The 57,671-nt window shown below is 53.3% G+C and carries 45 protein-coding genes and 2 tRNA genes (1 of these 47 running past the window's edge); 28 read left to right on the top strand and 19 right to left on the bottom strand.

Annotated features, from left to right (window positions below; genetic code table 11):
- Both BUA93_RS11765 and BUA93_RS11760 read left to right on the top strand, forming a co-directional pair.
- Window positions 1-327, top strand: partial view of a DEAD/DEAH box helicase gene (locus BUA93_RS11765; RefSeq protein WP_072979666.1) — the end only. 1,221 nt of this gene lie to the left of the window's left edge; 327 of the gene's 1,548 nt are visible here — the last part of the coding sequence; the start codon falls outside the window, past its left edge; the stop codon is at window positions 325-327.
- A gap of 149 nt (window positions 328-476) precedes the next feature.
- On the top strand, window positions 477-2,579 hold the full coding sequence (locus tag BUA93_RS11760; protein WP_072979664.1) for a family 43 glycosylhydrolase: 2,103 nt from the start codon (window positions 477-479) through the stop codon (window positions 2,577-2,579).
- Between the two features lie 101 nt (window positions 2,580-2,680).
- On the opposite strand, the gene BUA93_RS11755 is transcribed toward BUA93_RS11760, so the two are convergent.
- Complete coding sequence (locus BUA93_RS11755; RefSeq protein WP_072979662.1) at window positions 2,681-6,019, bottom strand: transglycosylase domain-containing protein; 3,339 nt, start codon at window positions 6,017-6,019, stop codon at window positions 2,681-2,683.
- A 137-nt stretch (window positions 6,020-6,156) separates the two neighbouring features.
- Between BUA93_RS11755 and BUA93_RS11750 the strand changes: the two genes are divergently transcribed.
- The 10 genes from BUA93_RS11750 (at window position 6,157) to BUA93_RS11705 (ending at window position 14,472) form a co-directional block, all read left to right on the top strand.
- A tRNA-Ser gene (locus BUA93_RS11750) sits at window positions 6,157-6,245 on the top strand.
- A 152-nt stretch (window positions 6,246-6,397) separates the two neighbouring features.
- Window positions 6,398-6,736, top strand: coding sequence for a hypothetical protein (locus tag BUA93_RS11745; RefSeq protein WP_072979660.1), 339 nt, complete (start codon window positions 6,398-6,400; stop codon window positions 6,734-6,736).
- A 43-nt stretch (window positions 6,737-6,779) separates the two neighbouring features.
- The gene (gene lptC, locus BUA93_RS11740; RefSeq protein WP_254793966.1) at window positions 6,780-7,616 is read left to right on the top strand and encodes an LPS export ABC transporter periplasmic protein LptC; all 837 of its coding nucleotides are present in this window, start codon (window positions 6,780-6,782) and stop codon (window positions 7,614-7,616) included.
- Window positions 7,616-8,980 carry a hypothetical protein gene (locus BUA93_RS11735; protein ID WP_175547431.1) on the top strand — a complete coding sequence of 455 codons (1,365 nt, stop codon included), beginning with the start codon at window positions 7,616-7,618 and terminating at the stop codon, window positions 8,978-8,980. The genes lptC and BUA93_RS11735 overlap by 1 nt, the downstream gene beginning before the upstream one ends.
- The gene (gene lptB, locus BUA93_RS11730; protein ID WP_072979656.1) at window positions 8,977-9,714 is read left to right on the top strand and encodes an LPS export ABC transporter ATP-binding protein; all 738 of its coding nucleotides are present in this window, start codon (window positions 8,977-8,979) and stop codon (window positions 9,712-9,714) included. The genes BUA93_RS11735 and lptB overlap by 4 nt, the downstream gene beginning before the upstream one ends.
- Before the next feature lie 117 nt (window positions 9,715-9,831).
- Entirely contained in the window at window positions 9,832-11,475 is a 1,644-nt protein-coding gene (gene rpoN / locus BUA93_RS11725; protein WP_072979654.1) for an RNA polymerase factor sigma-54, read from the top strand.
- A gap of 155 nt (window positions 11,476-11,630) precedes the next feature.
- Window positions 11,631-11,948, top strand: a complete 318-nt coding sequence (gene hpf, locus BUA93_RS11720; protein WP_072979834.1) for a ribosome hibernation-promoting factor, HPF/YfiA family — start codon at window positions 11,631-11,633, stop codon at window positions 11,946-11,948.
- A gap of 14 nt (window positions 11,949-11,962) precedes the next feature.
- Window positions 11,963-12,994 (top strand): HPr(Ser) kinase/phosphatase, encoded by a 1,032-nt coding sequence (hprK, locus tag BUA93_RS11715; protein WP_072979652.1) that lies wholly within the window; start codon window positions 11,963-11,965, stop codon window positions 12,992-12,994.
- Window positions 12,987-13,904: an MlaD family protein gene (locus BUA93_RS11710; protein ID WP_072979650.1), complete on the top strand. Its 918-nt coding sequence runs from the start codon at window positions 12,987-12,989 to the stop codon at window positions 13,902-13,904. The genes hprK and BUA93_RS11710 overlap by 8 nt, the downstream gene beginning before the upstream one ends.
- Window positions 13,905-13,986: 82 nt before the next feature.
- Window positions 13,987-14,472 carry a TraR/DksA family transcriptional regulator gene (locus BUA93_RS11705; RefSeq protein ID WP_072979648.1) on the top strand — a complete coding sequence of 162 codons (486 nt, stop codon included), beginning with the start codon at window positions 13,987-13,989 and terminating at the stop codon, window positions 14,470-14,472.
- Between the two features lie 107 nt (window positions 14,473-14,579).
- On the opposite strand, the gene BUA93_RS11700 is transcribed toward BUA93_RS11705, so the two are convergent.
- Window positions 14,580-15,659 (bottom strand): glycoside hydrolase family 5 protein, encoded by a 1,080-nt coding sequence (locus tag BUA93_RS11700; RefSeq protein WP_072979646.1) that lies wholly within the window; start codon window positions 15,657-15,659, stop codon window positions 14,580-14,582.
- Window positions 15,660-15,696: 37 nt separating this feature from the next.
- Window positions 15,697-15,987 carry a hypothetical protein gene (locus BUA93_RS11695; protein WP_072979644.1) on the bottom strand — a complete coding sequence of 97 codons (291 nt, stop codon included), beginning with the start codon at window positions 15,985-15,987 and terminating at the stop codon, window positions 15,697-15,699.
- Between the two features lie 85 nt (window positions 15,988-16,072).
- On the opposite strand from BUA93_RS11695, the gene BUA93_RS11690 reads away from it, so the two are divergent.
- Together BUA93_RS11690 and BUA93_RS11685 are read left to right on the top strand one after the other, a co-directional pair.
- Window positions 16,073-16,894 carry a menaquinone biosynthetic enzyme MqnA/MqnD family protein gene (locus BUA93_RS11690; RefSeq protein ID WP_072979643.1) on the top strand — a complete coding sequence of 274 codons (822 nt, stop codon included), beginning with the start codon at window positions 16,073-16,075 and terminating at the stop codon, window positions 16,892-16,894.
- Between the two features lie 30 nt (window positions 16,895-16,924).
- Window positions 16,925-17,785 (top strand): GGDEF domain-containing response regulator, encoded by an 861-nt coding sequence (locus BUA93_RS11685; RefSeq protein ID WP_072979642.1) that lies wholly within the window; start codon window positions 16,925-16,927, stop codon window positions 17,783-17,785.
- Between the two features lie 448 nt (window positions 17,786-18,233).
- Here the strand turns inward: BUA93_RS11685 and BUA93_RS11680 are convergent, their stop codons facing one another.
- The 4 genes from BUA93_RS11680 to BUA93_RS11665 all read right to left on the bottom strand — a co-directional run bounded on the left by BUA93_RS11680 (window position 18,234) and on the right by BUA93_RS11665 (window position 24,320).
- Window positions 18,234-18,863: a bifunctional 4-hydroxy-2-oxoglutarate aldolase/2-dehydro-3-deoxy-phosphogluconate aldolase gene (locus BUA93_RS11680; RefSeq protein ID WP_072979641.1), complete on the bottom strand. Its 630-nt coding sequence runs from the start codon at window positions 18,861-18,863 to the stop codon at window positions 18,234-18,236.
- Window positions 18,864-18,959: 96 nt separating this feature from the next.
- Window positions 18,960-22,184 (bottom strand): glycoside hydrolase family 9 protein, encoded by a 3,225-nt coding sequence (locus tag BUA93_RS11675; RefSeq protein ID WP_083597400.1) that lies wholly within the window; start codon window positions 22,182-22,184, stop codon window positions 18,960-18,962.
- A gap of 86 nt (window positions 22,185-22,270) precedes the next feature.
- Window positions 22,271-23,476: an ABC transporter permease gene (locus tag BUA93_RS11670; protein ID WP_072979639.1), complete on the bottom strand. Its 1,206-nt coding sequence runs from the start codon at window positions 23,474-23,476 to the stop codon at window positions 22,271-22,273.
- A 97-nt stretch (window positions 23,477-23,573) separates the two neighbouring features.
- On the bottom strand, window positions 23,574-24,320 hold the full coding sequence (locus tag BUA93_RS11665) for an ABC transporter ATP-binding protein (RefSeq protein WP_072979637.1): 747 nt from the start codon (window positions 24,318-24,320) through the stop codon (window positions 23,574-23,576).
- A 159-nt stretch (window positions 24,321-24,479) separates the two neighbouring features.
- Here BUA93_RS11665 and BUA93_RS11660 point away from each other — a divergent pair, with 159 nt between their 5' ends.
- Window positions 24,480-26,927, top strand: a complete 2,448-nt coding sequence (locus BUA93_RS11660) for an OmpA family protein (RefSeq protein ID WP_083597398.1) — start codon at window positions 24,480-24,482, stop codon at window positions 26,925-26,927.
- Between the two features lie 388 nt (window positions 26,928-27,315).
- On the opposite strand, the gene BUA93_RS11655 is transcribed toward BUA93_RS11660, so the two are convergent.
- Entirely contained in the window at window positions 27,316-27,726 is a 411-nt protein-coding gene (locus tag BUA93_RS11655; RefSeq protein ID WP_072979633.1) for a GtrA family protein, read from the bottom strand.
- Between the two features lie 112 nt (window positions 27,727-27,838).
- Between BUA93_RS11655 and BUA93_RS11650 the strand changes: the two genes are divergently transcribed.
- From BUA93_RS11650 to BUA93_RS11635, 4 genes are all read left to right on the top strand, one after another.
- The gene (locus BUA93_RS11650; RefSeq protein ID WP_072979631.1) at window positions 27,839-29,326 is read left to right on the top strand and encodes an acetyl-CoA hydrolase/transferase C-terminal domain-containing protein; all 1,488 of its coding nucleotides are present in this window, start codon (window positions 27,839-27,841) and stop codon (window positions 29,324-29,326) included.
- Window positions 29,327-29,406: 80 nt separating this feature from the next.
- Complete coding sequence (locus tag BUA93_RS11645; RefSeq protein ID WP_139258024.1) at window positions 29,407-31,767, top strand: histidine phosphatase family protein; 2,361 nt, start codon at window positions 29,407-29,409, stop codon at window positions 31,765-31,767.
- 101 nt (window positions 31,768-31,868) lie between these two features.
- On the top strand, window positions 31,869-33,437 hold the full coding sequence (locus tag BUA93_RS11640; RefSeq protein WP_254793965.1) for a histidine phosphatase family protein: 1,569 nt from the start codon (window positions 31,869-31,871) through the stop codon (window positions 33,435-33,437).
- 65 nt (window positions 33,438-33,502) lie between these two features.
- Window positions 33,503-34,498 (top strand): bile acid:sodium symporter family protein, encoded by a 996-nt coding sequence (locus tag BUA93_RS11635; protein WP_072979627.1) that lies wholly within the window; start codon window positions 33,503-33,505, stop codon window positions 34,496-34,498.
- Between the two features lie 37 nt (window positions 34,499-34,535).
- On the opposite strand, the gene BUA93_RS11630 is transcribed toward BUA93_RS11635, so the two are convergent.
- The 5 genes from BUA93_RS11630 to BUA93_RS11610 form a co-directional block, all read right to left on the bottom strand.
- Window positions 34,536-36,107, bottom strand: coding sequence for a glycosyl hydrolase family 8 (locus BUA93_RS11630; RefSeq protein ID WP_072979625.1), 1,572 nt, complete (start codon window positions 36,105-36,107; stop codon window positions 34,536-34,538).
- 53 nt (window positions 36,108-36,160) lie between these two features.
- Window positions 36,161-37,507 (bottom strand): TolC family protein, encoded by a 1,347-nt coding sequence (locus BUA93_RS11625; RefSeq protein WP_254793964.1) that lies wholly within the window; start codon window positions 37,505-37,507, stop codon window positions 36,161-36,163.
- A gap of 79 nt (window positions 37,508-37,586) precedes the next feature.
- Window positions 37,587-37,661: transfer RNA gene (locus tag BUA93_RS11620), tRNA-Val, on the bottom strand.
- Between the two features lie 121 nt (window positions 37,662-37,782).
- Window positions 37,783-38,247, bottom strand: coding sequence for a PTS sugar transporter subunit IIA (locus BUA93_RS11615; protein WP_072979623.1), 465 nt, complete (start codon window positions 38,245-38,247; stop codon window positions 37,783-37,785).
- A 101-nt stretch (window positions 38,248-38,348) separates the two neighbouring features.
- Complete coding sequence (locus BUA93_RS11610; RefSeq protein ID WP_072979621.1) at window positions 38,349-39,113, bottom strand: type I 3-dehydroquinate dehydratase; 765 nt, start codon at window positions 39,111-39,113, stop codon at window positions 38,349-38,351.
- 124 nt (window positions 39,114-39,237) lie between these two features.
- Between BUA93_RS11610 and BUA93_RS11605 the strand changes: the two genes are divergently transcribed.
- The 6 genes from BUA93_RS11605 (at window position 39,238) to BUA93_RS11580 (ending at window position 43,415) form a co-directional block, all read left to right on the top strand.
- A complete protein-coding gene (locus BUA93_RS11605; protein ID WP_072979619.1) occupies window positions 39,238-39,837 on the top strand; it encodes an ATP-dependent Clp protease proteolytic subunit in 600 nt (199 codons plus the stop codon).
- 29 nt (window positions 39,838-39,866) lie between these two features.
- Window positions 39,867-40,787 carry a signal recognition particle-docking protein FtsY gene (ftsY, locus tag BUA93_RS11600; protein ID WP_072979617.1) on the top strand — a complete coding sequence of 307 codons (921 nt, stop codon included), beginning with the start codon at window positions 39,867-39,869 and terminating at the stop codon, window positions 40,785-40,787.
- Window positions 40,788-40,791: 4 nt separating this feature from the next.
- Window positions 40,792-41,214 carry a hypothetical protein gene (locus BUA93_RS11595; protein WP_072979615.1) on the top strand — a complete coding sequence of 141 codons (423 nt, stop codon included), beginning with the start codon at window positions 40,792-40,794 and terminating at the stop codon, window positions 41,212-41,214.
- Window positions 41,211-41,702 carry a thioredoxin family protein gene (locus tag BUA93_RS11590; RefSeq protein WP_072979613.1) on the top strand — a complete coding sequence of 164 codons (492 nt, stop codon included), beginning with the start codon at window positions 41,211-41,213 and terminating at the stop codon, window positions 41,700-41,702. Before BUA93_RS11595 ends, BUA93_RS11590 begins: the two co-directional genes overlap by 4 nt.
- Entirely contained in the window at window positions 41,699-42,850 is a 1,152-nt protein-coding gene (locus tag BUA93_RS11585; RefSeq protein WP_072979611.1) for a glycosyltransferase family 2 protein, read from the top strand. Before BUA93_RS11590 ends, BUA93_RS11585 begins: the two co-directional genes overlap by 4 nt.
- Before the next feature lie 106 nt (window positions 42,851-42,956).
- Complete coding sequence (locus tag BUA93_RS11580) at window positions 42,957-43,415, top strand: hypothetical protein (RefSeq protein ID WP_072979609.1); 459 nt, start codon at window positions 42,957-42,959, stop codon at window positions 43,413-43,415.
- A 69-nt stretch (window positions 43,416-43,484) separates the two neighbouring features.
- On the opposite strand, the gene BUA93_RS11575 is transcribed toward BUA93_RS11580, so the two are convergent.
- A complete protein-coding gene (locus BUA93_RS11575; RefSeq protein ID WP_072979607.1) occupies window positions 43,485-44,702 on the bottom strand; it encodes a hypothetical protein in 1,218 nt (405 codons plus the stop codon).
- 142 nt (window positions 44,703-44,844) lie between these two features.
- Between BUA93_RS11575 and BUA93_RS11570 the strand changes: the two genes are divergently transcribed.
- Entirely contained in the window at window positions 44,845-48,327 is a 3,483-nt protein-coding gene (locus BUA93_RS11570) for a beta-galactosidase, LacZ type (protein ID WP_072979605.1), read from the top strand.
- Window positions 48,328-48,383: 56 nt separating this feature from the next.
- On the opposite strand, the gene BUA93_RS11565 is transcribed toward BUA93_RS11570, so the two are convergent.
- The gene (locus tag BUA93_RS11565) at window positions 48,384-49,391 is read right to left on the bottom strand and encodes a Fic family protein (protein ID WP_072979603.1); all 1,008 of its coding nucleotides are present in this window, start codon (window positions 49,389-49,391) and stop codon (window positions 48,384-48,386) included.
- A gap of 410 nt (window positions 49,392-49,801) precedes the next feature.
- On the opposite strand from BUA93_RS11565, the gene BUA93_RS11555 reads away from it, so the two are divergent.
- Window positions 49,802-50,644 carry a 50S ribosomal protein L11 methyltransferase gene (locus tag BUA93_RS11555; protein WP_072979599.1) on the top strand — a complete coding sequence of 281 codons (843 nt, stop codon included), beginning with the start codon at window positions 49,802-49,804 and terminating at the stop codon, window positions 50,642-50,644.
- Between the two features lie 48 nt (window positions 50,645-50,692).
- On the opposite strand, the gene BUA93_RS11550 is transcribed toward BUA93_RS11555, so the two are convergent.
- Together BUA93_RS11550 and BUA93_RS11545 are read right to left on the bottom strand one after the other, a co-directional pair.
- On the bottom strand, window positions 50,693-51,844 hold the full coding sequence (locus tag BUA93_RS11550) for a GGDEF domain-containing protein (protein ID WP_072979596.1): 1,152 nt from the start codon (window positions 51,842-51,844) through the stop codon (window positions 50,693-50,695).
- 89 nt (window positions 51,845-51,933) lie between these two features.
- Entirely contained in the window at window positions 51,934-53,091 is a 1,158-nt protein-coding gene (locus BUA93_RS11545) for a GGDEF domain-containing protein (RefSeq protein WP_072979594.1), read from the bottom strand.
- A 125-nt stretch (window positions 53,092-53,216) separates the two neighbouring features.
- Here BUA93_RS11545 and glmM point away from each other — a divergent pair, with 125 nt between their 5' ends.
- Window positions 53,217-54,557, top strand: a complete 1,341-nt coding sequence (gene glmM / locus BUA93_RS11540; protein WP_072979592.1) for a phosphoglucosamine mutase — start codon at window positions 53,217-53,219, stop codon at window positions 54,555-54,557.
- Window positions 54,558-54,850: 293 nt separating this feature from the next.
- On the opposite strand, the gene BUA93_RS11535 is transcribed toward glmM, so the two are convergent.
- Together BUA93_RS11535 and BUA93_RS11530 are read right to left on the bottom strand one after the other, a co-directional pair.
- Window positions 54,851-56,377: a T9SS type A sorting domain-containing protein gene (locus BUA93_RS11535; protein ID WP_072979590.1), complete on the bottom strand. Its 1,527-nt coding sequence runs from the start codon at window positions 56,375-56,377 to the stop codon at window positions 54,851-54,853.
- A gap of 249 nt (window positions 56,378-56,626) precedes the next feature.
- Complete coding sequence (locus tag BUA93_RS11530) at window positions 56,627-56,998, bottom strand: Hsp20/alpha crystallin family protein (RefSeq protein WP_072979588.1); 372 nt, start codon at window positions 56,996-56,998, stop codon at window positions 56,627-56,629.
- Window positions 56,999-57,671 lie beyond the last annotated feature (673 nt).

Below are 57,671 nucleotides of genomic sequence, written 5' to 3'. Positions count from 1 at the left end.
AATAAGCAGAATCGTGGCGGGCAGAATCGCCATGAAAACCGCGACCGTCGCGAAAACCAGGAACGGGATGCTCGCGACCTGCAGAACGCTCCGCGCCCGCAGCATAACGCCTCCAAGGCGCAAAATCAACAGAAATCGCAAAATCAGCAAAAACCGAAAAATCAGCAGAAGCAGTCTCCGCAAAATCGCGAAAAGCCGAACGGCGGTAATCCTCAGAATCAGGAAGGCCACCGCACTATCGGCAGGAACCGCCCCGGTTCACGCGCCCGCAAGCGCATGCGCGAAGAAGCCGCTAGATTGCAGGACCGTTCTCGCCCAAATAAGTGAAAAACGGCTAAATTCGACTAAAAATCGCCATTTATTGATAACTTGTCCACGCAAAGATGCCCTTTGCGTGGATTTTTCATCGTTTTTAGGGATAACTTTATACCGGTGAGTTATGAAAGTCGCCTTTTTGAGGCGAAAAGGGATGAAATATGAAGTTTGCGAAGAGCGTCAGGACGGCCGTCGCCCTCATTGGTTTCGGGCTCTGCACCTCGGCCATGGCAGATAATCCGATTATCCAGACCTACTATTCTCCGGACCCGGCTCCGGTCGTGTTCGGCGATACCGTTTGCGTGTACACGGGTAACGATGAAGGCGGCCACTTCTTTACCATGCACGGTTGGCGCGTCTCCTGCACCACCGATATGGTGAACTGGACTGATCGCGGCGCGCTCATCCTTTCGAACGAGGACTTTGGCGGAAATGCCAAGAAGAACGGTGACTGGGCTGCCCAGGTGGTGCGCCGTAACGGCAAGTACTACTACTACGTGACCGTGGAATCGACCCGGGGCGGACGCGCCATCAACGTGGCCGTGGCCGACAGACCCGAAGGTCCCTTCAAGGACGCTTTGAACGGCAAGCACCTTGCGGGGCCGAACTGGGACTACATCGATCCGACCGTATGGATTGACGACGACGGACAGGCTTACCTCTATTGGGGCAACCCGAAGCTTTATTATGCCAAACTCAAGGAAGACATGATTTCGTTCGATGGCGATATCAAGGTGACCGACATGAGCCGTGGTTTTGCTCCGAACGGAGAGGATTCCAAGTACACCGAAGGTCCGTGGATTCACAAGCGCGGCAAGAAGTATTACATGATTTATGCCTCCCACGGCGTGCCCGAAAAGATTTCGTACTCTACGAGTGATTCCCCGACGGGCCCGTGGACCTGGGGCGGTGTCATCATGGACCAGGGCAACAATACGGCGTTCACCAACCATTCCGGCCTTATCGATTTCAAGGGGCGCAGTTTCTTCTTCTACCATAACCAGAAGAACGTGAACGGTGGCGGTTATAGCCGCTCTACTGCAATCGAGGAATTTACCTGGAATGCCGACGGTTCTATTCCGACCATCAAGTCCACCAACGACGGCGTCAAGAAACCGATCAAGAACCTGGACCCGTTCGAGCGCGTCGAAGCTGAAACCAAGGCGTGGGTAGGCGGCATGACTGTCGACAAGCCTCGTGATCCCGATGGCGGCAACTATACCATCATCAACCATGTGGCGGTGGAATCGGGTAATGTCTACCTGACCGGAATGAGTACTGGTTTCTATACCAAGGTGCGTTCTGTCGATATGGGTGACGGTGCCGACCGCATTATCCTTTGCACCAAGGGCAACGGCGGCAAACTTGAAGTCCATGCGGGCTCCGAGACGGGCGCCTTGCTTGCCACCATCAATGTGCCTGCAAGTTCCAAGTGGGAAGAAAATTCCTTTGATGTAGAAAACGCTGCCGGGGTTGATGACCTTTACTTTGTTGTAAAACAAGGTGGTTTCGATTTCGATTACTGGTACATGGAAAGCGAAAAGACCGCCGTTCCGCAGACTCCGTACAAGGGTGTCGCTGCAACGATTCCGGGAGTCATCGAGGCTGAAAATTATGACGAAGGCGGACACAACAAGGCCTTCTACGATGCCGACCGCGAAAACCAGGGCAAGGCCTACCGCGAAGACGAAGTCGATGTCGTTGGCTTTGGCTGCTCCGACGAAAGCAATACCAAGGATTGTGAAGGCTATGCCATCGGCTACACGAAGGCGGATGAATGGCTCGAATATACGGTCAATGTCGCTGCCGATGCCAAGTACGATATCACGGCAAACCTGGCGACTCCCTTTGAGACGGCGGGCCTCCAGCTGTTTGTCGATGGTGAACCCGTTACGGAATCGCTTACTGGCTTAAAGACCGACGAAGAAAAGTTTGACGTTTACAAGGAAACGGAACTCGGTTCCGTGGAACTCAAGAAGGGAGAACATGTACTCAAGCTTCTCATTACGGGTGAATATCTGAACGTGGACTGGATCAAGTTCGAAGATCCGAACAATCCGCTGAAGCTTGCTCAAGAAATTCGCCTTGCCCCGCAGCAGAATGCCTCTTACAACGTGTTCGGTGCGACAGGCAAGTTCCTCGGCCGCATCGATAATGTCGGAACGAATCTCTCGGCGACCCTCAAACAGGCGGGCTATGCAAACGGCGCCTACATTGTGCGCAGAATTGGCCTTTCCAAGGCGATGCGCGTGACGGTGAAGTGATTCGACATCCAACTTATACAACGTAAAAAGGCCGTGGCGAATTTTGAAGCCACGGTCTTTTTTTGTAAGAGTGTAAAAATGTTGGAGCAGGAAGAAACTGGTTATTCCGCTTCGATAGGCACGAAGGCGTTCTTGCTGTCGAATCCTGCAGGCAGGTCCCAGTCGTCATCCTTGGGCATGGCGGCAGCCTTCGGCTGTGCAGGCTGTGCGGGTTGCGTGGCGGCTGCGTTTTCGGCAGGAGCGCTCGCCGGAGCGGCGTTCGGGGTATCCGATTCCGTTGCGACCGTGTTTTCCACAGCCTGCGGTGCCGCTGTCGTTGCATTTTCGCCCGAGGCTGTCTGTGGTGCGGCTTCGGTGTTTTCCGATGGTGCTGGCGGTTCTGCCGTGGCGGCCTGTTCCGTCGCGGGCATCGGGAGGCTTACCATGATTCCGTTTTCGGCTGCAGTTTCTGCGGCTGCGTTCTGCACTTGCGGCGGGGTGAAACCTGGAACGTCGATCCACGGGAGCGGTCGTCCCTGGGCTGCATCTGCGCCTGCCATGATGTTTCCGGTCATCGGGTCCACCGTCAGCTGGCCGCGTTCGTTGGGGAGTACCAGCGGCACTTCGCCCGCGGCGAGCATCGAGATGTCAAGGAAGTCGATCTTTTCGGGAATGCCGAGGATCTCGATTTCCTTCTTCGCAAAATCGGCCCACTGCGGAAGGCCGCCGCTTGCACCCGCAATGCGCGTGCGTCCGGATTTCAGCGGTTTGTTGTCGTCGAAGCCCACGTAGCTTCCGATAGCGACCACGGAATCCGTCGAGATGCCGTTTTTCTCGTTCACGTAAGTGGGGAGCGCGCCCATGAAGGCCACGTTCCTGTAATCGTTGGTGGTACCGGTCTTTCCGAGTGCCGGGTAGCGCAGCGTAATGGCGCTGTCCGGGGAAGTCACCGTCATGCTGGTGTACTGGCTTCGGGCCGTCCCGTTCACGAACACGGAATGCAACATGACCGCCATCTGCGAGGTAATCGTATCGCCGAGCACGACCTTGCTTTCGGTCTTGTTCCTGAAAATCACCTTGCCGTCGCGGTTCTTGATTTCCTTGATGAAACAGGGATCGGTCCAGTCGCCGTCCAGGCACTTGAAGACCTTGCCCGTGAGCATCGTCTGGTAGGCGGTGGAAATCTCGGCGAGCGTGATGTCATTTACGCCGAGCGGCATGCTGAATACCTTCTGCAGTTTTTGCTTGATGCCGATTTCTTTTGCGAACCGCGCGTATTCCGCGAACGAAAGTGAACGCCGGAAGTCGGGCCAGTAGCGGATATGTTCGGCATCAAGATAGTCCGCCTCTCCGTCGACCGGTTCGATCATCGTCGAGAGTCGCTTCATGTCGGCGAGCGTAAAGTGGTCGTACAGCACCACCGAATCGAGCGGCGTGAGCACGGCGGTCGGGTCCAGCTCCTGGGCCTGGCGTTCGCGCAGGATTTCCGCATAGCGCTTGTAGTTGTGGTTGATGAAGGCGATAATCTTCGAATCCTTCTTCGCCTGCTTGATAGCGATGTCGTTGAAGGTTCCGTAGCGCAGGTTCATCACGTCGCGTGCCTTGTCGTCCTTGCCTTCGTTCCTGTAGCGTTCGGCGAGGGCGTCGCGTGCCTTGGTGAATTCGATTTCGCGTTTGACATCTTCTTTCAGGATCAGCCCGAACTTGTCGCGCAGGCGTTCGAAGTATTTCTTGGTGTCTTCGTCTTCGGTGCGGGCGTAGCCGTTGGCGGCGGCCACTTCGTTGAATTCTTCGAGCGGAACCTTGTCGAGCAGGTGTTCCAGGAGCCAGATGCTCGCGATATTTTCGGATCGCGTCGTGGCCCAGGCGATGCTCACGACATCACCCTTGTTCTTGTGGTCGGGCCGCGGGAAATAGAACTGGTTCACGAACTGGAAAACGTTGAAGTCGTTCTCGAGCATGTCGAGGTAATGCCAGTGGTACTTGAGCGCAAGGGCGTAAAGAATCGGCTTCCAGCTGGAACCGAGCTGTCGCACCGCCTTGAAGCTGCGGTCGAATCCGGTATTGTGGAAACCGCCCTGGCTTGCGATCACGTTTCCGTTCTGGATGGCGAAAAGTCCGCCCTGCAGCACGGGCTCCGTTTCGATCTGGCACTGTGCGAATCCGTCTATCAGTTTGTCGTCCATGACGCTCACCAGCAAGATAGCGCCTTTCTTGAGCTGCGGTGCCAGAATCTTGTTCACGTCACCGCCGGCTTTTTTCGCGAAGTCCTTGACGGCTGCCTCGGAGACCATTCCCTTGAGCTGGCCGAAACCTAGCGTCAACGACTTGAGACTCCCCTTTTCGTCGACCGTGATGCTGTCGATGGTGCCGTACAGGTAGTCGCCCTTGCGTGCCGTCTGGGCGCGGTTCGCGAACTGCGCCTTCGGGAGCACGAAACCGCCCAGCTGCATCTGGAGTCCGCTGATGTTTGCCTGCAGCGCGGTCTTCGCGGCGTCCTGGCTCCTGGCGTCCACGGTTGTCGTAATCGAGAGCTGCGCCTTACGCCAGTCCTCGATTCCTTCGGCCTCGAATTTCTTCTGGAAGAATTCGCCGTCCAGCTTTTCTTCGATGCGGTCGAGCATCGTGCTGACGCTGAAACGGAAATTGCCGTGGTTGAATTCGAGCGGTTTCGCGAGGGCTGCGTCCATGTCCTCTTGCGATATGTAGTTTTCCTCGACCATGCGACCGAGCACGTATTCCAGGCGTTCCTTGCCGCGGGCGAGCGCCTTCTCGCGGCGTTCGGCGTTACGCTGGATAAACGGGTCGTAGTTGAAGGGGCCCTTCACGGAACCGGCGATAAAGGCGCATTCGGCAAGGGTGAGGTCCTTGAGGTCCTTGTTGAAAAAGTACTGCGCGGCGATGGCGACGCCCTTCCCGGTACCCGAAACGTGGAACTGGTTCAGGTAGAATTCCAGGATTTCTTCCTTGCTGAAATGGTTTTCCATGCGGAGCGCGTTGATGAGCTCCTTGCCCTTTTCCTTGATGCTCCTTTCTTCACGTCCGAAAATGTTCTTGACGGTCTGCTGGGTGAGCGTGGATCCGCCCTGGCGCATGTGGCCGCTTTTCAGGTTCGAGACCATGGCGCGGGTAAAGCCGTAGATGCTGAAACCGTTGTGGTTCCAGTAGCCGGCGTCTTCGGCGGCGATCAGGGCGTTCACGATGTTTGCCGGGATGTCGCCGTAGGGCACGTACACGCGGTGGTTTGCATCGAAAAAGGCGCCTAGGAGCTGTTCTCCGTCGTTATAGTAGACGCGGGTCTCGCCCGAAAGGACTTGCAGGATGGTCGCGCGGTTGAACTGGTTGTCCGGATCCTGGGTCGGCAGGATCTTGAAGACGACGATATAGGCGGGAATACAGCAAATCAGGCCGACCAGGGCGAATGCGGCCACGATTTTGAGCAATTTTTTAAGGAGATGCATACTAAAAATTTAGAAATTTTGGTTTTGTACTTCGCTAATTGTAAAAAAATGTGCGTTTTTGGGGCGAAATTTAGGGTTTTTGCTTCTTTACCCTTGAAAAATTGCTGAATTTTATCTAAAATTTGTGTCCCCGAGATGGGAAGATGGCCGAGCTGGCCGAAGGCGCGTCCCTGCTAAGGACGTATAGGACTTAATCCTATCGCGAGTTCGAATCTCGCTCTTCCCGCTGCAAAGACCCCTAGGAGCAATCCTAGGGGTCTTTTGCTTCGAAAAAATACTTCCCTAAGCTCTAAATTCTACCAAGTAAGTTCTTTTTTTTGCGTTTTTGCTAATTTCAAATTATATATTATTAGGGAAAATAATCCCAAGGAGTTTAATATGAAAGCCTCTAGTTTTATTGCTGGTCTTGCCGTAGGTGCCGCTGCCGCTATTGCTGTTTCCAAGAAAATCAAGGACCTTTGCGCCGACGAAGACGAATCCTGCGAAAGCGACGCCGCCCTCAAGGATGCCGAAAATACGGTGCAGAGCCTCCGCAATTCCGCCGACAGCCTTTTGAATGACCTCAAGACCCAGACCGAGGCCAAGCAGACATACGCCGCCCAGTGCGAAGACCTTAAGGACCAAGTAGCCAAGAAGGATGCCGAAATCGAGAACCTGAAGAACATCTGCGACAAGCAGGCGGGCGAAATCAGCAAGCTCGAAGCGAATCAGGGCTAAAAAGGCATCGCCGCCCTGTCGTGTGTTTTCTAAATTGCTCTTCGTGGCACGTTTTTTGCATAGACGAATGATTGAAGGACTGGTGCTTGCATCGGTCCTCTTTGGGCTATGTATCCTGCTTTCGGCCTGCGAAGAAATCGAAGAGGAAAAGCCGTGGCTCCAGGTGGAACGCCCGGAAATGCTCTTTACCGATACCACCCTGATGGACAGCTACGACAAGGGCGTTCTCGCCTGGAAGCTGAAGACCGCCTATCTGGAACGCTGGAGCGACAAGGAGGTCGTTTTCGTGCGTCCGGTGCTGGTGGATATCTACGATTCTCTCGGCGAACGTACGGCGTTCCTGCGTGCGGATTCCGGACGCATGGACCTGAAGTTCACTTACGTCTATGCCTATGGGCACGTGTATGCGCTTACTCCCAAGGGCGCCTCGGTGCGTTCCGATTCGCTCATCTGGAACAAGAAGGACAACCTGGTGACGACGCAGAGCTACGTGCGCGTGGTGAGCGAAGAAGGCGACGTGCTGCAGGGGCAGGGTTTCGTGAGCGACGCCCACATGGACAACTGGCGTATCCTTTCGAACGTGACGGGAATTTTCCAGGATGCCGCCCGGCGCCTGAAAGACGAAGACAAAAAACAGGCGAAGGAAATCGAGACCCGTGACAGCGTGCAGGCGGCGACTCCCGCAAGTCCTGCATCGGCTGCCCCGACGAAAAATCCGGGGCAAAATTCGCAGGCGAATGCTGTACCGCTGCAGGCCGCCCCTGCGAAGCCGGCGGCGCAGTCCGTCCCGGACTCAGCATCGGCAAAAGCCGGTCCTGATTTGCCGAGGCGCCCCGCCAAGAGCGGCGAGCGCCCGAAGGCGAAGGTGATGGTGGACTAGTGGGCGCACCGATTTGTAATATGCTGCGCGGGCTTTTGCCGCTGCTGCTTGTCGCGCTCCTCGCGACAGGCGCCGCCGCCCAGACATCGCCACTGATCATGAAGCACGCCGACAGCCTTGCTGTCGCCCGCAAGCGCGGTACCCTGCTCTTGCAGGGTCGTGTACACTTTGTACACGACAGCGTGCAGTTCCGCACGCAGCGCGCCTTCTGGAACAAGGACGCCGAGACGGTGCAGTGCGGCGGCGGTTTCCTCTTTACGCACCCGTCCGGATTCATCGACGCGCACAACGGCATCTACCAGAAGAAAAAGGGAATCGCGACTGCGTCTGGCGACGTGCATGCGGGCGATTCCGCGACGACCTACCTCTTTACGGGCGAGTATCTGGAATACGATCGCGAGAACGAAATTCTCACGATGCCGCAGAAGCCGAAACTCCACCAGTTCGAAAAGACGAAAAACGGCAAGATCGATACGGTGACGATTTCCGCAAGGCGCATTATCTACAACAAGAAAAACGCTTTCGCCGAGGCCTACGACCAGGTGAAGGTGACGCAGAACGACATGGTGGTCACCTGCGATACGGGCTACTTTGACCGCCAGAACAACTGGCTCTCGATGAAGGGCCACCCGACCTGCGACATGAAGAATTACCACCTGACGGGCGATTCAATTTTCCTGGTGTTGGACTCTGCCGGAAAGTCGCTCAAGTCCGCCCTCGTGATCCGCAATGCCCACGGCGTGCAGCAGGAAGAAGCCAAGAGGGGCGCCCCTGGCCATGTGACCGAGGCGTTCGGCGATACGCTGTATGCGGAATTCAGCAAGGACAAGATCGAGCGTCTGTACGTGAACCTGAATGCCCGCGGATTCTTCTACGAGGACGACCTCAAGGACTACCGCAACCTGATGGACGGGGACCGCCTCGACCTGTATTTCAACCAGGGCAAGATGGACAAGGCGGTCGTTTCGGGCAAGGCGCAGAGCACCTATTTTTACGTGAAGAAGGACCGCTCGGTCGCGGGCAAGAACGAGGCGACGGGCGATACCATCCACATCCTGTTCGATGCGCAGAAAAATGCGGTCAAGTCGCTTAGGCTTCTCGGTGGCGGTACCATGGCGAGCGGCCGCTATATCGATATGGAAAAGACGGAACGCCTGCGCAAGGAAGCGCAGAAGGATTCCTTGGAAAAGGCTCGTGCCGAGCGTGATTCCCTTCGCAAGGCGACTGCCGTGAAGGATTCATCCGCAATGGCGCGGAACCCTCAAAAACGCGGATTTTTTGACAAATTGAGAAAAAAGAAAGATAAGACTAACACTGCGCCGTCGGATTTAGTAAATTCTTCCAGTAGCAGAAAGGAACCATGAAAAACTTAGTGAGTACCATACGCACGGAACACCTGAGAAAGGTCTATGGCGGTCGCCAGGTCGTGAGCGACGTGTCCATCCGCGTGTCGCAGGGTGAAATCGTCGGGCTGCTCGGGCCGAACGGTGCGGGGAAGACGACGTCGTTCTATATGATCGTGGGCATGGTCCGTCCGGAGTCGGGACATATCTTCCTCGACGACATCGAGATGACGGACAAGCCGATGTACAAGCGTGCGCGCCTCGGTATCGGTTACCTGCCGCAGGAAGCCTCCATCTTCCGCAAGCTAAGTGTCGAGGACAACATCATGGCGATTCTCGAGACGCAGGACATGAAACGGTCCGAGCGCAAGCGCCGCCTCGAAGAACTGCTGGAAGAATTCAAGATTACGCACATCCGTAAGACCAAGTCCATGAGCTGCTCGGGCGGTGAACGCCGCCGCCTCGAAATTGCGCGCGCCCTCGCGAGCGACCCGTCGTTCCTGTTGCTCGACGAACCTTTCGCTGGTATCGACCCGATTGCCGTGGCCGATATCCAGTCGATTATATCGGGACTCAAGGAACGCGGAATGGGCGTACTCATTACCGACCACAACGTGCGCGAGACGCTCTCGATTACCGACCGTGCCTATATCATGTACAAGAGCCAGGTGCTGACGGAAGGTTCTTCGGAATACCTCGCGAACGACCCCGAAGCTCGCCGCATTTACCTAGGAGACAGCTTCAGCCTAGGATAGACAAACTTCAACAAGATTGACAGTCATTCTCGACCGAAGGGAGGGAATCCAGTGCTGGATCCCGTCGCTACGCTCCAGGATGACTTGCTTCTAATCACTTTCTACTACTTATCGCCTATGGATTTCGGATTGCAACTTGGTACCTCTCAACGACTGGAGCAGACGCTCTCGCCGCAGTTACGGCAGTTCGTAACCATTCTGCAGAAAAATTCCCTGGAACTCGACACGGCGATCAAGGAAGAACTGGAAAGCAACCCGCTTCTGGAATTGGACGATTCCGCGCCGATGGACGAACGCGAAGTCCACGATGACGAGCTTCCGGATTCCGGGGCGGAACTCAAGGACGACCGTCCCGACGATTTCGACGATTACGATTCCGCGGACTATTCCTCGCTCGAGGACAGCGCCGTGGGCGATAGCCAGCTTTTGGACGGTTCCGACAGCGGCGATATCAACTACGAGCAGTACCTGAAGGACGGCTCCATGAACGAGGACGCCCCGTTCAAGGATCTGAATGCCCCGTCGAACGATGCGGACGACGAATGGGACCGCCCCATCAAGGATTACGGGAAGAGCCTTCAGGACAAGTTGCGCGACCAGTTGCTGCTGTGGTCCGGCACGAAGGAGCAATTGGAACAGCTCTCCAAGGAAGGCTGCTCCGAAAAGCGTTTCCGCCAGCTGGTGGAATACCTGATCGATTCCCTCGACGAAAACGGTTTTTTGCAGGGAGTGTCCTCGGAGGTGTCGCTGATCCGCGAATCACAGGACCCGCTGGTCAACGAAATCGAGGCGATGCTCCGCGGCGAGAAGTCACTCGAAGAGTGTTCGCTCCCCGTGCGTGAGGCGCTCCACGTGCTGCAGGGCTTTACTCCGCGCGGTATCGGAGCCCGTGACCAGCGCGAATGCTTTATGATCCAGGCTTACGCCATCCCGAATTTTCCGCCGCTCGGCATCAAGATTCTCGAAAATTGTTACGAGGACCTTCTTTCGTTACGTTATGCGAAAATCGCCAGGGCGCTCGGGGTATCGACCGAAGAGGTGCAACAGGCCGTGGCCAGTTTTGCAAGGCTCAGTCCGCACCCCGGTTTCCAGCTGTCGAATGCCCGCATCCAGACCGTCGCCGCCGACCTGAAGGTCGTCGAGAAGCATGGCCGCATGGAAGTGGAATCGGTCCGCTCCTCGATGCAGAAGCGTCTCCGTGTCAACCAGACCTACAAGGCGATTCTAGACGACAAGGGTGCATCTAAGTCCGACAAGGAATACGTGCGCACGCACCTCTTTAAGGCCGTGGAATTCATCAAGGCGCTCGACAACCGCTACTCGACCATGGAACTCGTGATGCGGGCGATATTCAAGCGCCAGAAGGATTTCTTCACCAAGGGACCCGCTTTCCTGAAGCCCATGGTGCAGCAGGACATCGCCGACGACATCAAGCGCGACGTGAGCACCGTGAACCGTTCCATCAACGGCAAGTACGTGGATACTCCCTACGGAGTCTACGAACTCAAGCGCTTCTTTACCTCGGGTGTCAAGCAGGATAGCCTTCCCGGCGCAAGCGGCGAGGAGCTCAGCTCGGCGACCATCCTGGACGCCATCAAGAAGCTCGTGGATGCCGAGGACAAGAAGAAACCCCTTTCGGACCAGGCCATTTCGGACAAGTTGGCCGAGCAGGGAATCCAGGTGGCGCGCCGTACGGTCGCCAAGTACCGCGAAAAGGAACTGCGCATTCTTCCGGCAAGTCAGCGAAAAAGACTGATTTAGCTCCTTTTAGGTGGCATTATTCCAACTTGGAATAATTTTTTTGAAAAATTTTTCAAAAAAACTTTGTTTTTGAACAAAAAAAGATGTATATACTCTAAACGTGGAGCAAAAGTTCCACCAATACAATAAGAACCCATTCTATGGAGGTTATTAATATGGATATTCAGTTCTCTGCTCGTCATTTCAACGCTTCTGCCGGACTTCAGGATCGCATTCAAGAAGAAATGGACAAATTGGCCCGCTTCTATCCGAATATCACCAGTGCCTCCGTTATTCTTGACCACGAAGTAGAACATCAGCGTCATTGTGAAATTACCGTGAACATTACCGGCTCCCAGGTGGTTGCTTCCGCAGACGAAGAAAACATGGGCAAGGCCGTCGACGTGACGCTCGAACGTATCAAGGTCCAGCTCAAGAAGGCTAACGATAAGCAGAACGATCACCGTGCCCAGCCCGTTTCCGAAGTTGTATAACCGGTAAATGCATCGTGGCTGAGTCTAGGTTAAAAGACATCAAGATCCTGCACCGGGAACGTCTCCTGGTGCGGGACTTTTTTTTGCATTATGGCAGGGACCTCCAGATGGCCTGCCATTCCGACGAATCGAGCCTGGAAGTGCCTATTGCCGAAAGCGGCATTCATAGGCCGGGCCTTGCGATGGCGGGGTTCACCAAGGTTTACAGTTCCCAGCAGATTCAGGTGGTGGGGCATACCGAATGGAATTACCTTGAATCGATCGGCGCCGAGGCTCGCGCCAGGGTCTTCGAGAATTTGTCTGTATACAGGGCGCCCATGTGGGTGGTGACCCATTCGCAGATGCCGCACCCGGAACTGCGGGCGATGTGCGACCGTCTGAATATCCCGCTGTTTTCGACGACGCTCCACACTTACGAGTTCAACAAGATTGCCCAGCGAATCCTGGAGGAATTCTTTGCTCCGCATGCTGTGATTCACGGCAGCCTTGTTGATGTCTACGGCGTGGGCATGCTCTATATCGGCGACAGCAACGTGGGTAAGTCCGAATGCGTGCTGGACCTCGTGGAAAGCGGGCATCGCATGGTGGCCGACGACGTGGTTCACATCAGTAACGTGGGACGCGCCATTATCGGACGACCCGATCCCCTGATCAAGCACCACATGGAAATCCGCGGCGTAGGAATCCTCGATATCCGCTCCATGTTCGGCATCCACGCGATCCGCAAGGTGAAAAAGATCGAAACTATCGTGGAGCTGCAACAGTGGCAGCGCGACGGTGGTTACGACCGTACGGGCCTCAACGAGCAGGAAGAAGAAATCATGGGGGTGAAAATCCCGAAGGTGGTGATTCCTGTGGCGCCCGGTAAGAACCTGACGGTGATTTCCGAGGTGATTGCCATGAATACCTTGATGAAATATAGCGGCCAGAACGTGGCGCAGGACTTCAATGAGGCCCTAATGCAAAAGATTAAGGCCAAGGCCAAGGGCGAGTATGTCGATGATTTGTTAGATTTCGACAATCAGAATTGGTCCTACTATGAATAGATTCACAAGGCTCATCAAAGAGAACCTGTTGCCGTTTGTCGTATTTGTTGTCATTGTCGTGCTCTGTTGCGGGGCATGGTTCTTTTTCCACCCTGCAAGCCCTTACCATGACAGGTATGTCTTTGTCGTCTCCTTCCAGAAGGTTGGCACCCTTTCCCCGGGCAATGCGGTCAGCATTCGCGGGATCAAGTGTGGCCAGATTACCAAGGTGGAGCTGACGGACGATGCCGTCTACGTGACTGCGGAAGTTCTCACAACATCGAAGATTCCCGTCAATTCGGAATTCAGGCTGATCAATTCGGGACTGATGGGTGAACGTGAAATGAATGTGCTTTCGGGAGACAGCCCGCGGCTCGTTTCGGACGGCGATACGTTGTTCGGTGTGTTTGACGAGGGCATGACGGGCGTGGGAAAGAAACTTACGGCGATTATGGATGGTGCCGGTGAAATCCGGGATACTCTGGTCGCTCTTATGGATTCCATTTCCGAAGGGGCTGCGGGCAAGAAGATTGATCGCGTTTCTAACAAGGCGGATCGACTTGTGAAGCTGACCAAGGGGAATGTCCGCGAATGGAAGAGCGAGGTGCAGTCCTTGCTTGACAAATGCGACCGTTCCCTGGAAAGTGCGCAGGCGGCGCTGGACGGGGTGTCGTCCCGTGCAGGGAGCAAGCTTGCTGAGGTCGATAATTTGATGGACCGTACGCGGGAACTGTTGTCGAGGGTAGATGTTCTGAAGTCCCAGTCCGAGAAAATTATGGCAAAGCTTGCCAAAGGGGATAATTCCGCCGGACTCCTGCTTCAGAAGGATTCGCCTATCAATAGGGAGCTCGACAAGCTGCTCCAGGACGTCGATTCCCTGCTGAACGATGTCAAAAAGAACGGTCTAGACATTAATATCGATATTTTCTAAAAAAAGTTTACCCTTTTTTGAAAAAATAAGTTATTTATCATTCTATCGGAACAAATGCGTAATTGCAACCAAGGAGAAAACCATGGCTGAGAAGAAATCTGCTGAAAAGAAACCCGTCAAGATGAGTGATGAGGATTTGAAGTTCTTTGAAGATATGTTGATTGAAAAACGCCGCCAGATCGTAACGGCGCAGACTGATTTTGACAAGACGGAAACTTTCAAGAACCAGGCGCAGGCAGGCGAAGGTGGCGAATCCAACAGTGCCGACCTCGCAACCGACTATAACGCCCTGGAAACGAACTTCTCCCTGGCTGCCCGCGAAGGCAAGTACCTGGTGTACCTCGAAGAAGCGCTCAAGCGCATCAAGAAGGGTACCTTCGGTATCTGCAAGGTGTGCGGCGAACTCATTCCGAAGGCCCGCCTGATTGCGGTTCCGACTGCAACCAAGTGTGTGAACTGCAAGGAAGAAACCAAGCGCAAGGAAAAGGAAGACAGCCGCCTCGAAATGGCCCGCATGCTCGCCGAAGCCCAGCGCCGCGAAATGCAGAAGAAAGCCGCCGGAAAGTAATTCGGATTTCGGAATTCAGAATTCGGAAAAAAAGAATTGCACCCAAACAATGTTTGGGTGCTTTTTTAATAACTCTGAACTCCGAATTCAGAATTCTGAATTCGGGCTTACCCCTTGGCGAGCAGTTCCATGAGTTCGCTGTCGAGTCTTTCGGGATTGTCGTACTGCTTCAGGTTCTGGTGCAGCGATTCTCCCTTCGACACGATGCCGAAGTCCAGGTTCTTGTAGTTCCAGTAGCTGTAGCCTACGTCTGCATCGCGCAGGATTTCCATGAAGTCGCGCATCCATGCCAGCTGGTACTGGCGTGCGACTTGCACGTACACCCCGAATTCGTTGCAGGCGACGGGCAGGTCGTACTTCGCGCGGAAGTCGAGAGCGTTCTGGATACTTTCTTGCAGACGGGCCTTGTCCCACTTGCCGTATTCCACGTCGAGGCGGGTCTTTCCGCTTTCGTCGGGAGCAGGTGCGGCATAGTCGCCGGGCCACGGGCGGTCAATGTGGAAGAACGGGTCGCCAATCCATGCCGCATGCTGGTGCGTGAAGGTCACCGGGGTGTAGGTGTGGAAACTGTAGATGGCGTTGTCGTCGTCCATGGGAGTCAGGTACTTGAACTCGCGGGCGCTGTTCCACTTGTTGCTCCCTACCACGATGGTGTTCTTCGGGGCGTGCTTGCGGATTGCCCAGAAAATTTCGTCTTTTACTTTGTCCCAAACCAGGGAATCGGCGGCGGCGGGCTCGTTCAGGAGTTCCATCATCACGCGCGACTCGCCGCTGTAACGCTCGGCCATAAACGACCAGACCTTGGCGGTGTCCTTGCGGGCGTCGGCGCTTACAAAGAAGGGCTGTTCCTGCGAGCAACCCAGATGGAAGTCGTGCCCCGGGCACTTGTGCAGGTCGAGAATCACGTCGAGGTCGTTTGCCTGGATTTCCTTGATGGCCTTGTCCAGCAGCGCAAATACTTCGTCCTTGGGTTTGAGGGAGCCTTCGTCGAACAGGTTAAAGTAGTCCACCGGCAGGCGCACGTGGTTGAACCCCGCACCGCGGATGCGCTTGAAATCTGCGTCGCCGAGGAATGTCTTGATGTGTTCAATGATCCCGGGAAAACCGACGGGATCTTTTTCCTGGATGCAGTCCACCTGACTGAACCATCCGCCCAAATTCACTCCCCGCAGTCTTTCTTTAATCATTGTATCATCCGTTATTTTGCGAAAAGGCGGAATTGCCTTATTCGTTTACGATCGTTAGGTCTTCTTCGGCGATGTTCAGGCTCATGATGACTTCCATGTCATCGGGCAGGTCCTTGAAATCGACTACCAGTCCAACCTTCTTGGATTCGTCCTTCTGCTTTTCGAACAGGACGACATCGAAAATCTTCATCTTGACCACCGCCTCTTGAGTGACGGGGATTTCTACGGTCATGCCCTTGCTGATGGGCCCTTCAACAATCTTGCCCTTGAACACCAGGGAAGTCTGGTCGTCGCCGAGCGAGGTCTTCTTCACATGAAATACAGCCATTATACCTTAGCCATTTTTCGGTTATTCTTCTGTTATTTGATTTTTGACCCTGTTGCAGGTCGTGGCGAAAAATTAACTTTTTTATATGGCTTTACGAGTTGGACGAATCCCTTTTTTGGTCTGTGCGCCGTTTTTTCATGACTTCCTTGGTCGAGAGTCCGAACTTGGCGACGTGGAATTTGTGGACGGCCCTCCGAGTGCACACTGTGCGGGCCTCAAGGACGGCTCGATCCATCTGTCTCCGGCTTCTTCGATTACCTTTGCGCAAAAACCGGGCGCCTTCGTTCTTGCTCCCGATATATGCACTTCCTGCTCGTTTGAAGTCCGTTCGGTTAAGTTGTATGCAAAATACCCGATCGAGGATTTGAATGGACGGAAGGTCCGCTTGACGGGACAGAGCATGACATCAGTGAATTTGTTGAAAATCCTGATGCGGGAACGGTTCGGGATTGAGCCTGTATACGGTGTTGGGGCCTACGAGCCTTCCGACGACGCCTGCCTCTTGATTGGCGACCAGGCCCTCGAAGAAAATGAACGGCATCGGTTTGCGTTCGACTATGACCTGGGTTCACTTTGGCAGGACTGGCAGGGCGTGCCGTTTGTCTTTGGAGCGTGGATTATTTCGAAGTCGGCCTTGCAGCCGGAATTGCGGCGGACGCTTCAAATGTACTTGCAGGCGACGCGCGAAAGTATCGAAAGCTTCCGTACGAATCCGTCGCGGGCCTTGGACCGGTGGCTTGGGCGCTACCCGGTGAAACTTTCCCGTTCGGTGGTCGAGAATTATTATTCGGCGCTGGATTACCGCTTTACCGAAGCCCGCAAGCGTTCGCTAACCTTATTTTTTGAACATGCGGCACGACTTGGGCTGATTCGCGAGGTGCCCCCGCTGGAATTTTTGTTATTTTAGTATTGTAACCCATTCACCTGGGGGAAACTTATGGTCGAAGAAAAAATCCTGATAGTCGATGACAACGCGGAAGTCATTGAGAAGACGAAACACCTCTTGACCGAGGTGGGCTACGACGTTACCAGTTGCAATTCGGGCAAGGACGCTCTCGAGTTCCTGAAAGACAATACCGTGGACCTCGTTCTTCTGGATATCAATATGCCGAACATGAACGGCTTCGATGTCTGCCTCCGTATTCGCCAGCGCCATCCGCTGGATGATCTCCCGATTATTTTCCTCACGAGCCGCGAAGATAGCGACAGCGTGACCAAGGGGTTCCAGGCGGGCGCATCGGACTTTGTAAGCAAGAGTGCCATTTCCGAAATCCTGCTTGCTCGCGTGAACGTGCATATTCGTCTTTCCCGCTCGCTTAGGAACTTGCGCGACATTTCCCTGACGGACGACATGACGGGATGCTTCAACCGTCGTCACGGAATGTACTCGTTGCGTGAATGGTTCTCGCGTTCCAAGCGTTACGGCTCGCAGTTCGCCATCATCTATTTTGACTTGAACGGACTCAAGGCGACGAACGACCTGTATGGCCACCAGGCGGGTGACCTGCTCCTGCGTTCGGTCTCCTCGGCAATCAAGGGAATCCTGCGTGAAACCGACCAGCTCTTTAGAATGGGAGGTGACGAGTTCCTGGTCATTTGTCCTGAAACCGACAAGAAGGGGGCCATGGTCTGCGCCGAACGCATGCAGAAGGCCGTGTCCGAAATTACGATTGTGGACAAACGAGCATCCTTCGCGTACGGCATCGCCTATTCCGCCGAAGACTACAAGGAAATGGACGACATGCTGCACAGCGCCGACGTTTCCATGTACAAGATGAAACAGGAAATGGAAAAGTAACCCAGAGTGTCATCCTGAGCTATACGAAACTTGGCAACTTGTTGCCTTAGTTGAGTTATCCTCTATGTGGAGGAGAGCCGTAAGGCTCGCAGTCGATATACGAAACTTGAAACTTTAGTTTCTTAGTTGAGTTAGGTTCGAAGGAGCAGGATCTCTAGTAGAAGTCATCCTGGAGCCACGAGGTGGCGAACGGGATCCAGGAACTAGAAAATCCTGCCGTTCGGTAGGATTTTTTCATAAGTCGTCCAGGAACCGCAATGCGTTTCAGATGGGCGTGTCTATGGATCCCCTCCCGTTGGTCGAGGAAGACTCTGTTGTATACGTCATTCAGGAGGCCATCCCTGCAGCAAAAGGTCTCCGTCCCCCCCTCACGTCATCCAGGAATGGAGTAGAAGCTTGTCATCCTGGAGCCACGAAGTGGCGAACGGGATCCAGGAACTAAAAAATCCTACTTGATGGAAGCGAGGAGCTTTTTCAGGCGTTCGGCAATGGTTGCCCAGTCGCCCGCGGCCATCAGCTTCGGGTCGTAAATGCTTGCGCCGAACGAAAGCAGGTTTGCGCCGGCCTTCAAGTAGCTTGCGGCGTTCTCCGGGTTCACGCCGCCGCATGCCATCAGTGGAATGTCGCGGAACGGCCCGCGCAGCGCCTTGATGTATTCGGGGCCGCCCACGCAGTTTACCGGGAAAATCTTTACGGCGGTGGCGCCGAGGTCGTATGCCTTCTGGACTTCGGTGGGTGTGAGTGCGCCCGGAATAATCGGGATGCGCGCCGTGGCAGACAGGCGGATGATTTCGTTGCGCGTATTGGGCGTCACGATAAATTCAGCACCTGCGGCAATAGCCTTGTCCAAGTCGCTCCCGTGGCGCACAGTGCCTGCACCTACGGTAATGCCGTAAGGCTTTGCAGCGGCCTTGAGGTCGGCGATGATTGCTTCGGCGTTTGCGGTGTTCATGGTGACTTCAATCGCTTTGAGGCCGCATTCGGCAGCCGTCTTGACGCAAGATTCTTCGGCGCCCTGGGGTATGTCGCGGAGAATGCCCACGACCGGCATCGGTTGTAAAAATTCAAGCAGATTCATGCCCTAAATATATATGAAAAATTCCCGAAAGAGTACCACGAAAAAACAAAAAAAAGCCGGCTTTGTGGGCCGACTTTTTCATGATATGTAATGAACTTACTTGATTCTGATGCTCTGGGTTGCAAGGACCTTGCCGTTTTGCATGACCCTTGCAATCAGGGCGCCGCGGTGCGGAAGGTTTGCGAGGCTCACTTCGGCGCGGGTTCCGTAGAAGTCCCGGGCCATCAGCTGGTTGCCGAGCATGTCAAAGATTTTGACAGTCTTGGTGCCTTCAGTGTTGGTAAGCACGTAGAGCCTGTTGTTACCTACTTGCATGCGAGCCTTGGCAATGGTTGTCTTCGGCGCTACAAAGCCGACGCGGTCGCTGGTGGTTTCACCCGGACCGTAACCCCACAGGAGTTTGCCCTTGCTGCGAATGACGTTGTACGGGTCACGAGGCGGCTGCTGAATATCGCCCTGGTCTTTGTCCCAGTCAGGAGCGCCGTCGTAGGCCGGGGCGTCCTTGGATTCAGAGTGGGCGGTAAAGCTCCAGCCGTCAGTGACTTTGACCTTGGAGGGCGTGCGAAATGTTTCGCACACGTTATTTTGTTTAACGCCAGAAGAAATGCTTATGTCAAGACGAAGCCTGCCGCCAAGGCCAATGGTGCCGACACTGATGGCCTGTGCCCAAGTGTAGGTATTCTTGTCTTTATTGTAGGTGTCTTCGACCTTTACTGGAGGGGTGCTTCTCAAAAGGTTTCTAAGTTCTCGGTCATTATCGCAGACTTTATTAAAACCGCCGATGTCGTAGGCTTGACAAATGTCATTGTCGAATATGGCTCCGCAAGCGTCAATATCTTCTTCGCTTGCATCAAAATAGATGTAGGCGACAACGCTATCGAGGTCATCCAGGGTTTCGTTGACGAATTGAACATTAAAAAAGTCCATTTTATTGATCGTGTAGTGGTATGCCGTTGTATAAACCTCGTTGGAGAAGGGCGAGGCTTCCGTGGTATCGCAGTTATCGCACTTCTTTTCGTAGTAGTCGCTACCGCCGTTACTCACGAGGGTGAGGGCAGATGTCAAAAGTGTTGCTGCGTTGAGCGTCACCTCGGAGATATAGAAGTTTTCCCAGCTCAATCTGTCAGGATTCATTGAAGTTGTGGCGGGGTCTTGCCAGCCTACCAGGGCTCCGACAGGGGCGTTGTATTTATAAGCGAGGCCCGGCCAATTTTTGCCTTCGGGGTTTGCTGCCCTGTGGAAGGGGTGCGCGTCATTCTTGTCGCCTACGCCATACACAAACGAGATGTCCCACGGGTTTACGCCGAATAGGTAGTTCAACTGATTGATACCGAGCTGGCGCATTTCGCTTGCTTTAAGGCCTGTGCTTGCCATGGCCGGGAGCGTGACGCCCTGCTTTTCGATATCGGCGGCCACGTCGGCGTATGCCAATACTTCAAAGATGTTGCCGGCTTGATAACCATTGAAAATCCATGCCTGATCAGTCAACATAGTGTACCAGATGGGATCGTAGCTGACGGTGTTTGATAATAGTTTGCCTGTTTCCGGTGCAGGGAGCGTGATGGAATTGCCTGAGCTGCTTAGGTAACTGATGTTGTCGATCATATCGGCAAGGCAGTCTTCAATAGCGGCAAGGCGTTCATCTTCGGTAAGCCCATATTCAGATGTAGCCTTGGACTTGTCGGCAAGAATTAACTTGTACAGAGCGTATAGGGCGTATGAATGTGCGTTTGCCCAGCTTGTATTTTTGGAACTCTTTAACATGCCTCCGTAATTATTAGTCATGAACCATCCACCGTTAAAACAGCCGGCACAATTGAGTTCTCTTTGACCATCGTATAACTCTTTATTACGTAAAGCGTCGTCGGCGTAATCTTTTTTGCCTGTAGCGTACAGGAGCGCCACCGAAGCGAGTGCCAAGTCGTCGGTAAATTCGTTGTTGCCCATATAGGCAAGCGAACCCCAACCTGCAGCCTGTTTATTATTGACAAAGGGCTTGTCGCCGTCGTATTTGTCTTTGCCTTGAGCAAGAGCCTTGGCGAAGTCGTACATCTTTTCAGCTACCACCAAGCAACTGTCTGCAAACTTCCTGTCGTATTTGGCGTAGTCCTTGCTGAGAATGGCAAGGCCAGCAGCAATTTCACTGGAAATGTTGGCGCCGAGTTCGCCGAGTCGTACATCGCGTTCGGTTGGACCTCCGCGGCCGGTAACGGTTACATAGTCTTGAACTTCCGGGCGCCCCCACCAGCCGTGATCACTGCCGAAGTTACCCACGGAAACGGGCATATCGTCAACGACGCCCTTGGCGAATTCGTACGCTTTCAAGAAAAAGTCGGCACCGTGTTTGGCTTCACGCAGAACATCGGGCACGCCGTCGGTCTTTACAAATTCACCTTGGTTGTAAGCGTAGTGGTCTACGTCCTTGGCGGGGTTCGTGGCGGACATCACGGCGAGTGCTGCAAAGGCGAAGGCTTGCGTTTGGGATTCCTTCAGGTGGTCTCCTGCGTCGTACCAGCCGCCCTGCAAGGCGCCTTCTTTCGATGTATAGCCTTCAGCAGCCACGGACTTGTTGTTTTCAATAACTACCACCTTGCCGCCGCCATCTTTGGTATGGCTCGGGCCGTGGAACCACGATTCGGAATTACCGCTACGCTGGATGCCGAAGAACTTCAGGGAGGCGTCTTTTGCCATGGTGTAAACGTCGTCGCTCACAATGAAGGTGCTGGAGATTTCGTCTCCGACCTTGATACGCAGGCGCTTTTCGGTAGGTACGTTCTGCGGGATTTTGCCGACAAAGATATTGCCTTCAGGTCCGGTGATTTCAACCTTGTAGCGTTTCGGGTCGTTTGTTGCTACGTCGGTGCCAGCAATAATTGTCCAGTCGCTCTTGGTTGTCGTTTCGGTTGCGGTAAACGTTCCGGTAATCTTGGTGCTGAGCGACTTGCCGTCTGCATCCACGACTTCAAATTCCGTCGCCTTGCTGCCCACAAAGTAGAACTGGCGCTCTTTATCGCTCTTGAGGTAGCCCGCCTGGTTCACGCGAATCGGCGAAATCTTGGTGTTGATGGCGTCAAGGTAGGCCTGGTCCAAGGTGTCGGGCATCATCGCCCCCGCCTTAAAACTTGCGGGAGTAGCCTCTTTCGGAAGCATACCTGTTTTCTTGGTGACCGTCGTGTCAAAGTTTTCGAACACTTTCGCGTCCCAGCTCAAGGGCCAGGTCGGGCGAATCAGGTCGTATGGCGTGGTAGCGGCCATTGCTGCGGTTGCAGAAAGAGCGGCCAGGGTAGAGGCTATAACCCCCGTCGAATTTTTAAGATGCATATCATCCTCCGATTATTCAGATTCAATATAGCATCTTCTATTCCTTTTGTAAGCAAAAAGTAAGTTTTTGTGACCTGTATTACATATTATTCGAATCGTAGCGCTTCGATGGGATCCAGGCGAGATGCCTTGCGGGCCGGGTACCATCCGAAAAAGACTCCGGTGGCAAAGCACACGCCAAAGCTCACGATAACGCTCGTGATGGACACGCTCATGGGCCAGTTCATGGCAATCTTGACCGTCTCGGAAGCGGCAATGCCAAGGGCGATCCCGATGGCGCCGCCAAGCAGGCTGATGATGACCGATTCAAAAAGGAACTGCAACAGAATGTCGCGGCCGCGGGCACCGATAGCCATACGCAGGCCGATTTCCTTGGTGCGTTCGGTCACGGACACGTACATAATGTTCATGATGCCGATGCCGCCTACAAACAAACTAATTCCTGCAATCGCGGTCAGCACCAGCGAGAGCATGTCCGAGGTGCTGGTGACCATCTGGATCATTTCTTCTTGGGTAAAAACGCGGAAGGGGTCGGTGGGCTTTGTCCAGCTGCGGCGTTCTTTCAAGATTCCCATGATTTCTTCGGTGGCCTGCGCCGCGTAGCCCTCGCCAATAGAATTCGCGTAAATCTGGCGGATGTTCGTGGTGGCGTTGAACCGCTTCATCACGGTTTGGTAGGGTGTAAAAATCACGTCGTCGTTGTCTTGCCCGAAATCGCCGGAGCCTTTCGCCTTTAGGGTACCGATGACCTTGAGCGGAATGCTCTTGTAGCGGATGGTTTTGCCGATGGGGTCGCCTTCGGGGAACAGATTTTTCACGACGGTCTGGCCAATCACGCAGACTTTGGCCATGCGGTCTGCCTGGTCGTCGAACATGACGCCGTCTTCGATTTCGTAGTTGCGGATTTTCAGGTAGTCGGCCGATACGCCGCTCAAGGCCGTGGGGGAGTTGTTGTTGCCTACAATGGCCTGCCCGCCTACGGTTATCATGGGCGAGACGCCGTTAATGTAGGTGGCGTTTTCGCGGATCGCGATGACGTCGGCTTCTTCGAGCGATTCGGTGGATTCCATTTGCACGCCGCCGCGACGGTCGCGGTTCGGCATGATGATGATGGCGTTCGTGCCCATGGCGGTCATCTGTTCCTTGATGGATTTTTTGGAACCTTCGCCCATGGCGACCATGGTGATGACGGCTGCGACACCGATCACGATGCCTAGCACCGAAAGGAAGGTGCGCATGCGGTTACGGAGCAAAGCCTTGAGTGCAATTTTTATAAGAGTAAAAGGAGACATGTGTGAATTCGGATTTCAGAGTTCGGATTTCGGAGTTGAAGTTAATTTGGAATTCAGAGTTGAAAATAATTCTTAATTCTGAATTCCGAAATCTGAATTAATCATAAGTTTCGGGGGGTGGGAGCGCTTCGAATGCGGCTTTGGCGTCTTGAACGGTTTCGTTCTTCACGTCTTTTTTCAAAAGTCCGTCGCGCAGCGTAATGGTGCGCCCGCTAAAAGTCGCGATGTCGGGTTCATGCGTCACGAAGGCGATGGTTTTTCCTTGGCGGTTCAGCTCCTGGAAAATCATCATGATTTCGTAACTGGTACGCGTATCTAGGTTTCCGGTGGCTTCGTCGGCCAAGATGATGACCGGGTCGTTTACGAGTGCGCGGGCGATGGCGACTCGTTGCTGCTGGCCGCCCGACATTTGGTTCGGCAAGTGGTTCATGCGGTCTTCAAGCCCGACCATCTTTAACGCCTCGATAGCGCGGCGGTGGCGTTCCGCTGCCGAAATTTTCGAATTGTACAAAAGCGGGAGTTCTACGTTTTCGATAGCCGTGGTGCGGCTGAGCAGGTTGTAGCTCTGGAACACGAATCCAAGTTTCTGGCTACGGATGCGGGCGAGGGCATCGCGCTTCAGTTTTTCGGTGTGTTCCCCGTCCAGAATGTACTGTCCAGAGGTCGGCTTGTCCATGCAACCCAAAATGTTCAGCATGGTCGACTTGCCCGACCCGCTGGTGCCCATGATGGTCACGAATTCGCCGGGGTAGATATCAAAAGAAACTCCACGCAGCGCGTGGACCGTTTCTTCGCCCATTTTAAAGTCTCGGCGGATATTCTGTATAGATAAAATCGGGTTCATAATCGCTATTTTGATGCTTAATATAAACTTTTCGTTGCATTTGTGCGGAATGTTCTGATTTTATATGCAAATTTAGGTGTGAACTGGGTCACATTTGGCACTAAACTTGCAAAAATACTACATTGTGAAATAATGAAATAAAGACATGCGAGGGATACAATGAAAAAAATCATTGCTTTATCATTGGTCGCTGGTGGTCTTGCCTTTGCCCAGTCGGGGCTTCAGGGCGGATCTTCCGGTATACATCAACACAACGCCTATACATTGGGGAAGGGCGGCATTGAAATTGGAACGGGTGGCGATGTTTCGCTGGACTCCTGGTCCCAGTCTCGTGGCGGCGTGCTCTCGGTGAATAAGCAGGAACGCTCCTTCCATTCGCAGGCGGGCTCGTTGTCGGGTAATGTCCACCTGGCTGTCGGTCTGCAGGAATTCCTGGATTTGGGCGTATCCCTGCCTCTTTATTACGATCATGCCAACCTGCGCGGTAGTGGCGAAGGCGATCTTTGGAAAAATAGCCGTGGTGACGTGGATATCTGGATGAAGTCCGGTCTTGTGGGGGATGCCAGGAGCTTCTTTGCCGCCGCAGCATTGATCGATGTCTATATCCCGACGGGTGAAAAGGGTGCTGGCGTTCGTCCTCGCCATGCGTGGTATCTGAATGACGATGCGGGTAATACCAACCCCTATTCTTCGGATGAAGTGAACTTCGCCGGAACCTTGGTGCTTACCTTGAATTTCGGTGCACTGGGTGTACCGGTCGTGTGGAACTTCCATGCGGGTTATGTGTTTGCCGACAAGGGTACCAATACGCTTGTTTACGGTTCGGGCTTGAATATCCTTCCGACCAGCTGGCTTGATATCTTTGTGGAATATACGGGTGAAATGCGTGTCGAGGATGGTGCCTACCGTCGTGACCCGATGGACGACCCGATGCTCGTGACTCCGGGTCTTCGTTTCCACCTGCCGTGGAATATCGACTTCGCCCTGGGTGCAGATATCGCAGTCCGTACTTTGAAGAATATTGGCTACGATACCAAGGATGAAATGAAGAGTGTTGAAAACCACACCGTGCATTACGAAGCAAAGCAGGGTGAAATCCGTTACGGTTATGCGCCGACTCCGACCATTGCCGGTACGGCTCTCCTGACCTGGCGCTTCGGTGGCAACGCCAAGCACGACGAAGACGGCGATGGCGTTCCGGATGAAAAGGACCAGTGCCAGCATACGCCGGACGTGGCCACGGTTGATACTCTGGGCTGCCCGATCGATACCGACAAGGACGGCGTGATCGATGGCCTCGACATGTGTGAAAAGACTCCTTACGGTGCCGAAGTGGATACGGCCGGCTGTCCGATGGATACCGACAAGGACGGTATTCTCGACGGTCTTGACAAGTGCCCGAACACCACCGAAGGCGCTCCGATTGATTCGCTCGGCTGCGAACCGGATTCCGATGCCGATGGCGTGCCCAATACTTCTGACAAGTGCCCGAATACCTTGGCTGGCGTGAAGGTCGATACTCTCGGCTGCCCGAAGGATTCCGACAAGGACGGCGTCTACGACGGTCTCGACAAGTGCGAAAATACCCCGGCCAACTTGCCTGTGGATTCGACGGGTTGCCCGGCCGACGCCGACAAGGATGGCATTGCTGATGCGTTTGACAAGTGCCCGAATACTCCGGCGAACCTCCCGGTCGACACCCTCGGTTGCCCGGCTGACGCCGACAAGGATGGCGTGCCCGATGCTCTCGACAAGTGCCCGAACACTCGCGAAGGTGCCCAGGTGAATGCGGAAGGCTGCGAAGGCGACTATGATGGCGACGGTATTCCTGATGCGGTTGACCAGTGCCCGAACACCAAGCAGGGCTTGGCCGTTGATTCCACCGGTTGCCCGGCTGATGCCGACAAGGATGGCGTGCCTGATGCTCTCGATAAGTGCCAGGATACCAAGATCGGTATGACGGTTGACAACACCGGTTGCCCGCTCGACTTCGACAAGGACGGCGTGCCCGATGGTCTTGACCAGTGCCCGAACACTCAGCAGGGCGTGCCTGTTGACTCTACGGGTTGCAGCGCCGATGCCGACAAGGATGGTGTCTACGATGCCGCTGACAAGTGCCCGAATACTCCTGCAGGTGCAGCGGTCGACACCCTCGGTTGCCCGATTGACACCGACAAGGACGGCGTACCTGACTATCAGGACAAGTGCCCGAACACCCTCGAAGGCGTCCGCATCGACAAGAAGGGTTGCCCCCTGAACAAGAAGGAAGACTTGGAACAGTTGAAGAAGGGCATTAACTTCCAGAGCGGTTCCAAGAAACTGACGAAGTCCAGCTACAAGACCTTGAACAACATCGTTGCCTTGATGAAGAAGTTCGGCACGGCAAACATCGAAGTTCAGGGCCATACGGACAACACCGGTTCCGAAGAAACCAACAAGAAGATTTCTCAGGACCGTGCCCAGGTGGTGGTGGATTACTTTATCCAGAACGGTATTTCTCCTGACCGCCTTCGCGCCGTGGGCTTCGGTTCCGACAAGCCGATCGCCGACAACAAGACGAAGAAGGGCCGCTCCAAGAACCGCCGTGTTGAACTCGTACCGTTCTAATCGGAAATCTTGAAAAAAAAAGTGCAGCTCCGCTGCAAAAAAGGGTCGCCGCAAAGGCACCCTTTTTTGTATGAATAAAACCAACACTGAAATTAAAATTTCCTTTAACTCCGAACGCTGAATTCCGAATTATCACAACTCCGAACTCTGAACACTGAATTCCGAATTATCACAACTCCGAATTCTGAACTCTGGATTCCGAATTATCGCAACTCCGAATTCTGAACACTGAATTCCGAATTATCACAACTCCGAACTCTGAACACTGAATTCCGAATTATCGCAACTCCGAATTCTGAACTCTGAATTCCGAATTATCACAACTCCGAATTCTGAACTCTGGATTCCGAATTATCACAACTCCGAACTCTGAATTCCGAATTCAGAATTACCTAAACACCCACTTCTTATACAGCGTAAAGCTTGCAACCACATAAACGCCGTTCGCGATGATGTTTGCGAAGAAGCCGGGTTTCATGTACTGCGAAATGAATTCGGTAAATGGCTTGCACCAGGCGGTGTCAAGTGCGTAGACGGTTGCTTCGAGAGTGGCGAGGTTAAGGAGGTAGGCGGCAGCGAAGACGATGACGAATCGGATGACTTCGGTGCGTTTCCGGTTCGTGCTCTTGAAATTCCAGATGCGGTTCATCAGGTAGCTGTTGATGGCGCCGAAGATGAATCCGAGAAAATTGGAAAGTTCCAGGTTCCAGTCAAGCAGCTGATGCATCACCCAGACCGAGGCGAGGGTAATGAGCGTGTTCATGACGCCGATGATATTGTACTTGATGAAATGCTTCACATGGAAAAATATACAATTCGGATTTCGGATTTCGGAATTCGGAAATGATAAAATCTCTGAATTCTGAATTCCGAATTCTGAACTAAGATGCCTTTTTATCTAATTTTATCGTATGAATTGGTTTGATTCTAAAAAGTGTTCTGCGGTCGATGCCGCGGCGATGATCAACGATGGCGATGTGCTCGGAGTTTCTGGATTTACCTTGGCGGGTTACCCCAAGGAGGTTCCCACGGCTTTGGCCGCGCGTGCCGAAAAGTTGCATGCCGAAGGTAAGCCTTTCAAGGTGACGCTTTTTTCGGGCGCGTCGACTGGAGATAGCTGCGATGGCGCTCTTGCGCGTGCCGGTGCGGTGAGCCTCAGAATGCCCTACCAGAGCAATCCGAGTCTTCGCAAGGCGATTAACGCAGGTGAAATCAAGTACATCGACGCGCACCTCGGCAAGATGGGTTACCTGGTTCGTACCGGTGCGGTGCCTGCGCCGACGGTCGCCATCATCGAAGTTTCTGCGATTCTGGGCGATGGTCGCGTGTGCCTTTCGACCTCGGGCGGAAATTCGGTGACTTACCTGGAGATGGCGCCGAAGATTATCCTGGAACTGAATACGCGTCTCGGAGATTCCTTTATGGGAATCCACGACACGGCACTCCCGGAACTCCCGCCGCATGCAAAGCCGCTCCCCATCTATAGTGCCGGGGACCGTGTTGGCGGTGAATTTGTCAAGATTGATACGAATAAAGTCATTGCGGTTGTCGAGACTTCTCGCCTTGACGAGGTAAATCCGTTCGTGGAACCCGACGAAGTTTCCAGGAACATTGGCGAACGCATTTTGGACTTTATCTGTTTCGAAGAGAGTAAGGGCAGACTCCCCAAGGGACTTGCGTTCCAGAGCGGCGTGGGTAAAGTCGCTAATGCTGTTTTGAGTGCCATGTCCGATGACAGCCGCCTCGGAACCATCGACCTTTATACTGAAGTCATCCAGGAAGCCGTATTCCCGCTGCTGAAAAAAGGAAAACTCGGTGTCGCTTCGGGCACGGCTCTTACTTTGTCTGAAGGAGCGCAGAAGGAATTTGTTGAAAATAGCGCTGAATGGAAAAAGCACTTGGTGCTTCGCCAGCAGGAAGTGAGCAATAGCCCCGACGTGATTCGCCGCGTGGGAGTCATTTCGATGAACACGGCGCTGGAAGTGGATATCTTTGGCAATGTGAACAGCAGCCTTGTCTCGGGCTCTGCGATGATGAACGGAATCGGCGGTGCCGCCGACTTTGCAAGGAACTGCGCACTGGGCATTTTTCTGACGCCGTCGGTTGCAAAAAATGGCGCCATCAGTTCGATTGTGCCTTACGTGAGTCATGTGGACCAGACGGATCACGACACGATGATTTTTGTGACGGAGCAAGGCCTTGCCGACTTGCGTGGGCTTCCTGCCGAAGAACGTGCAAGACTCATTATCAAGAATTGTGCGCACCCGGATTTTCGCGAACCCCTGACGGACTTTTTGGAATATAGTCTGAAGCACGCCAAGGGAATCCACATGCCGATTGCCCTGGAACGTGCCTTTGAGATGCACCGCCGGTTCCTCGAAACCGGGAAAATGCTGTAACATTCCCCTATTGTCCCCCTATTACCCCCGCAAGACGGGGGTTTATTTTATTTAACGGAAAAACTTTTTATATTGCTTGAATGATGCTGAAACGACGAATCAATCGCCTAATGGGGACTGTTGTCCTTACTTTTACCACTTGCGCTCTGGTGGCGTGTTCGAGCCATGATTCCTCTTCGTCGTCTCTGGAAGAAGATTCCGCAGAAGAAAGCTCGGAATCCTCTTCGGATCCACATTCGGACAAGAATTCCAGTGGAGTTGTTGCTCTCGATTCCTTGGGACGTCCGATGTCGAGTTCCGGCGTCATACAGGGCGGTTCTTCGGCAGGTCTTTCGAGTTCGTCGGTAGGACCGGTTGTCGGAATCGAAGATACGGTCATTACGGACACGACTGTCGTGAAGGATGTCAATGCCTTGCCCGAATGTTCTGCCGGGATTGAAGGTGAAACCTTCCTGGTCCAGAGCGAGAACATGCTGTATTTCTGTCTGGGCGGGGACTGGGTTGAAGCGGAAACGGTGGCCCAGGTTGCCCAGGTCGGCTGTCGCAACGGCGTGCTGACTGTGGGGGATGATTCCGAAGACGAAACCTCGGGGTCGGAAAGCTCCGGTGGGAATACGTTCCCCTGGGGAAATTTTGGTGGCAATACCGTCAATACGGCTGCCGTCGATACGGCGGAACCCCGTATGGTGGGAGCGCATCTTTTGGGTGTTGTCGAGAAGGGGCCTTTCCGCTATGGAACCTCGGTGAAGCTGATCGAACTGGATAGCACGCAACATCTGGCCGATTCCAAGCGTATCCACAAGAGCTGCATATTGAATGCGGAAGGTAATTATAGTTTTGACAGTGTCGATTTTGTTTCGCCTTATCTGCGCGTCAAGGCGAACGGATATTTCAGGAATGAGTTGACGGGCGGATTGTCTTCGTCGATCGTTACGCTGGAAGCCGTGGTTGACGTGACGGAGAAGGATTCCGTAAACGTGAATATGCTGACCCACATGGAAGCTCCGCGCGTGTTGAAGCTGGTGGAGAACAGCGGCAATAATCAGCCTATCCGAGCGGTCAAGGCGCAGGCCCTGCGCGACATTCTGGCATCCTTCGAAATCCAGTTGGGATCTTCCAGCACCGGTGGAAATGGGGGTGGTTTCGGCTGGGGAAACTTTGGACAGCAACAACAGACGCTCACGACGGATGGCCGGTTTGCCGAGGATATCGGTCTCTTCGATGGTGACGAGTACAGCGGCGCCCTGCTTGCCATCTCGATCATGATGCAGCGTAAGGGCTCTGGCAACGACATGATGCAGTATACTGCGGGGATTGCGGATCGTATCAAGGGTAACGGAAACTGGGACGACAACAACGCGAAGGCGGATTTGGCGGACTGGCTCATGACGCTAGATACGAGTGGATCTTACGCGACCATTCGGAATAATATCGCCTCGTGGCATTTGGGTAATGTTCCCGATTTCGAAAAGCACCTGAAGCACTTCTGGACGACCGTCTATAACTTTGGCGAGTGCAATGCTTCTAATGCCGATTCCGTGAAATTTATCAGTAACAGTCTGAGCGCCTTCTTTGTCTCGGGTTACGATTTGCAGGGGCCGAAGGTTCGCTTTATCTGTGATGCCGAAACGCACGAGTGGCGTGCGGCGACCGATCTGGAAAAGGATACCTACGGACTCGTGGGTGAATACGAGGGGCAGCTCAAGGTAGGCCGCATCAATACCGACAAGTACTATGTCTATGAACAGAACAAGTGGCGCGCGGCGACCAGCGATGATGTCCAGGATTTCGAGGACTTGAGCGATGTGTACAAGAATCTCAAGTCCGACGAGAAGGTTATTTTCCTGCTGCGTCATGCCGAAAGGACGAACGATACGGGGAAAAAGGGAAACTTGACAGACGGTGGAAAAACGCAATCCAAGAATGTCGGAGCAAAGCTGAAGGGCGAAAGCATCTATTTCGCCAATTCGACTTATACGAGAAGCATAGAAACCTGCGAGAACATTGCTGCGGGTGCCGGGACGAACTATACGGAAAATACGATCGAGGACCTGGATGGCGAATGGTATGTGAAGGACAATTCGCAGTACGAAAGCTGCAAGAGCGCTAATGGTGGTGGATGGGGCACAAATTCGGCTTATGCCTACAAGGGAATATGTCCGGAAGCGTTCTACGATTTCGAAGACCGCAGTGAGGAATTCTTGCAGGAAATCGTCAAGCCGCATTTTGCGAAAGTGAAAAAGGTCGGCGTCTGGATTTCGCACGATACGTTCGTGGTCCCCTTTACCGCCTATTGTACCGACAAGAAGGTCAACCTGCGCTACTTCGATACCAAGCAGTGGATCAATTACCTTGCTGGAGTCGCGATTATTATGGATGCGAGCGGCAAGATGCGCTACGTGCCTGTAAAGGGCCTTGAGTCCGGTTCGATGACGATGTAGTGTATGCCTTGCGTGGTGGGTGACCGCGCAAAAATGGGATGTCTTGGAAAATGGATTTGGTTAGAATAATTCGGTTGTGTGTTGTGCCGCTAGCTTTTGTTATGCTGTCGGCATGTTCTGGTGAAAATTCTACCGGTGGCGTTGCAGGAAGCGATTCGCCGGAAAACAGTCACGGTTCATCGGCGCCTGTCGTTGTCGATACCGTGCGCGCACCTTTGTATGTCTACGAAATTCTGAAAGAATATTCGTCCGTCGGTGACGCTGGTGATACTCTCGATTCTGTACGGGTGGCTCTTGAGTCGTCAGGAGCAGATATCTTGACATTGCTGTCTCGCCCCCGTGTGGAACAACTCCTGATGAACCATGTCCCCATAGATTCGGCGGTGGTGCAGGCGAAAAGAGAAGTGGCGGCCGCCTTCGGAATAGACTCCGTCCCGCTGGCTGCGGAATACGATGCGGTCGTGCTCGCTATTTCGGCCTTGATCCAGAACCGGGCAAGCAAGGAAGAAACGGAAAATTTTATCCGTAGCGTGGGGGAGGACCTGAAGGGCGACGGTGTCTGGAATGACCCTAACTTGAAAATCCAGATTGCGGATTGGACCGTGGGTATCGATTCCGTATGGAAGTACAACGATATCCGCAACAACGCGGTGTCGGCTTATGGCGGGAACGTGCCGAACTTCGAACGGTTCATGCGCGCCTTTATTCCGCTGGCTTATGCCTTTGAACCTTGTACCGATGCGAATGCGGGAACGGTCACTTTCGTGAATCAGGGACAGAGCGCCTTATTTGCAAATGACTACGAAACGTCGGACCATTCGGCGGTGCGCTTTATTTGCGACGTGAATAACAGGGAATGGCGCATCGCCCAACCGATAGAAAAGGATACGGCAGACTTTGGCCCTGGCGGGTATGACAGGGAAGTCCGCGAAGGCCGCGTCATTCACGACAACTATTACATCTTCGATGCGGGGACTTGGCGAGTGGCGACCCCGCAGGAAGCCGACGGGTTTACCGACCTAGTGGAAGTCTATGCGAGTCTGAAGGCCGACGACAAGGCGGTTTTTATTATCCGTCATAGCGAACGCACCGATGACACTGGGCCGAACGGTCACCTGACCGATAACGGGAAACAGTATGCCCGCAATTTGGGTTCGCGTCTTGCCGCTGTCGCCAAGGAAGATTTCTATTACGGATATTCGGGCTACGCGCGTACCAAGGAAACCTGCGAAAACATTGCGCAGGGCAAGGGACAGTCGAATTATTCGCTGGACGTATTGCCCTATATGGATGGCAACTGGTTCGTGAAGGACGCCGCGAAGGTCGAGGCTTACATGAATTCGGATGGCGGCGGCTGGGTCGTCTATTCCAGGTATGCGTTTACCGGGGCGTATCCGGACGCCTTCTACGATCTGGAAGCGCGTAGCGAGGAATTGCTCCGGGACAATGTCGTTGCAAATCTTGCGACCATGAAACGCGTCAATGTCCTGTGTACACACGACTTTTTGGTGGTGCCCCTGCTAGCCTACACGACGGATGGACACGCGAATGTCCGTTATTATGAAAAGTGGAAATGGGTGAATTACATGGCCGGTGTCGCCATGATCATTTCGGCCGATGGATCTGTCCGCTATATCCCCGTGAAGGGGCTGGATACCGGAGTCATGTAGGACTTCCCTTACGTTGCGGTCGAGCATGATTGCAACGGAGGAACGCTTTTCCTATATTGTGCGGTATGTTTAAGGTAATCAAGGCATTTTGCCGTCTGCTTTCTAACTACGCTTCACTCTTTGTCATCGCAAGCGCAATAGTCGCATTCTTCGTCCCGGTCGCTTTTGGCTGGGTTCACGGGAATGTATCTTCCGTCATTCTCGGCGTCATTATGTTGAGTATGGGCCTTACCATTTCGACAGACGATGTGCGCAATCTGTTAAAACAGCCGTTCCACATTTTGCTCGGTGCGGTTGCTCAGTATACGATCATGCCGTTTGTGGCCTTCGGGCTTACGAAGGTGTTCGGGCTGGATCCGTACCTTGCCGTGGGTATCATTCTGGTAGGATGCTGCCCGGGCGGCGTTTCGAGCAACGTCATGAGCTTCTTGGCCCATGGCGATGTCACGTATTCCGTGAGCATGACCATGGTGAGCACGCTCCTTGCGCCGATTATGACGCCGCTGCTTGTGCTTTGGCTTGCCGACACGAGCATCGACGTGAATGCGAAGGGAATGTTTCTGAACATTCTGTATGTGACGATTGCGCCGATTACCATCGGGTTCCTTTGCAACTATTTCCTGGGCAAGCGCGCCGTATTTAAGGAAATCCAGTCGAATATGCCCGCCGTCAGTGTGATTGGCCTGATGATGATCGTGGGTGGTGTCGTCGTGACGGTGCGCCCGCAGCTGTTCGCAAACGGCCTTGGCTTGATTTTCCTGGTGCTTGCGGTGGTGTTCTGCCACAATGCGCTGGGCTATTTGCTTGGTTATGGTGTGGGTAAACTTTTCAAGTTCAATACCGCCAAGAAGCGTACCATTGCGATTGAGGTCGGCGTGCAGAATGCCGGCATGGCGACCGTGCTTGCCATGGCTTTCTTTGCGGATCCCGAGAACGTGGCGAAGAACCCCGCCGCGGTACTTTGCATGGTGCCCTGCGCTTTGAGTTGCGCCTATCATTCCATTAGCGGAACGGTGCTGGCAAACATTTTCGCTTGGCGCGACAAGAAAAAGGCGCAGTAAAAACTGCGCCGTCGAGAGAATCTTTCAAGAGATTCTTTTAGCGGATTGCAACTTTTCGCATGTAGCTCGTTCCCTTGGAACGGGCTTTTACAATGTAGATACCGCGATGGCCTTGCTTCCACAGGAATTTGGAGCCGTGGGATTCTGCGATTTTATGACCGTTCATATCGTAAAGGCTCCATTCCGCGGTCTCGGGAAGCGTAAACAGGATGGCGTTTCCCGCGCGGCTCATGCGGATTTCCCCGTTGACGGCCAAGCGGCTTTGCTTGATTGCGGCGGTCTTGGTGAGAGAAGAGGAGTCTCCGGGGGTTGCCGCTTTCGGGTTGTCGATGACGTCGATTACGTTCATAAATGTCCCGCTCATCATCGAGGCGCCGAACCAGGCGAGGAACTGGTCGAAGTACATCTCGTTGTGGAGCGTGTCCTCGATGCCGCCAGTGGGATCCTTGGCGACTCCGAAGTAGTCTCCGCCTTCGTAGAACTTGGCGAGTTCTTCGCTGAAGGCGATGCGGTCGGCAGATTCCCCTGCGGCGACGGCCGCCGTAGCCCACATGCCGATGGTCAGGTGGCTGTGTTCGCTGCGGTAGCGCCAGGTGTCCTTGTTCTTGCTGTCGTTAAAATCGGTCCAGATGTCTTCGGCGGGCAGAAGTTCGCCTGCGTTTTCGATCTGGTAGAAGTTTGCTGCCTTGGCACCGCCCTTCGTATTGATAAAGCTGACGGCGTTTTTGAGGAAAGCCTTGGCGCGAGGCTCGTCAAACCAAACGGCATCGATGGCGACTCGCCAAAGGATTCGGATGGCATCCTTGAAAAAGGCGCGGCTGTTGAAGTAGGCGTTATAGCCGAGGCTTCCGGCCCAGCCGCCGTCAGGACGCATCCAGTCGGGGACCATTCCCATGCTGTATCCGGGGCTGTTTGCCAGTATTTCGTAGGTCTTTTCGACGACCGTATTCCAACGATCGCCGTTGCTGTCGAACTTGGCGAAGATCCTATACCATGCCGGTGAAAAATAGCCTGGGTTCACGAAATCGTCGCCGCCCCAGCCTGCGCCGGGGGCGAGGATTCCGTTGCCTGTAATTTGTTCTGTGCTCCACATGCAATCCAGAATTTTCTGGGCATGTTCGGCGTAACCGTAGTTGAACTTGGTCGAGGTGTAGGGTTTCCACTTGCCGGCGGAAACTAACTTGTCTGCAAAGATCAGGGCGAGGGCGACGTCTTCTTCGGCGTCGGTAGCGGCTCCCCTTCCGGAAATGTTCCCGTTGGGTGCCATTTGCCAGTTGTAGTAACAGCCGCCCCACATCTTTTCGTTGGCAGCGTCCCAGATGGAATTGAAGTGATCCTGGTCGTTGGCGTAGAGTGCGACGAGCATGCCGTATCCGACCGCTTCGCTCACGGCATCGCCCGGTGTTTCGCTCTTGGGGCGGTGAATGAGTCCCTCGCCTTCGCTGTAGGGATCGATGTTTCGACGGATAAGCCCTTGCCACGTGCTGTCGAGAGCGGCTTTCCAGTAAGAAGCGTCGACCTTGGGTTGAGTGTTCGGTAGGTCGAGTACCGCCAGGGAATAGCTGAACGCCCCTGCAATGCAGAGGGGCAATACCTTGAATAAATGCATATAGCCTCCGATCACCCAAACGGATTCCCTGCAGGAATATATAGTAAAAAAGTCTAGTCGAGTTTACCCTGGTAGAGTTCCAGAAGCTTGCGGGAGAGCAGACTCGTGTATTTCGCGTTCGTGAGCGTGATGCGGGCTTTTTCCAGGTTGTTTTTCTGGGTAAGGAAATCGGTGTAGGTGAGTGCTCCGGCGCCCCGCTGTTCTTCGGCGACTGCGAGCGCTTCGGATTCCGCTTCGACCTGGAGGATGGCCGCTTTCCACTGCATATCGGCGCTGACGGCATTCAGGTAAAGCTTTTCGATGTTGTTCTCGAGAGTCTTGAGATTTTCTTTCAGGCTCACCTGCGATTCGGTCTCGTTCACCTGGGCCTGCAGCACCTTGTTTTCCGTGGCACCGCCATCGATAATCGGGATGTTGATGCCGAGCGAAATGGAATTCTGCCAACCGTACTTGAGTTGTCCCTTGTAGTCCCCGGATTCCCATGCCTGCAGGCCGGTGCTGGAATTGGCGCCGAGCGTGACGGTGATGGAACTCCCTTTGCTTGCGACCTGGGTATTCTTCTGTGCGGCGCGTACGGAGATGCTGTCGGACTTGAGCCCCGGATTGGCTTTCTGGGCGTCGGCATTAAGTTGTTCGTAGGCGGGGAGCGGGGGGAGCGAGTCGGGGCTTTCGATGTCTGTTTCGGGGGCTGCAATCTGGAATTCGGCGGAATCGTCGAGCTCCAGTAGCTGGCGCAAGGTGGTCTTGGCGGTGCTTACCGAAAGCTGTGCGCTAAGCTGCGAGGTCTGTTTCTGCAATACGTTCGATTGCGACTGCGTCAGGTCCTTCTTGGTGATGGAGCCCGCTTCGAAAAGCTTGCCGTAATGTTCGAATTCCGCCTGGGCGAGTTCCACGGAGGCGTCTGCGGTGCGCAGGTTCTCGCTTGCGGCTAGTAGGCTCATGTAGGCGTTGAGCACGCTTTCTTGCACGCTGCGTTCCGTCTGCTGCGTGGCGAAAGCGGTCGCCTCCTTGGAGAGCGTCTTGGATTCCACGTTCAGGCTCGTGGCGCCCCCGTCCCAGAGGGTGTAGGAACCGGAAATGCCGAGATTCAGGCGGTAATGGTCCTCGTTGTCGATAAAGGGATGGTCGTAGAGCGTATTCTGGATGCTTGCGCTTACGGTCGGGGAATTGCCCGACTTGGCCTGCTTGACCGAGATGTCGGCCGCCTGTTCGCGAAGCTTGGCGGATTCTAGTTTCAGGCTCGACTTCTTCGCTTGCTTGAGGCAATCCTCCAGCGTCCAGGCGCTTTCGGCGAGGCTTACGGTCGAGAGAGCCGTGAGCAGGAGGGCGGCAAGGATACCTGTATGTGAAACTCTGTTGATCATGCCCTTTAGATGCGCCGGAGCGTCGTTTCGTTGCATTTTGCGGAATTGCACAGACAAGATAACAAAAATGGGTTGCACAAAAAAAAGACCTCCGGGGTAGGAAGCCTTTTTCAAGTGGACGGTACTGGATTTGAACCAGTGACCTCTGCCGTGTGAAAGCAGCGCTCTAAACCAACTGAGCTAACCGTCCGAGGTGCGAGCAAATATAGTAAAGAGTTTTCCCGCTGTCAAGGGTTAATCAGTTCTGAATTCGGATTTCGGAATTCTGAATGATTATAACTCCGAATTCTGAATTCAGAATTCGGAATTAGTTACAGGTATTTGTCTTCGGCGGCACGGAGGATGGTCAGGAATTCGGCCGGATCCTTGGAGGCGATCAGGTCCTTGCGGACTCCCCCGTCGGCCAGGAGGCGGCTCACGGACGAAAGGGCCTTGAGGTGCGGACCTACGGTGTTGCCCGGGCTCACGATCAGGATAATCAGGTAGACGGGCTCCCCGTCGAAAGAGGCGAAATCGAGTCCCCCTTCGATCGTGGCGGCGGCCATGCACATACGGTCTACGCAGTCGATCTTGGCGTGCGGGACGGCGAGTCCGCAGCCGATACCGGTGGATCGGCTCTGTTCGCGGCTCCATACGGCATCAAAGATTTCGTTGCGATGTTCCAATTTGTAGGCACTGCAGAGCGTGTCCACCAGCTCGTTCAGGATTGCTTCCTTGGTCGAGCTCTTGGAGTTGATCAGAATGCAATTGTCGACAAACCTTTCGGAAAGGCGCATGTTGAAACTTCCTTTTGTAAATAACTATATAGATATTTAGCAAAATATATGTCCATTTGGACGAAAAAAGCGCCGATGGAACGAAAAAATATCAAAAAACCTTAAAATTGGTTCAAAAACGCCAATATTTCCATTTGGGAGTTCAGGCTGTCGAACTGGTCCAGGGCCCGTCCCATGACCGAAACGTCTATTTGGCCGGGGGCCTCGGAGCGGCCGATGGACCCGTAGGTGAGGTTCGCGCCTTCCTTGAGCGACCAGAGGCGGCTCACTTTGCCCGTTTCTCCCATGCCGAATGCGGCGAACATCTGGAACTTTTTCGCGAATTTCTTTGCGAACTTGTATAGGCGGTCGCAGTCGCAGTCGGAATTGCTCATGGCGGCGATTTTTAGCCCCTGGGCGCCCATGCGCTTGACATCGTCGGCAAAGGCCTCGAGTTCCATTTCGCTTGGGATGCGGACGAAGTTGTGTTCCGAGACGAGGATGCTTGTCCCCTTGGGGCGCGCCATGTTGTTAAGAGCCTTGAAATCCGAGAGGCAGTCGCGTTCCAGGTCCAGCCACTCCGGCACCTGCTTTGCGCCGAGGACTTTTTCCCACAGGGCGATTCTTTCTATGGATCGCGCGTCGGGGAACCTTCCGCCGTCGCGTTTGAGGCGGACCGTTCCTATCTGGAGCTTGTCGGGGACGATGTTGCGGACTCTTTCAGATAAATTAACCCAATCGGATTCCTTGAAAAAATCGTAGCGGATTTCGATGGCGCCACAGGCGTCGAGGTCGAGACGCACCGCATGGAACAGGTCCTTTTCGGCGGCTTCGAGGACCTCGGGGCCGACCAGGCCGACTAGGTATTTGGGAGAATCGGAAATCATGGCGCAAATATAAAAAATGATGAGTGGTGTGCCGTAAACGCCGAAAAAACCTTTTACAGATCGCGCCGGAAAGACGATAATATATTGAAATTTCTAAATTATGGCTGAACAAAAAGGAACAACTATGGCTCAAACTAAAATTGTGTCTGATTGCAACGAAAAGAACGAGAAGGCCCCTTCCGATATCATGAAGAAGGCCGAAGAATACCTTGCTTCCAAGCGTAAGATTTTCCTGTGGGGCGGCGTCGACGACGAAAGCGCCGAACGCATCGTGAAGGAACTCCTGTACCTGGATTCCCTGAGCCATGACGATATCTATTTCTTTATCAATAGCCCGGGTGGTGTGATTTCCAGTGGTCTTGCCATTTATGACTGCATGAACGCCATCCAGAGCGACGTGGTCACGGTTTGCTGCGGTCAGGCGGCTTCGATGGGTGCCGTGCTTTTGACTTCGGGTGCAAAGGGCAAGCGTGTGGCATGGCCGAATGCCCGCATCATGATTCACCAGCCGCTGATTCACGGTGAAATCGTGGCGCCCGCAAGCGATATCCAGATCCAGGCCGAAGAAATGCTTCGTATCCGTGGCATTACGGGCAAGATCCTTGCGGAAACCTCGGGGCACACCATCGAGGAAATTGACCGCGACACGGAACGCGACAACTTCATGAGCGCCGAAGAAGCCAAGGCCTACGGCCTGGTCGACAAGGTCGAAAGCCTGGTCTAACGGTTGCCCTTGCCTAGTAGGATTATATAATGGGATTTTTTTCTGCCATTAAGAGTGGCCTTGCCAAGACCCGCGACGCCCTGATGGGTGAACTCAAGGGGATTGTCGGTGCCGGAAAGATTACGGACGAAACTCTCGAGGATCTCGAGGAACACCTGATCAAGGCGGATGTCGGTGTCGAAGCCGCGTTCCTCTTGACCGATGCGCTTCGTGAACAGGCGCTCGGAAAGTCGCTCACGACTGAACAGGTGCTCGACATCATGCGTAGCGAAGCGGAACGCCTCTTGAAGGACCCGCCGCCGTTTGAACTCAAGGGCAAGCCCCACGTGGTGCTTGTGATTGGCGTGAACGGCGCCGGTAAAACGACCACGATCGGCAAGCTTGCCGCCCGCCTTAAAGATGAAGGCAAGAAGGTGATGATTGCGGCCTGCGATACGTTCCGTGCGGCGGCGATTGACCAGCTTGAAACCTGGGCGGAACGCAGCGGAGCCGAATTCGTGAAGCATCAGGAAGGTTCCGACCCTGCGGCCGTAGCTTTCGACGCCTGCAATGCGGCGGTGGCCCGCGGCTGCGACGTGGTACTGATCGATACCGCCGGCCGTCTGCACAACAAAGACTACTTGATGGAAGAACTCAAGAAGATTGTCCGCGTCATCAAGAAGGTGGATCCGGCGATGCCGCACGATATGTGGCTTGTCATCGACGGCAACACCGGACAGAACACGATCAACCAGACGAAAATATTCAACCAGAGTTTCCCGCTCACCGGCCTCGTGGTCACCAAGCTCGACGGCACGGCCCGTGGCGGCGCAGTGCTCTCGATTGCAAGTTCGCTCCAGATTCCTATCCGCTGGATTGGCATGGGCGAACGTATCGACCAACTGGTGCCTTTCAGCAAGGCCGAATACGTGGAAGGCCTTTTCGAGAACGCTCTGGAAGAAAAGGAATAGACCTTTGCGCGCCCTTCCCGTAGCATTGTTCCCGTTGGCGCTGCTTTTGGCTGCGCTTTTCTCGGGATGCTCCGGCGAAGTCTCGGTGGACCAGGAGTTTGTAAACTTGTATGTGGAATTGCGCATTGCCGAAATGACTTACGGCAAGACTTCCCCGATGACGCGGCTGGTGCGTCAGGATGCGTTGAAGGCGGCGGGGTATACCCGCGAGAGCTTCCTTGCCAAGGCCGATGAAATCTTGGGAGACGAACGCCAGTGGGTCCCGTTCCAGAAGGCGGTGAATGCCCGCATCGATTCGCTGCTTGCTCCTCCGGCGGCAAGTGCCGCAGCTCCTGGCGCCAATACGGGGAACGGTCCGCAGAAGGTTGCGCCGAAGATGCCTAAGCCCCAACCTAACATGCCCGCTCACAAGGGGGGTGTCCGTTGATTTTACGTCTGTTGGTTCTTTTTGCTGTTTGTGCGTCCGCCGCGTTTGCCGCTTCGCCCAAAAAAGATGCGGCGAAGGTTTCGCAAAAGTCGCTTGTCCACTGGATGGGTTATGCCGAGGCTCTCGATAAGGCGAAGAGTGCCCCGCGCCTGATTTTTGTCGACCTGTATGCGGACTGGTGCGTGCCGTGCCGCATTATGGATGCGAATGTCTATAGTAACCCGACGGTTGCCTCGCTTTTGAATTCCCGTTTCTACGCCGTCAAGCTCGACGCCGATTCGCAGGATTCCATCGTATGCGACGGGCAGAAGAAGACGGTGCAACGTTGTTATTTTGATGTGTGGGAATTGAACGCGCTCCCTGCGTTTGTACTTGTTGCCCCGAAGGGGATGAGTATCCTGACGGTGACCGATTCCATGACGCCGCAGGAGTTGCAGTATATGTTGTACCAGTTCCTTGAAAAAGAAAAGGAGTGGATGTCCCGATGAGCGAACAGTTCTTGTTTTACGTCCAGGTTGTTTTTTGGGTGATGCTCTTTCTGCTGGTGCATTGCTACTTGCTGTTCCCGATGACGCTTCCGTTCGTGAGCGAAATTTTCAAGCGTCGCAAGTCTCCCGAAAAGGGCGATGTAGAACTCCCGACGGTGTCGATCTTGATTTCTGCCTACAACGAAGAGGCGGTTATCGAGCGCAAGATTCAGAATATCCTTGAACTGGATTATCCTAAGGAAAAGTTGGAAGTGCTCATTGGTGACGACGGTTCGGCGGACAAGACCGCCGAGATTGTTGCCCGTTATGCCGACAAGGGGATTACCCTGGTGAAGGCTCCGCAGAATGCGGGAAAAGCGGCAATGCTCAACCGTCTGCACAAGATTGCGAAGAACGACATTCTGCTCTTTTGCGATGCGAATACGATGTTCTTCCCGAACGTGGTGCGTAAGCTTGTCATCCCGTTCCAGGACAAGAAAATCGGTTGCGCCTGCGGTCACCTGATTCTTTCCGATAAGAGCGGATCCACCCTGGGCCGTGGCGAAAGTTCCTACTGGGACCTGGAATCCGAAATCAAGAAGTTCGAGGGCGTGCTCGATATGCTGATTGGCGGCAACGGCGCCCTCTACGCCATTCGACGTGAGCTTTATACGGAACTGCCGGTCAAGAAGAGCGTGATGGACGACTTCTTCGTGACGACCAAGGTCCTCGAAAAAGGCTTCTATTGTACCTTCGTGACAAGCGCTATCGGCACCGAGCAGACCTCGAAGGAATCGAGTGGCGAATTCCGCCGCAAGGTGCGTATCGGCCGCGCGAATTTCAACTTCCTGTTCTCTTACCTGCCGTTGCTGAATCCGTTCCGTCCGATGCTTGCGTACCTGTTCTTCTCGCACAAGATTCTGCGCTGGTTCTCGCCGCATATCCTGATTCTGCTTTTTGTGGCTAACGCCCTGTTGCTGACGAGAGGCCTCTTCTATCAGATTTTCTTTGGCGCGATGACGCTAGTGCTTTTGGTGGCGCTATTCAAGATTGTGCCGAGCGGCTACTATTTCCTTTCGATGAACTACGCGATGCTTAAGGGATTCTTCATGGCGTTCAAGCGCGAAAAGAGTGGCGGCTGGGCCCGCGAAGCAAGGAGCGACGAATAAATTCGGAATTAAGATTTCAGAATTCGGAGCTTGGAATTTAGCGTAAAGTACGTCATTGCGGGCGAAACGAAGTAATCTCTGGTCAAATTGGAGCTATATTGTAGGTATGAAAAAAATTCTGATATCCATTCTGTTTGCCTTGGCATTCGCCGTTGTTCCGGCGAACGCCTTCACGATGGATGTTCAGGGTGGAGTTGTCAACCATGTCAGTGAAATCAAGAATTTCAACTTGAACGTGTATGGTCACCTGTGGTATCCGATTGACCAGATGCTCTTTTTCGGCATCGGTACGGGCTATCAGGAAATCGACAATGTGAGCCTTGTCCCTGTTTCGGGCAGTGTCTGGATTCGCTTGCCTATCGGAAGTCGCACGCTTCCCGTGGCGACAGGTGACTGGGGTTACCTTTTCGGTTCAAGGCACCAGATGTTCTGGCGTGCTGGCGGCGGGTTCGATATCAAGAACGGCGACTATTCGTCTATTATGCTGATGGGCGGTTACCAGTTCCTAGACCACGAAGGCAAAGGCTACGCCTACGTGCAGGCGGGCATTCTAGTAGAACTATAAAAAATGTGAAATGTGTAATGAGAAATGTGTAATTACTCATCTCACATTTCTCATCCTACATCTAACAATCTATTTCCCTAATTCGGTCTCTAGGAACTTTTTGTTCTCTTCGACTTTCTGCTTTTGCGGATTGTCCGGATATTCTGTCAGGCACTTGTCGAGCGGGGTGATTGCGTCCTGCAGCATTTTTTTCTTCTTCGCCATGTCCTTCTGCTTTTGGGCTTTCGCAAATATCTGACTAGTGGATTTGCGTTGCTTGGTGCAGTAGGTGTCGGCTAGTTTCAGATAAAGTTCGTTTGCTTCTTTGCGGAGTTTGCTGGCCTTGAGTTTGTTCAGGAGGGTCTTGGCTTCGGCGAATTTTTCTTTTTGCAGGAGAGAGTCTGCCTTGGCGAGCGCCTGGACGGGATCATTCGATTCCCAGTACTTGGCGGCTTCGGCGTCGTTTGCTTGGGCGAGCTCGCGGATGTGGTCAATGAGCGCTTGCAGGTGGAGGGAATCTTCGAAGTCACGATAGCGCATTTGCAGGATAATCGCTTGCTTTTCGGCTTCGGCAAATTGCGCCTGGTTGTCGGCGAGAGCCTTTATGGTGGCGTATTCCTTTTTGGCCTTGGCAAGCGTATTCGTGTAGGCGAGAACCTTTTGTGCTTTGGCCCACAGGGTTAGCGAATCGCCCGGCGCAAGTGCGATGAGGCTGTCCGCGGTTTCGGAAACCAGGTCATAGTTGGCGTTTGCGCGGTTCATGTTCTGTATCTGGAAAACCATCGGTTCGTAGGCTTTGGCCTTCTCGGCACGAGTCTTGCCGAATTCATTTAGCATGGAGTCGGCCTTGGATTCCCATTGGGCCCATAGGGGTTTGATGACGCGGAATCGTTCCAGGTAGGCGGTGGCGGAATCGGTATAGCCGGCCTTGTACAGGGTGTCCGCATAGTCAAAGATGCTCTGGATCAGGGCGGGAATCTCTGTGTAGGGATCCGTTGCCCTTGCCGTATGGGTTGCGGTTGCCGGGACCGTAGTGGTTTCTGCAGTTGGAATATTTTGGGGCGTGTTCAGTCGATGGCTGTCCAGGGCCTGCGAATTGAAAAAGACTTCGTTTTCGGATTGTTCCGAGCTTGTCGCCTGGCTTGCGGATGGGGCCCCTTTTGAAGGTTCAGTCGTGTACTCGGCGGCACTTGCAGTTGATGGTTCCGACTGTGGATTTGTTTCGGGGACAGGTGTGTTTCCTACGCATGCCGTAAAAAGCGCTGCGCCAAACAAAAGGTTGAGTGTACGGGCCTTATTTCGTTTCATAATGCGTTTTGAAAAAATTTGAAATTCGTTTTTAATATAGCAATCTTGATAAAATGTCAATAGAATTTGTGCAAACGGCGTGTAAATCCCTTACAAAAAGGGGTATCTTTTTTATTGGTGTGGATGATTAAGTGAGGTTGTTATGAAAAACTTCTTGGTTTCGTCTGCTGTTTCGTGCGCAGCGTTATTTGCCGTATTTGCGACTTCCGCAAGTGCGCAACCCAATGATGAATGGAACGGCAAGCCGCGTGTTTTTGCGGTAAATGCGCTGACTCCGCATGTGACATCCATGCCGTATACGACGGTCAAGGAAGCCCTAGTGGGCGACCGCCATGCTTCTGAATGGTACCAGAGCCTTTCGGGCAAGTGGAAATTCTACCACGTTGACAAGCCTGCCCAACGCAATAACGACTTCTACAAGGACAATTACGATGTGTCTGGCTGGGACGATATTCCGGTGCCGTCTTCTTGGCAGTTGCTGGGTTACGACCATCCGATTTATACCAACGTGATTTATCCGTGGTCGCAGAACAACCGCGTTTCTGCACCTTACGCTCCTACTGACTTTAACCCGGTGGGTCATTACCGCCGCAACTTCACCGTCCCCGAAAAATGGGCCGGCAAGCGTATCCGCCTGCATTTTGAAGGTGTGGAATCCGCTTACTATGTTTGGGTGAACGGCAACTATGTCGGCTACGCCGAAGATTCCTTTACCGGTCACGAATTCGACATCAACAAGTACCTGCGCAAGGGTGAAAACAATGTTTCGGTGCAGGTTTTCCGCTGGTGCGATGGTTCCTGGCTCGAAGACCAGGACTTTATCCGCCTTTCGGGTATCATGCGCGATGTGTACATTTACGCTGTGCCCGAAGTGCACATTCAGGATTTCCAGATCGATGCGACCCTTACCAACAATTATACCGACGGTTTGCTGAAAACGACGGCGTGGATTTATAACTCTACGGGCTCTGCCTCGGGCGACTATACCGTAGAACTTTCGCTGTACAACGACAAGGGAGCCGAAGTCATTTCTCCGTCGGCACAGAAGGTTTCTGGTATCGGCTCGAAGGGCGAAAAGAGTGTCCACTTTGAATTGCCGATTACGAAACCGGACCGTTGGTCTGCCGAAACTCCGAACCTGTATACCGCAGTGCTTACCATTAAAGATGGTAGCGGCAAGATCATTCAGGTCGAGAGCAATAAAATTGGCTTTAGAAAAATTGAAATCAAGAAGGACAACGGGGCTCCGCGCCTGTTTGTAAACGGTATGCCGGTAAAATTCCACGGCGTGAACCGTCACGAGCTCGACCCGGATAACGGCCGCGCTGTGACCTACGAGCGAATGGAACAGGACATCATCTTGATGAAGCGTTTCAACATCAACGCGCTCCGTATGTCGCATTACCCGAACAATCCGGTGATGTACGATCTTTGCGACAAGTACGGTATCTACGTGATTGACGAGGCGAACGTGGAAAGCCACGGCGCCAACAGTGAACTTCCGAAAAATAGCGACGATTGGCGCGCCCCGGTGGTAGACCGCCTGAATACCATGGTGCAGCGTGACAAGAACCACCCCTGCATTATCCTTTGGTCCTTGGGGAACGAAGCCGGTAACGGCAACGTGTTTGCCTCGGAACGCGAACGTGCCCACCAGATTGACTCTACCCGTTACGTGCATTACGAAGGCGACAACAACAATGCCGATGTGACAAGCCAGATGTACTGGGGCTACGATTATATCGCCGGTTACAAGGATGCGAACAAGCCCGTGATGCTTTGCGAATACGAACACGCCATGGGTAACTCCGTGGGCGACCTGCAGGAATATATGGATGCCTTCTACGGCAACCCGCGTGCTTTCGGCGGCTTCATTTGGGACTTTATCGACCAGGGCCTGCACCACAAGGGCACCCCGTATTGGGAATTCGGCGGCATGTGGGGCGACTGGCAGAACGACGACAACTTCTGCGCGAACGGCCTCGTGTTCCCGGATAGAAAGATCCAGCCCGAAATGTGGGAAATCAAGTACCAGTACAGCCAGCTGCGCGTGAAGAACGTAGATGCGGCAAAGGGCAAGATTGAAATTGAAAACCGCTACCTCTTCAAGAATTTGGGCGACTTCCTCGATGCCTACTGGCAAATCAGGGAAGACGGCAAGGTCATCAACGGAGGCAAGCTGAACGGTTCGCAGATGAACATCGGCCCGAACCAGAAAAAGGAAGTGACTATTGAGATGCCGAAAATCGAAACCAAGATCGGCGCCGAATACTTCCTGGATATCGATTTCCGCTTGAAGAACGACGAACTTTGGGCTAAGGCGGGCCATAGCGTTGGCCATGAGCAGTTCGGTATTAATTTGGGCCAGCTCTGGTCCACCGAAGTGGATATCAGCACCGTAGGAACCCACAGGGTGATTAAGGGCAGCGGCGAACTCACGCTCGAAGGCAAGGATTTCAAGATTCGCTTCGACGAGAATGCGGGAACGCTTGCAAGCTACGTGCTCGATGGCGATACCATCATCAAGAACGGCGGTATCCCGAACTTCTGGCGTGCCCCGACCGATAACGACAAGGGCTTCAATATGGAAAAGGGCCACGGCGAATGGCGCAAGGCGAGCCAGAAACGCAACGTGTCCTCCGAAGTCAAGGAAGTCTCCGCCAACGAAACCCAGGTGACCTTCAATTTCAGCTTCCCCGATGTGGGCAGCTCCAAGATGAAGCTGACCTACTTTGTGTACGGCAGCGGCGATATCGTGGTGGAATACACCTTCAATCCGGACGGCTCCAAGAGCTACATCCCGAACGTAGGAACGCTCTTTACGGTGCCGCAGGGCTACGAAAAAGTCCGCTGGTTTGGACGCGGCCCCGACGAAAACTATATGGGCCGTAATCGCGGAAGCTTCATGGGCATCTACTCGACGCTCGTGGATTCGATGACGGTCATGTACATGGAAATCGGCGAAACCGGCCAGCGCACCGACGTCAAATGGGCGACCCTCACCAACAACGACGGCAAGGGACTCATGATCGTGGGTAACCCGCGCCTGGAATTCAACGCCCAGCATTATACCCCCGAACAGCTCACCAACGTAAAGCTTCCGTGGGAACTCAAGCGCGACAAGGATATCACGCTCCGCGTGGATTTGCACCAGATGGGCCTCGGCGGTATCAACTCCTGGGGTGCCGAACCTCTCAATGCCTACCGTCTGAATGCAAACCGCGAATACTCCCACAAGTTCCGCATTGCCCCGATTCGTAAACAGCTGAACGACCCGACCGAATACTCCTTGCTCGGCTTCAGGAACTTTGGCTGGAACGACTTGGCGCCTGCGGCATACCCGGGTGACAAGATTTACGAAAACCAGCCCGAAAAGGATGTTGCAGAAACGGCGAACAAGGATCCTAATGGTACAGACGCGGTAAAGCCGCTCGTCTTCAGGACTCCGGATTCGTATGCGCCGCGCAGCTACAACGTGTTCGATATGCAGGGCCGCCTCGTGGCAAAGTTTACGACCCAAGGCATCGAGGACTTGCAGGCGAAAACATCCGCCGCGGTGAACCGCTCCGGCACCTACCTGGTGCGCTCCAAGTCCGGCAAGACCTTCCGCATCAACGTGCGCTAAGAAACTCCACACCCCATGCATGAACGCCCCGGCTTTGGCCGGGGCGTTTCTTAAGTTTAGGCGAGGCTGTATTTTTGACTTCGTCCGCCTTTGCTTTCGGCTCGGACGATTCCCTTCTGGATGAGCGCCTGGATGTCGCGAAGGGCGGAGTCGTGGCTTGTTCCGGTAAGGGCCGCCGCTTCCTTTACCGAGAACGTGGCAGGTAGCGTTCCTTCCCAGGCGGCGTTTACAATTTTACGTTCGCGTTCGCTCAGGGCGACGTCCTTATTTTTCTGGTCGAACTGGATTTTCTTGAGAGTGTCAGCGATCTCTCTTTCACGCACTTCGATGGAGCGCCTCATAATTTGCAGGAACCACAGGATCCATTCGGTCAGGTCACCGTTTCCGGACTGCGCCTTGAGCAATTGGCGGAAGTATTCTTCGCGTTCCTCTAGAATTTGGGGGCATAGCGCAAATAGGCAGTGGCTAGTGTTTTCGCTGTGTGCGAGAATCATGGTCGTGAGGGCGCGAGCGATTCGTCCGTTACCGTCTTCAAAAGGGCGGATGGTAAGGAACCAGAAATGGGCGACGGCGGCCTTGATGGCTCCGTCCGTCGTGGAATTTTCGATCCAGTCGATAAAGCGTTCCATTTCAAGGGGAATGCGTTCTGCGCTTATTCCTGTAAAAGATCCGACAGAGCTTTCCTTTGTCCTAAATTTCTTTACTTTGTTCTGACCAATGGCGGCGTGCCATGCAAAGAGTCGCTCTGCGGTCAATGGCTGCTTGGCGTTTTGAAGGGCCCCGACCATATTTCGTATATCGTCGCTCGCGTTGTTCTTTTTGGCAATTTCGGTCTTGACGTTTTGGGGATCGAGCATCCGGTCGTCCAGGGCGTAGTTGGCCGCGATGTCCTGGGCGAGCATCTGTATTTCTTCGTCATTGTCGTTGACCAGGTTCGTAACCCCGATGAGACGGCCTTCCTGCAGGCGAGTCTGTCCGAGGGCGTCCATGACGCTCTGGGAATTGTACCGGAAACGGGTCCAGTCAGGGTATTGGTGTATGAACAAGGGACGGAATGCGGTCATTTAACGCAAAATATACGTAGATAAGGTTTGTTTGTGTTATTTCCAATTCGTAATGTTCCACTTTGGAATAGGGTTTTGAAAAAAAAGTGAACCGATTCACGATTTTTTTGTATAACTTTGTTTACAAGAAGGAAAAAATGCTAGTGGTTTGGTTTTGGGTCCAAGCGGTTTGAGGTGTTTGCGCTTGGTAATAAGAGGTCCGGTCCGGAGTGCCGGACCTCTATCTTTTAGCCGAATTCGCGAACTATCTCCCTCACTACTTTTTTTTCTTGCCATCCTTGCGATTATTCCCGTCAACTCCGCATTCTTTCCTGTCATCCCCGCGTTCTTTCCTGTCATCCCCGCGTTCTTTCCTGTCATCCCCGCGAATGCGGGGATCACTGCTTGAATATATTTCTTAAATTTTGACCATGCAGAAAATTGATACTTGGTACAAGGCCGAGGGATATTGCCCCGCCGAAGAATATGAACTCGCAAGCTACCTGCTTTTCGAGGCGGGCGTTGCGACTCTTGAAGAACTGGACCCGAAAGCGGAAGGCCGGACGGATTTCTGCTTCTATACGGGAGACAAGGCTGAAAGAGACCGCATTGTAGGCGAGTTCCCGCAGTATCATTTTGTGCTCAGCGACGAACCCGCGAAGGATTGGGACAAGTGGTGGCGCGACCGTGCCCAGCCAGTTTCCGTGTCTCCGCATCTGTGGGTTCGCCCCCCTTGGGTAGAATTTACGCCAGACGATCCTGCTGCGGTTGTACTGGAGCTCGAAGCGAAAACCGCTTTCGGAACGGGCGAACACGATACGACGAGCAGCTGCGCGACCCTGATGGAATCGGTGGATTTCAAGGGAAAAACGGTGCTTGACATCGGTACGGGTACGGGAATTTTGGCCATGTATGCCCGCCGCTTGGGAGCGCGTCTTGCGGTAGGTACAGAAATTGACCCGCTGACGATTCCCTGTATTGCCGAAAACTTTGAGCGCAACGGCTTTGGTGAAAGCGACTGCGTGCTGGGTTTCCTGGATGCATTCAAGGATGGTGCCAAGTTTGACGTTATCCTGTGCAACATGATCCGGAGCGAGCTTTGGCCCCTGCGCGACGACATCGAGGACCTGCTTGTGAAGGGCGGCGAACTTGTCATTAGTGGCCAGCTTGAAACCGAAAAGGATTATGTTCTCCGCTGGTTCGAAGAAATTGGCCTGACCGTCGTCCAAGAAAGAGTAAGTGGCGAATGGTGGAGCGTGCTTGCACGCTCCTGAATGAGCCTCGGGGACAAATGCGTAAGGTGAGCGTCGCGCTCGCCCGCCTTATTGTTGCAATCGTTTGTTGATTTGCGATTGCGCGTAGAAGTTCGATTTTTCTTCCATCATGGATTTTGAAATGCTGTCGATAAATTCGTTCATCGGCTTGCTGGTATCGTAGCTTTGGCTACAGATACAGACGGATAGCTTGTATGAACTGTTGAAGTTGTTTGCTTCCGACAACCCTGACCTTATGCGTGTAATGCACATGCTGATGGCCATTTCGTTCTGGGTGTTGACGAATGCGATGTACTCGTCGCTGGAATAGCGGATAATCACACCGAGTTCCCCGATGGAGCGGTTTAGGATCTTTGCCATCTTGATCAGCACCTTGTTGCCCGTGGCGTGCCCGTAGTTCTGGTTGATGGTCTTGAACGAGTTGATGTTTACAAGGATTCCGGTCACTTGCAGGTCTTTCTTCTTGGCGTACTCGCGACCAAGGTAGTCCAGGTAGGTGTAGTTGAAGACTCCCGTTAGCTTGTCCCTGAAAACGCGCTCGCTCTGCAGCGTGGCGAAAACACCTGCAATGGAAACCGCGATACTTGCAGAGATGGCTGAGATTCCGTAAAAGAGAGACTGGATAGCCGTGCCGACAATGAGCGGGATAAAGTAGACCCAGACAGGGAAGGACTTGAACATGCCTCCCTTTCGCTTGCAAATAAAGTAGAGAATCAGGCTGTCGACAAGGAAACCGTAGTCGATTGCGATGTAGAACAGGTAACCGAATTTACGTTCGTAGACATTGTTGTAGGAAACGTCAAAAATGAAGGGAACGAAGTTGTTGAGGATAATCATGGTCGTTCCCGTGATGAGTGCCGCCCCCAAAATGTAACGATGGACGATGGAGAATCGTGCATTCAGGTGCTCTGCCAGGAACAGCAGCCAGAAGAACGTGCCGAACATGTCGGCCAGGTACAGGAGTGCGTTGCTCCCGTAGACGATGACTCTCGCCATGGCGCCCGGCTTTCCGTCGGCGGTGTAGGCGATGGGGTCGAAAATGCATCCGCAAAAAGCGAAAAAGAGGATCAACTGCAAGAAAGCGTTTTCCGCCCCCTTCTCGCGGAATCTCCATATATTACCTGCCAACAGGACACCGATGAGAACGATGCCGAATATGTTACTCACATAAACAGTTGTCAGTTCAAAAGTGCTTTCCATAATCAATCCCTTCCATAATATAATCACTTTTTACAAAAAAAGAAATTTTTTATATAAATTATCGTTTTTGTGTGATATATCACGTTTTTTTAACGCTTTCTGCGGTCCATGACCTTGTGGGTTGCGTAAAAGGCCTTCTTGTTTTCGTACATGCGGGAATCGATTGTATTGATGAAAGTGTCGATATTTTCGTTTTTCAGGTCTAGCTTGTGGTAACCGATAGAGGCAGACAGGGTGTATTTCTTTTCGTTGTCTGCATTGTATTTTTCGAAAAGGTACAGGATCTTCTCGATACGGGCTTTGATTTGCTCATCGTCCTGGGTGTTGATTAGCAAGATAAATTCGTCTCCGGCATAACGGACAACGCTTCCGAGGCTGCCCACGCCTTTTTGCAGGATGCGCGTGGTGGCGATGAGGGCCTCGTCACCGACGGAATGCCCCTGCTCGTCGTTGATGCGCTTGAAATCGTTCAGGTCAAGCATGATTCCCGTAATCTTCAATTTGGGGCGCTTGGCAAATTTTTTGAGCTGGTAATCCAGGTAGGTCCGGTTAAAGACGCCTGTCAGCGCATCGCGGTAAATCATCTCGTTTTGGAGGCTTGCGAGGATGCCCGCAATCGAAATGGCGATGCTTGTGGGAATGACGGAAATGCCGTAAAACAGCGACTGTATGATTCCGCCAGCAATAATCGGGACGATGTACACCCATATCGGGAAAAACTTGAGTACGCCTCCCCTTTGCTTGCTCCTGTAATAGGTGAACAGGCTGTTGATGACAAGTAGGTAGTCTATGACCGTAAAGAAAAAGTAGAAGGACTTTCGCTCGTAAAGGTTGTTTTCGTCGATAGAGAAGACTATGGGGTGGAATAGGTTGACTATAAGAACCGTGACTCCCGCCACGATGATGGTGTTCAGGGCAATCTTGTGCTTTCTGGTAATGGAACCGTTCAGGTAGTAGCCTAAAAAGCGGACCCAGCAAAGGACGGCGAGCATGTTTGCTGCAAAGAGCCAGGTGCTAGTCGCATAGACTGCGATTTTGGGCATTAGGCCCGGGATTCCCTTCATGGTGTACGAGATGGGGTCGGCAATGCAACTGGTGAGCGCGAAGAACATCATCAGGACCAGGTTCTTGTTGGCGGGAGTCTTGCTCTGCAGACGCCAAAGATTACAGATAATCAGGACGACAATCAGTACGATGCCGATGATATTGGCAACATAGATGCTTTCTAGGTTAAATAAGGGGCTCATTGCCTTATGTCCTGTCCGCCATGTACGCCCCCGGACCGAATTGGGGGAGTAGGTTGAGTTTCTCCTGTCTTCTTGTGATAATTATACATAATTTTTTTGTATTTTTTTGTAAAACGGAGATTTTTATGTCTAAACTGATGCGTTCTATTTCGGGTATCCGCGGAATCGTGGGTGATACCCTTACCCCCCAGGTCCTGAAGAGCCATGTGAGTGCCTTTTTGCAGATTACCAAGGCCAAGCGAGTCGTGATTGGTCGCGACAGTCGACCGACGGGCGACGCTATCAGTCAGTTTGTCGCAGGCATCTGTCGTCTGTCGGGCGTAGACGTTGTAGAGGTCGGCCTTTCGACAACTCCCTCGGTGGAAATCTTGACGACTGAGCTCAAGGCCGATGCGGGCATCATCATTACCGCGAGCCATAACCCGCTCGAATGGAACGCACTCAAGTTCCTAAACAACAAGGGACTTTTCCTCGGCCCCGCCGACGTGAAGCAGCTCTTTGAACTTGCCGATGCCGATAACTTCAAGTATCCCGATTATCGCGGCATGGGCAAGTATGAGTTCATGAAGGATGCCGACGGCGTTCACGTGGATGGAACCCTCAAGATTCCGTTTGTGGATGTCGAGGCGATTCGTGCCAAGAAATTCAAGGTGGCCGTAGATGCCGTGAATGGTGCGGGCAGCTACATTGTGCCGCGTCTTTTGGAACAGCTCGGCTGCGAAGTGGTTCGCGTGCATTGCGAACCCGACGGCACGTTCCCGCGTGGTGCAGAACCGATTCCCGAAAACCTCGGCGACTTGCGCAAGGCCGTGAAGGATAACGGCTGTGCGGTCGGTTTCGCTGTGGACCCTGATGCGGACCGTTGCGCCTTGGTCGATGGCCTTGGCCAGAGCATCGGCGAAGAATATACGCTCGCCATTGCGACGGAAGAAGTGCTCAGCCAGAAGAAAGGAAGCGTCTGTGTTAATTTGTCTACGAGCCGCATGAACCAGGATGTCGCCGAAAAGTACGGTTGCGAATTCAGCCGCGCCAAGGTGGGTGAAATCAATGTGAGCCTGCAGATGATCGAAAAGGGCTGCGTCATCGGCGGCGAAGGTAACGGAGGCGTGATTCTGCCGGCACTCCACTACGGTCGTGATAGTCTCGTGGCGGCAGCCCTCGTGCTTAGCTGGATGGCACACCATAACGGAGGCCCGGAAAAGTTCGTTGCGGAAAATCCGTCTTACGCCATGCCCAAGAAGAAGTTTGAACTGGGCGACAAGAAGGTGGCCGACATCCTCCCGAAAGTCAAGGCAGAATTTGCCGGTTGGGAAATGGACGAACGCGACGGCCTGTGGCTTGGCCACGAGAAGTCCTGGGTGCATGTGCGCGCCAGCAACACCGAGCCTGTGATTCGCGTAATTGCCGAAGCGCCGACGGCTGAAGAGGCCGAAGCCCTCTGCACTAAAGTCGAAAAACTTATATAAGATAAGACCGCTCGGCTCTATTGCATCTGTAAAAATACGATATCGCCTCGCTCTCGCCTCCACGATTCGTTAATACGAATCGTTTGAGGCTCACGGTAAGACCGCCCGGCTCTATTGCATCTGTAAAAATACGATATCGCCTCGCTCTCGCCTCCACGATTCGTTAATACGAATCGTTTGAGGCTCACGATAAGACCGCTCGGCTCTATTGCGTCTGAAAAAATACGATATCGCGTTTAAAAAGGTCCGCCTTTTGAGGCGGACCTTTCTGTTGTTGGAGGTGTGTAGGAAACTTAGAACTGTTCGAAGAACTTGTGGACTTCTTCGGGAACCCAGGTGTTCTGCCAGTTGCCGTTGTCGTAAGCCGTCCACTGGTGCTGACCGTTCCAGCTGCAGAACTTGACCGGGAAGCGCTCGTCGACGGTCGTGAAGTCGTAGCAGAGGTGTCCGCTGCCGCCGACTTCCTTCGGCTTTTCTGCGCTGGCATCGGTGAAGTTGCCATCTGCATCGGCCTTACCGTTGTTCTTGAGGATGCGCTTGAGTGCGCTGTCACGAGCGCGGTTGTAGTTGCAGGTGCCGTCATTCTTGCCGTGCACGGCCATCCAGGCGATAGGCAAGCCCTTGTTCTTCGGCAGGTAGATGTTGTAGTCGGCTGTTGCATAGACAGCGACTGCGCGCAGGCGGTCTTGCATGTCCTGGGCCATGGAGTTCGTGACCATGGCGCCGAAGCTAAAGCCCGTCATGAACACGCGGCTGGTGTCAATGCAGTAGTTTTCTTCGAGAGTCGTAAGCAACTGGTTGATGAACTTGTGGTCCTTGTCGCTGTTCATACTCCATGGCATACCGTCGGTATCGCCACGCGGAGAAACGAAGATATAGTTGCCTTCGGTGTCGAGTTTCTGCTGGCCGTAGTACGGAGACGGATGGTCCTGGTCCGCATAGTGGTGGACGAAGTCTTCGGCGTTAGAGCCCATGCAGTGCATGGCGAAGAGCAACTTGTAAGGTTTCTTGTTGTCGTAGTTCTTCGGCAAGGTGATGAAGTATTCACGTGTTTCGCCGTTGACGTTCATTTCGAAGCGGTCGCCATTTTCGACGCTCTTGGTCTTCTGCAGCTTTGACGTCGTGCCGCAGCCCTTACTCGGGGTCGGGTTGTTCTTCAAGGCGTAGCCGAATTTGAATGTCGGTTCGGGAGGAACCGTCTTCGTAAGCTTCACGTTGAGCGTAGTATCGAGCGTGTTGAGCTTGATGGTGAGCGTATCGTAATCTGTGGCGACAAACTGGATGGCTTCACCAGCCTGAGCTTCCTTCATGAGGGCGCTTGCGCTAGCTTGTGTGCCGAAGGAACTGCCGTATTTTCCTTCGCTTGTGAACTTGAAATTCTGCTTAGCGCTGCCCACGGAAACCTGCGCAAAATATGTGCCGCGTGCGTTGAGGCCTTTGCTCAAGTCGTATGTGCCTGCACCCTGCAAAGTTTTGGTAAAAACCTGGTTGCCGAGAGAGTTGTAAATCTTCACCTGAACAGGGGAAGTACTACTCTGGGAGTATGAAAGAATGCCGTTGTTGATGTTGATATATCCGACGGCGTTTTTGAAGGCCGGATGAATGGCGAGTGTGATCGAATCTTCATCTTCGTGGATGGTGAATTCGCCCTTGTCGTCTGTCTTTGTGGTCTTGCCTTCCTTGAGCAAGCTGACATCGACATCCTTGATAGCCTGGCCATGATCATCGGAAACGGTGCCGTTCAATGAATATGCTGATGCGGTGCCGCACATGGCGGCGATCACTGCTGCAGAGAACAGTGAAGAGAATGATTTACCCATACTTACTCCTTTTACCCTATACACCGTCAAAAAAATATATACTCGGTGTAAAAAAGGGCTTTAAAAATGAATCTGGCCATTGACAATTAGTCCATAACATTTTGTTTACACAAAAAAGAGCCCCAAACGAGGCTCTTTCTTGGTAGGAGTACGATGAATGAAGAAAATTTTTACACGATTGAAGATCCTTTTAATCCCCACTTGGGCCACTTTATTGGAGTGAATTTGATGGGGATTTGGAGTTTGTGGTTAATCAATGGTCAGCTTGCGTGCTGCTGCTGTCTGTTTTTTTGACAGGGCGAATGACAACACGCCGTTTTCGAGGGAGACCTTGATGTTTTCGGTGTCGATGTCGTCGGCCAGGCGGAAGCTGCGCTCGTAAGTGAACTTGCTTTCCTTGCGGTTACGCGTTGCCTTGACGGTGATGATGTTCTTTTCGACCTGGATGTCCAAGTCTTCCTTTTTAACGCCCGGGAGTTCCACTTCAAGCATGAAGCCGTTCTCGACTTCATAGTAGTCGGCCTTGGGCGTGTAGCTGCATTCGTTCTGGGCGTTGCAGGCGTTCAAGTTGTCAAGGAAGTTCTGGATACCGTAGAAAGTGCTCGGAATAAACTGTGTCATAATTTTAACCTCTTTGGATGTGGGGCCAATCTTTGGCGGTTTGCCTCGGCTTGGCACCCTGTTTTTGTCTTCGCACACCTAATTGCAAAAGGCGTGCCAACTTCAGATGTGGTTGCCGAAAAGAAGGCGCGATTGCGTCTAGGCCAGTATTTTAGCGGGGTTGGCGGGGCCGGGCTTGTCTTCTTTGGTTGTGGCTATGCAAAAAGAAACATTGGCCGTTTCAATGGAGAAACATGGAGCGTTTAATCGTAAAACGTAATTTGATGGCTTGGAAAAGGGCGTTGACAGTGAAGTTGCGACGCGGAAAGTTGAAAAAAATCCCTTTGTGAACCCGCAGAAGGTCGAAAAAGATTCCTGCCGAATGGCTTTCTTGAAAATATATGTTTTTAAATTGTTGATAAAGTGGATGTAATGTGGAATAAATCCCGTTATTTCGCAAAAAAGTGAAAAAAGTTGAAATTTTTCGCCAAAAGCCCTTGACAACGGTCACGGAAAGTTCTATAATTGGCCTCACCCGCGAACGAGAGGGCTGAAGAGCTGAAACGGACGCGGGACAGCAACCCGAGAGGTTGCTGAGTAGATTGAAGGAATCGGAGATGTGCTTAGTGACGGGTCCAAGAGGATTCTTGGAAAGTCAATGATACGAACGTGATTAACGGGACCAAGACTTTAA

The organism is Fibrobacter sp. UWH4, from assembly GCF_900142475.1.
In the GTDB taxonomy this organism is placed as follows: Bacteria; Fibrobacterota; Fibrobacteria; order Fibrobacterales; family Fibrobacteraceae; genus Fibrobacter.
Note: the sequence above shows the minus strand (reverse complement) of the source record. Positions and strands in the feature narration are given on the sequence as shown.

What these genes read in the sequence shown, in the direction of transcription:
- BUA93_RS11760 (WP_072979664.1), top strand. Translation starts at nt 477, where the DNA reads ATGAAGTTTGCGAAGAGCGTCAGGACGGCCGTCGCCCTCATTGGTTTC.
- BUA93_RS11755 (WP_072979662.1), bottom strand. Translation starts at nt 6,019, where the DNA reads ATGCATCTCCTTAAAAAATTGCTCAAAATCGTGGCCGCATTCGCCCTG.
- BUA93_RS11745 (WP_072979660.1), top strand. Translation starts at nt 6,398, where the DNA reads ATGAAAGCCTCTAGTTTTATTGCTGGTCTTGCCGTAGGTGCCGCTGCC.
- lptB (WP_072979656.1), top strand. Translation starts at nt 8,977, where the DNA reads ATGAAAAACTTAGTGAGTACCATACGCACGGAACACCTGAGAAAGGTC.
- rpoN (WP_072979654.1), top strand. Translation starts at nt 9,832, where the DNA reads ATGGATTTCGGATTGCAACTTGGTACCTCTCAACGACTGGAGCAGACG.
- hpf (WP_072979834.1), top strand. Translation starts at nt 11,631, where the DNA reads ATGGATATTCAGTTCTCTGCTCGTCATTTCAACGCTTCTGCCGGACTT.
- BUA93_RS11710 (WP_072979650.1), top strand. Translation starts at nt 12,987, where the DNA reads ATGAATAGATTCACAAGGCTCATCAAAGAGAACCTGTTGCCGTTTGTC.
- BUA93_RS11705 (WP_072979648.1), top strand. Translation starts at nt 13,987, where the DNA reads ATGGCTGAGAAGAAATCTGCTGAAAAGAAACCCGTCAAGATGAGTGAT.
- BUA93_RS11700 (WP_072979646.1), bottom strand. Translation starts at nt 15,659, where the DNA reads ATGATTAAAGAAAGACTGCGGGGAGTGAATTTGGGCGGATGGTTCAGT.
- BUA93_RS11695 (WP_072979644.1), bottom strand. Translation starts at nt 15,987, where the DNA reads ATGGCTGTATTTCATGTGAAGAAGACCTCGCTCGGCGACGACCAGACT.
- BUA93_RS11690 (WP_072979643.1), top strand. Translation starts at nt 16,073, where the DNA reads ATGGCTTTACGAGTTGGACGAATCCCTTTTTTGGTCTGTGCGCCGTTT.
- BUA93_RS11685 (WP_072979642.1), top strand. Translation starts at nt 16,925, where the DNA reads ATGGTCGAAGAAAAAATCCTGATAGTCGATGACAACGCGGAAGTCATT.
- BUA93_RS11680 (WP_072979641.1), bottom strand. Translation starts at nt 18,863, where the DNA reads ATGAATCTGCTTGAATTTTTACAACCGATGCCGGTCGTGGGCATTCTC.
- BUA93_RS11675 (WP_083597400.1), bottom strand. Translation starts at nt 22,184, where the DNA reads ATGCATCTTAAAAATTCGACGGGGGTTATAGCCTCTACCCTGGCCGCT.
- BUA93_RS11670 (WP_072979639.1), bottom strand. Translation starts at nt 23,476, where the DNA reads ATGTCTCCTTTTACTCTTATAAAAATTGCACTCAAGGCTTTGCTCCGT.
- BUA93_RS11665 (WP_072979637.1), bottom strand. Translation starts at nt 24,320, where the DNA reads ATGAACCCGATTTTATCTATACAGAATATCCGCCGAGACTTTAAAATG.
- BUA93_RS11660 (WP_083597398.1), top strand. Translation starts at nt 24,480, where the DNA reads ATGAAAAAAATCATTGCTTTATCATTGGTCGCTGGTGGTCTTGCCTTT.
- BUA93_RS11650 (WP_072979631.1), top strand. Translation starts at nt 27,839, where the DNA reads ATGAATTGGTTTGATTCTAAAAAGTGTTCTGCGGTCGATGCCGCGGCG.
- BUA93_RS11645 (WP_139258024.1), top strand. Translation starts at nt 29,407, where the DNA reads ATGATGCTGAAACGACGAATCAATCGCCTAATGGGGACTGTTGTCCTT.
- BUA93_RS11640 (WP_254793965.1), top strand. Translation starts at nt 31,869, where the DNA reads ATGCTGTCGGCATGTTCTGGTGAAAATTCTACCGGTGGCGTTGCAGGA.
- BUA93_RS11635 (WP_072979627.1), top strand. Translation starts at nt 33,503, where the DNA reads ATGTTTAAGGTAATCAAGGCATTTTGCCGTCTGCTTTCTAACTACGCT.
- BUA93_RS11630 (WP_072979625.1), bottom strand. Translation starts at nt 36,107, where the DNA reads ATGCATTTATTCAAGGTATTGCCCCTCTGCATTGCAGGGGCGTTCAGC.
- BUA93_RS11625 (WP_254793964.1), bottom strand. Translation starts at nt 37,507, where the DNA reads ATGCAACGAAACGACGCTCCGGCGCATCTAAAGGGCATGATCAACAGA.
- BUA93_RS11615 (WP_072979623.1), bottom strand. Translation starts at nt 38,247, where the DNA reads ATGCGCCTTTCCGAAAGGTTTGTCGACAATTGCATTCTGATCAACTCC.
- BUA93_RS11610 (WP_072979621.1), bottom strand. Translation starts at nt 39,113, where the DNA reads ATGATTTCCGATTCTCCCAAATACCTAGTCGGCCTGGTCGGCCCCGAG.
- BUA93_RS11605 (WP_072979619.1), top strand. Translation starts at nt 39,238, where the DNA reads ATGGCTCAAACTAAAATTGTGTCTGATTGCAACGAAAAGAACGAGAAG.
- ftsY (WP_072979617.1), top strand. Translation starts at nt 39,867, where the DNA reads ATGGGATTTTTTTCTGCCATTAAGAGTGGCCTTGCCAAGACCCGCGAC.
- BUA93_RS11585 (WP_072979611.1), top strand. Translation starts at nt 41,699, where the DNA reads ATGAGCGAACAGTTCTTGTTTTACGTCCAGGTTGTTTTTTGGGTGATG.
- BUA93_RS11580 (WP_072979609.1), top strand. Translation starts at nt 42,957, where the DNA reads ATGAAAAAAATTCTGATATCCATTCTGTTTGCCTTGGCATTCGCCGTT.
- BUA93_RS11575 (WP_072979607.1), bottom strand. Translation starts at nt 44,702, where the DNA reads ATGAAACGAAATAAGGCCCGTACACTCAACCTTTTGTTTGGCGCAGCG.
- BUA93_RS11570 (WP_072979605.1), top strand. Translation starts at nt 44,845, where the DNA reads ATGAAAAACTTCTTGGTTTCGTCTGCTGTTTCGTGCGCAGCGTTATTT.
- BUA93_RS11565 (WP_072979603.1), bottom strand. Translation starts at nt 49,391, where the DNA reads ATGACCGCATTCCGTCCCTTGTTCATACACCAATACCCTGACTGGACC.
- BUA93_RS11555 (WP_072979599.1), top strand. Translation starts at nt 49,802, where the DNA reads ATGCAGAAAATTGATACTTGGTACAAGGCCGAGGGATATTGCCCCGCC.
- BUA93_RS11550 (WP_072979596.1), bottom strand. Translation starts at nt 51,844, where the DNA reads ATGGAAAGCACTTTTGAACTGACAACTGTTTATGTGAGTAACATATTC.
- BUA93_RS11545 (WP_072979594.1), bottom strand. Translation starts at nt 53,091, where the DNA reads ATGAGCCCCTTATTTAACCTAGAAAGCATCTATGTTGCCAATATCATC.
- glmM (WP_072979592.1), top strand. Translation starts at nt 53,217, where the DNA reads ATGTCTAAACTGATGCGTTCTATTTCGGGTATCCGCGGAATCGTGGGT.
- BUA93_RS11535 (WP_072979590.1), bottom strand. Translation starts at nt 56,377, where the DNA reads ATGGGTAAATCATTCTCTTCACTGTTCTCTGCAGCAGTGATCGCCGCC.
- BUA93_RS11530 (WP_072979588.1), bottom strand. Translation starts at nt 56,998, where the DNA reads ATGACACAGTTTATTCCGAGCACTTTCTACGGTATCCAGAACTTCCTT.